General features: G+C 71.9%; 49 protein-coding genes (1 of these 49 running past the window's edge). 26 read left to right on the top strand and 23 right to left on the bottom strand.

The features are described 5' to 3' along the window. Positions 1–112, bottom strand: partial view of an ABC transporter ATP-binding protein gene (locus ASG53_RS13650; RefSeq protein ID WP_179913318.1) — the start only. It extends 953 nt beyond the left edge of the window; only the first 112 of its 1,065 coding nucleotides appear in the window; the start codon lies at positions 110–112; the stop codon falls past the left edge of the window. A gap of 113 nt (positions 113–225) precedes the next feature. Between ASG53_RS13650 and ASG53_RS13645 the strand changes: the two genes are divergently transcribed. The 3 genes from ASG53_RS13645 (at position 226) to ASG53_RS13635 (ending at position 2,716) form a co-directional block, all read left to right on the top strand. Continuing rightward, entirely contained in the window at positions 226–900 is a 675-nt protein-coding gene (locus ASG53_RS13645) for an ABC transporter permease (RefSeq protein WP_056136295.1), read from the top strand. Continuing rightward, a complete protein-coding gene (locus ASG53_RS13640; RefSeq protein WP_056134467.1) occupies positions 897–1,583 on the top strand; it encodes an ABC transporter permease in 687 nt (228 codons plus the stop codon). Before ASG53_RS13645 ends, ASG53_RS13640 begins: the two co-directional genes overlap by 4 nt. Before the next feature lie 110 nt (positions 1,584–1,693). After that, a complete protein-coding gene (locus ASG53_RS13635) occupies positions 1,694–2,716 on the top strand; it encodes a glycine betaine ABC transporter substrate-binding protein (RefSeq protein WP_056134464.1) in 1,023 nt (340 codons plus the stop codon). Between the two features lie 79 nt (positions 2,717–2,795). On the opposite strand, the gene ASG53_RS13630 is transcribed toward ASG53_RS13635, so the two are convergent. The 9 genes from ASG53_RS13630 to ASG53_RS13590 form a co-directional block, all read right to left on the bottom strand. Beyond that, positions 2,796–3,392, bottom strand: coding sequence for a hypothetical protein (locus ASG53_RS13630; protein ID WP_056134461.1), 597 nt, complete (start codon positions 3,390–3,392; stop codon positions 2,796–2,798). After that, positions 3,389–3,961, bottom strand: coding sequence for a TerD family protein (locus ASG53_RS13625; protein WP_056134457.1), 573 nt, complete (start codon positions 3,959–3,961; stop codon positions 3,389–3,391). The genes ASG53_RS13630 and ASG53_RS13625 overlap by 4 nt, the downstream gene beginning before the upstream one ends. A 9-nt stretch (positions 3,962–3,970) precedes the next feature. Further along, on the bottom strand, positions 3,971–4,429 hold the full coding sequence (locus ASG53_RS13620; RefSeq protein WP_056134454.1) for a hypothetical protein: 459 nt from the start codon (positions 4,427–4,429) through the stop codon (positions 3,971–3,973). Between the two features lie 73 nt (positions 4,430–4,502). Continuing rightward, entirely contained in the window at positions 4,503–5,702 is a 1,200-nt protein-coding gene (locus tag ASG53_RS13615) for a toxic anion resistance protein (protein ID WP_056134451.1), read from the bottom strand. A 260-nt stretch (positions 5,703–5,962) separates the two neighbouring features. Beyond that, complete coding sequence (locus ASG53_RS13610; RefSeq protein ID WP_082544076.1) at positions 5,963–6,700, bottom strand: Abi family protein; 738 nt, start codon at positions 6,698–6,700, stop codon at positions 5,963–5,965. A 127-nt stretch (positions 6,701–6,827) separates the two neighbouring features. Then, complete coding sequence (locus ASG53_RS13605; RefSeq protein ID WP_056134445.1) at positions 6,828–8,303, bottom strand: dihydrolipoyl dehydrogenase family protein; 1,476 nt, start codon at positions 8,301–8,303, stop codon at positions 6,828–6,830. 119 nt (positions 8,304–8,422) lie between these two features. Continuing rightward, on the bottom strand, positions 8,423–9,121 hold the full coding sequence (locus ASG53_RS13600) for a response regulator (protein WP_056134442.1): 699 nt from the start codon (positions 9,119–9,121) through the stop codon (positions 8,423–8,425). Continuing rightward, entirely contained in the window at positions 9,118–10,311 is a 1,194-nt protein-coding gene (locus tag ASG53_RS13595) for a sensor histidine kinase (RefSeq protein ID WP_156382812.1), read from the bottom strand. Before ASG53_RS13595 ends, ASG53_RS13600 begins: the two co-directional genes overlap by 4 nt. A gap of 5 nt (positions 10,312–10,316) precedes the next feature. Then, positions 10,317–12,539 (bottom strand): MMPL family transporter, encoded by a 2,223-nt coding sequence (locus ASG53_RS13590; RefSeq protein ID WP_082544075.1) that lies wholly within the window; start codon positions 12,537–12,539, stop codon positions 10,317–10,319. Between the two features lie 249 nt (positions 12,540–12,788). Here ASG53_RS13590 and ASG53_RS13585 point away from each other — a divergent pair, with 249 nt between their 5' ends. The 4 genes from ASG53_RS13585 to ASG53_RS13570 all read left to right on the top strand — a co-directional run bounded on the left by ASG53_RS13585 (position 12,789) and on the right by ASG53_RS13570 (position 16,201). Beyond that, entirely contained in the window at positions 12,789–13,460 is a 672-nt protein-coding gene (locus tag ASG53_RS13585) for a response regulator transcription factor (protein ID WP_056136293.1), read from the top strand. After that, complete coding sequence (locus ASG53_RS13580; RefSeq protein ID WP_235533944.1) at positions 13,453–14,808, top strand: sensor histidine kinase; 1,356 nt, start codon at positions 13,453–13,455, stop codon at positions 14,806–14,808. Before ASG53_RS13585 ends, ASG53_RS13580 begins: the two co-directional genes overlap by 8 nt. 9 nt (positions 14,809–14,817) lie before the next feature. Then, positions 14,818–15,372, top strand: a complete 555-nt coding sequence (locus tag ASG53_RS13575; protein WP_056134434.1) for a hypothetical protein — start codon at positions 14,818–14,820, stop codon at positions 15,370–15,372. A gap of 70 nt (positions 15,373–15,442) precedes the next feature. After that, entirely contained in the window at positions 15,443–16,201 is a 759-nt protein-coding gene (locus ASG53_RS13570) for a hypothetical protein (protein ID WP_056134432.1), read from the top strand. A 48-nt stretch (positions 16,202–16,249) separates the two neighbouring features. Here the strand turns inward: ASG53_RS13570 and ASG53_RS13565 are convergent, their stop codons facing one another. Then, positions 16,250–17,032, bottom strand: coding sequence for a VOC family protein (locus tag ASG53_RS13565; protein WP_056134429.1), 783 nt, complete (start codon positions 17,030–17,032; stop codon positions 16,250–16,252). Between the two features lie 223 nt (positions 17,033–17,255). Further along, entirely contained in the window at positions 17,256–18,890 is a 1,635-nt protein-coding gene (locus ASG53_RS13560; protein WP_056134426.1) for an MFS transporter, read from the bottom strand. 74 nt (positions 18,891–18,964) lie between these two features. Here ASG53_RS13560 and ASG53_RS13555 point away from each other — a divergent pair, with 74 nt between their 5' ends. Next, positions 18,965–19,519: a TetR family transcriptional regulator gene (locus ASG53_RS13555; RefSeq protein WP_056134423.1), complete on the top strand. Its 555-nt coding sequence runs from the start codon at positions 18,965–18,967 to the stop codon at positions 19,517–19,519. A gap of 73 nt (positions 19,520–19,592) precedes the next feature. Here ASG53_RS13555 and ASG53_RS13550 read toward each other — a convergent pair whose 3' ends face one another. From ASG53_RS13550 to ASG53_RS13535, 3 genes are all read right to left on the bottom strand, one after another. Further along, the gene (locus tag ASG53_RS13550) at positions 19,593–21,326 is read right to left on the bottom strand and encodes a sensor histidine kinase (protein ID WP_056134419.1); all 1,734 of its coding nucleotides are present in this window, start codon (positions 21,324–21,326) and stop codon (positions 19,593–19,595) included. Between the two features lie 101 nt (positions 21,327–21,427). Next, a complete protein-coding gene (locus ASG53_RS13545) occupies positions 21,428–22,213 on the bottom strand; it encodes a phosphotransferase family protein (protein ID WP_082544074.1) in 786 nt (261 codons plus the stop codon). Between the two features lie 244 nt (positions 22,214–22,457). Next, entirely contained in the window at positions 22,458–23,150 is a 693-nt protein-coding gene (locus ASG53_RS13535) for an Abi family protein (RefSeq protein WP_056134410.1), read from the bottom strand. Positions 23,151–23,408: 258 nt separating this feature from the next. Here ASG53_RS13535 and pcp point away from each other — a divergent pair, with 258 nt between their 5' ends. Together pcp and ASG53_RS13525 are read left to right on the top strand one after the other, a co-directional pair. Continuing rightward, positions 23,409–24,062, top strand: coding sequence for a pyroglutamyl-peptidase I (gene pcp / locus ASG53_RS13530; protein ID WP_056136289.1), 654 nt, complete (start codon positions 23,409–23,411; stop codon positions 24,060–24,062). Between the two features lie 168 nt (positions 24,063–24,230). Continuing rightward, entirely contained in the window at positions 24,231–24,404 is a 174-nt protein-coding gene (locus ASG53_RS13525; RefSeq protein WP_056134405.1) for a CsbD family protein, read from the top strand. Positions 24,405–24,467: 63 nt separating this feature from the next. Here the strand turns inward: ASG53_RS13525 and ASG53_RS13520 are convergent, their stop codons facing one another. Together ASG53_RS13520 and ASG53_RS13515 are read right to left on the bottom strand one after the other, a co-directional pair. After that, positions 24,468–25,991 (bottom strand): hypothetical protein, encoded by a 1,524-nt coding sequence (locus ASG53_RS13520; protein WP_156382811.1) that lies wholly within the window; start codon positions 25,989–25,991, stop codon positions 24,468–24,470. A gap of 170 nt (positions 25,992–26,161) precedes the next feature. Beyond that, on the bottom strand, positions 26,162–26,674 hold the full coding sequence (locus ASG53_RS13515) for a MarR family winged helix-turn-helix transcriptional regulator (protein ID WP_056134400.1): 513 nt from the start codon (positions 26,672–26,674) through the stop codon (positions 26,162–26,164). Between the two features lie 254 nt (positions 26,675–26,928). On the opposite strand from ASG53_RS13515, the gene ASG53_RS19905 reads away from it, so the two are divergent. From ASG53_RS19905 to ASG53_RS13490, 6 genes are all read left to right on the top strand, one after another. Next, positions 26,929–27,084: a hypothetical protein gene (locus ASG53_RS19905; protein WP_156382810.1), complete on the top strand. Its 156-nt coding sequence runs from the start codon at positions 26,929–26,931 to the stop codon at positions 27,082–27,084. Continuing rightward, positions 27,081–27,956 carry a siderophore-interacting protein gene (locus ASG53_RS13510; protein ID WP_082544072.1) on the top strand — a complete coding sequence of 292 codons (876 nt, stop codon included), beginning with the start codon at positions 27,081–27,083 and terminating at the stop codon, positions 27,954–27,956. The genes ASG53_RS19905 and ASG53_RS13510 overlap by 4 nt, the downstream gene beginning before the upstream one ends. A gap of 119 nt (positions 27,957–28,075) precedes the next feature. Then, the gene (gene fepD / locus ASG53_RS13505; RefSeq protein ID WP_235533943.1) at positions 28,076–29,155 is read left to right on the top strand and encodes a Fe(3+)-siderophore ABC transporter permease; all 1,080 of its coding nucleotides are present in this window, start codon (positions 28,076–28,078) and stop codon (positions 29,153–29,155) included. Between the two features lie 86 nt (positions 29,156–29,241). Further along, positions 29,242–30,315: a FecCD family ABC transporter permease gene (locus tag ASG53_RS13500; RefSeq protein ID WP_442983376.1), complete on the top strand. Its 1,074-nt coding sequence runs from the start codon at positions 29,242–29,244 to the stop codon at positions 30,313–30,315. Between the two features lie 68 nt (positions 30,316–30,383). Beyond that, positions 30,384–31,253, top strand: a complete 870-nt coding sequence (locus ASG53_RS13495) for an ABC transporter ATP-binding protein (RefSeq protein ID WP_056136283.1) — start codon at positions 30,384–30,386, stop codon at positions 31,251–31,253. 118 nt (positions 31,254–31,371) lie between these two features. Beyond that, positions 31,372–32,016 carry a DUF998 domain-containing protein gene (locus ASG53_RS13490; RefSeq protein WP_056134394.1) on the top strand — a complete coding sequence of 215 codons (645 nt, stop codon included), beginning with the start codon at positions 31,372–31,374 and terminating at the stop codon, positions 32,014–32,016. 72 nt (positions 32,017–32,088) lie between these two features. Here ASG53_RS13490 and ASG53_RS13485 read toward each other — a convergent pair whose 3' ends face one another. Continuing rightward, entirely contained in the window at positions 32,089–32,511 is a 423-nt protein-coding gene (locus ASG53_RS13485) for a GNAT family N-acetyltransferase (RefSeq protein WP_056134389.1), read from the bottom strand. Positions 32,512–32,662: 151 nt separating this feature from the next. On the opposite strand from ASG53_RS13485, the gene ASG53_RS13480 reads away from it, so the two are divergent. Together ASG53_RS13480 and ASG53_RS13475 are read left to right on the top strand one after the other, a co-directional pair. Next, the gene (locus ASG53_RS13480; protein ID WP_056134387.1) at positions 32,663–33,043 is read left to right on the top strand and encodes a DUF3817 domain-containing protein; all 381 of its coding nucleotides are present in this window, start codon (positions 32,663–32,665) and stop codon (positions 33,041–33,043) included. Positions 33,044–33,327: 284 nt separating this feature from the next. Further along, on the top strand, positions 33,328–35,184 hold the full coding sequence (locus ASG53_RS13475; RefSeq protein ID WP_235533942.1) for a glycoside hydrolase family 15 protein: 1,857 nt from the start codon (positions 33,328–33,330) through the stop codon (positions 35,182–35,184). Positions 35,185–35,306: 122 nt separating this feature from the next. Here the strand turns inward: ASG53_RS13475 and ASG53_RS13470 are convergent, their stop codons facing one another. Then, positions 35,307–36,689 (bottom strand): GntP family permease, encoded by a 1,383-nt coding sequence (locus ASG53_RS13470; RefSeq protein WP_056134384.1) that lies wholly within the window; start codon positions 36,687–36,689, stop codon positions 35,307–35,309. Positions 36,690–36,765: 76 nt separating this feature from the next. Next, positions 36,766–37,242 carry a gluconokinase gene (locus tag ASG53_RS13465; RefSeq protein WP_056136280.1) on the bottom strand — a complete coding sequence of 159 codons (477 nt, stop codon included), beginning with the start codon at positions 37,240–37,242 and terminating at the stop codon, positions 36,766–36,768. Positions 37,243–37,448: 206 nt separating this feature from the next. On the opposite strand from ASG53_RS13465, the gene ASG53_RS13460 reads away from it, so the two are divergent. Continuing rightward, complete coding sequence (locus tag ASG53_RS13460; protein WP_056134383.1) at positions 37,449–38,183, top strand: FadR/GntR family transcriptional regulator; 735 nt, start codon at positions 37,449–37,451, stop codon at positions 38,181–38,183. A gap of 62 nt (positions 38,184–38,245) precedes the next feature. On the opposite strand, the gene ASG53_RS19900 is transcribed toward ASG53_RS13460, so the two are convergent. Further along, positions 38,246–40,003: an AAA family ATPase gene (locus ASG53_RS19900; RefSeq protein ID WP_056134380.1), complete on the bottom strand. Its 1,758-nt coding sequence runs from the start codon at positions 40,001–40,003 to the stop codon at positions 38,246–38,248. A gap of 412 nt (positions 40,004–40,415) precedes the next feature. Here ASG53_RS19900 and ASG53_RS13450 point away from each other — a divergent pair, with 412 nt between their 5' ends. Next, on the top strand, positions 40,416–40,841 hold the full coding sequence (locus ASG53_RS13450) for a (R)-mandelonitrile lyase (RefSeq protein WP_056136278.1): 426 nt from the start codon (positions 40,416–40,418) through the stop codon (positions 40,839–40,841). Positions 40,842–40,975: 134 nt separating this feature from the next. Here the strand turns inward: ASG53_RS13450 and ASG53_RS13445 are convergent, their stop codons facing one another. Further along, complete coding sequence (locus tag ASG53_RS13445) at positions 40,976–42,202, bottom strand: cobalamin-independent methionine synthase II family protein (RefSeq protein WP_056134378.1); 1,227 nt, start codon at positions 42,200–42,202, stop codon at positions 40,976–40,978. A 362-nt stretch (positions 42,203–42,564) separates the two neighbouring features. Between ASG53_RS13445 and ASG53_RS13440 the strand changes: the two genes are divergently transcribed. The 4 genes from ASG53_RS13440 to ASG53_RS13425 all read left to right on the top strand — a co-directional run bounded on the left by ASG53_RS13440 (position 42,565) and on the right by ASG53_RS13425 (position 50,130). Continuing rightward, the gene (locus ASG53_RS13440) at positions 42,565–43,992 is read left to right on the top strand and encodes an MFS transporter (RefSeq protein ID WP_056134375.1); all 1,428 of its coding nucleotides are present in this window, start codon (positions 42,565–42,567) and stop codon (positions 43,990–43,992) included. A 706-nt stretch (positions 43,993–44,698) separates the two neighbouring features. Then, complete coding sequence (locus ASG53_RS13435) at positions 44,699–45,709, top strand: hypothetical protein (RefSeq protein ID WP_156382808.1); 1,011 nt, start codon at positions 44,699–44,701, stop codon at positions 45,707–45,709. Between the two features lie 1,037 nt (positions 45,710–46,746). After that, entirely contained in the window at positions 46,747–49,068 is a 2,322-nt protein-coding gene (locus ASG53_RS13430; RefSeq protein WP_156382807.1) for a hypothetical protein, read from the top strand. Between the two features lie 75 nt (positions 49,069–49,143). Then, a complete protein-coding gene (locus ASG53_RS13425; RefSeq protein WP_056134366.1) occupies positions 49,144–50,130 on the top strand; it encodes an asparaginase in 987 nt (328 codons plus the stop codon). Between the two features lie 119 nt (positions 50,131–50,249). On the opposite strand, the gene ASG53_RS13420 is transcribed toward ASG53_RS13425, so the two are convergent. Then, on the bottom strand, positions 50,250–51,167 hold the full coding sequence (locus tag ASG53_RS13420; RefSeq protein WP_056134363.1) for a helix-turn-helix domain-containing protein: 918 nt from the start codon (positions 51,165–51,167) through the stop codon (positions 50,250–50,252). Positions 51,168–51,222: 55 nt separating this feature from the next. Between ASG53_RS13420 and ASG53_RS20150 the strand changes: the two genes are divergently transcribed. Beyond that, on the top strand, positions 51,223–54,978 hold the full coding sequence (locus ASG53_RS20150) for a DUF5107 domain-containing protein (RefSeq protein WP_056134361.1): 3,756 nt from the start codon (positions 51,223–51,225) through the stop codon (positions 54,976–54,978). After that, positions 54,975–57,467: a beta-galactosidase gene (locus tag ASG53_RS13410; RefSeq protein WP_327286737.1), complete on the top strand. Its 2,493-nt coding sequence runs from the start codon at positions 54,975–54,977 to the stop codon at positions 57,465–57,467. Before ASG53_RS20150 ends, ASG53_RS13410 begins: the two co-directional genes overlap by 4 nt. Positions 57,468–57,671 lie beyond the last annotated feature (204 nt).

The following is a 57,671-nucleotide window of genomic DNA, read 5'->3' as shown; positions in this document are numbered from 1 at the left end:
GGAACTCCTTGCGGACGTCCTCGAAACGGATGAGGACGTCGCCTGGCGCGACGCTCGACGCGCCGCCGCTCTTCGGGTCGGTGCCGTGGTGGGACGTCCGTGCGCTGCTCATGGCGACGACGCTACCGGGAAGTCCCGACACCGGCGCGGGCTGGAGCCCGGGGGCGACAGAGGTCACCCTCGTTGCCCGCGCCGGTGTCGGCGGCAGCCGGTACCGTCGGGCAGATGACTCCCGAGCAGCCAGCCAACCCGTGGCTGTCCTGGCAGTACGTGCAGGACAACTCGGACGAGATCCTCCGGTATCTCGGTGAGCACGTCACCCTCACGCTCCAGGCGATCGCCATCGCTCTCGTCGTCGCGATCCCGCTCGCCGCGCTCGCCCACGCCTGGCCCCGCCTCGCCGGGCCGCTCGTCGCGACGACAGGCGTGCTCTACACGATCCCCTCCCTCGCGCTCTTCGCGGTCGTCTACCCCTTCATCCGGGACCGTCGGACGACTGTGCTGCTGGGGCTGGTCCTCTACGCGCTGCTGCTGCTCGTGCGCAACACCCTCGTCGGGCTGCGGGGCGTCGACCCTGCTGTGACCGACGCCGCCCGCGGCCTGGGCTACGGGCGGTGGCGCATGCTCTTCACCGTCGAGCTCCCCAACGCGCTCCCCGCGGTGATCACCGGTCTGCGGCTGGCGTCGGTGAGCACGGTCGCCCTCGTGACCGTCGGTGTCGTCATCGGCTACGGCGGGCTCGGACAGCTCATGTTCCGCGGGTTCACGAGCGGCTACCACGCGCAGATCATGACGGCGACGCTGCTCTGTCTCGCCCTCGGCCTGACGATCGACCTCGTGCTCTACCTGGTCGGCCGGCTCGTCACACCCTGGTCACGAGCGGCGGTGAGCGCACGATGAACGAGATCGAGGCCGCGATCGCGTGGCTCAACGACCCCCTCAACTGGTCGGGGAAGGGCGGCATCCTCGCCCTGACCGGCGAGCACCTCGTCATGACGCTGCAGGCCGTCCTGCTCGCCTCGGTCGTCGCGCTGCCGCTCGGGGTCGTGCTCGGGCACAGCCGCCGTGCGGCGAGGCTCGGCACGTCGACGGTGGTCCTCACCAACGTCACGCGCGCCCTGCCGACCTTCGCGCTGCTGACCATCTTCGCGTCGACAGGTGTCGGCTTCGGCAACACCCCGACCGTCTACGCGGCGGCGATCTTCGCGCTGCCGGTGATCCTCGCGAACACCTACGAGGGGGTGCGCAGCGTCGACGCCGACATCCGCGACGCGGCCACGGGCATCGGCATGTCCGGCCCACGAGTGCTGCTGCACGTCGAGCTCCCGCTCGCCCTGCCGCTCATCACCTCAGGGCTGCGCACAGCCGTCGTGCAGGTGATCGCGACCATCCCGCTGGCCGCCCTGGTGGGTGGCGGAGGCCTCGGCATCATCATCACGCAGGGCTTCGGCACCCAGCGCTACGGCCAGGTGCTGGCCGGCGGCGTGATCGTCGCGCTGCTCTGCCTGGTGGTCGAGGGGCTGCTCGCCCTCGGCCAGCGACTCCTCACCCCCGCACCGGTCCGAGCCCTGCAAGGGTCCTGACCGGCCCACAGACCGTTATCAGAGCGATACCGAATCCGCGCCCCGCCCGGTTGCCCTGCACCTGGCGTCGCGGTCCACTAGACCTTCGACCTCTCTACCCTGGAGACACCATGCGCGCTCGTCGCACGACCATGACCACGACCGCGGCAGCGCTGGGGCTCGTCCTCGTCCTCGCTGCCTGCGGTGACCCTGGCTCCTCGAGTGGCTCGGGCACCTCGTCGGCCTCGACGCCGACAGCCGCCTCGAACCTCGAGGTCTGCGACCCCGTCCCCGGCGACACCTTCGTCGGGCTCGAGGACGACAAGACCCTCCAGAACCCCGACAACATCATCCCGGCCGTCAACGCGGCCGCAGCCGGTGAGAATGCCGACATCGTCGCGACCCTCGACACGGTCTCGGCCGTCCTGGACACCCCGGCGCTCGTCGACCTCAACAAGGCCGTCGACGTGGACCGTCAGACCTCCCAGCAGGCCGCTGCGGACTTCATCGCGGCCAACGACCTCGGCTCGCCGGAGTCCGTCGGTGACGGCGCAGAGGTGATCGTCGGTGCCCCGAACTTCTCCGAGGGCCAGACCCTCGCGAACCTCTACGTCGAGGTGCTCAAGGCCGCAGGCTACGACGCCAAGACGCAGGACGTCGGCAACCGTGAGCTGTACCTGACGGACCTCGAGTCCGGTGCGATCACCGTGATCCCCGAGTACGTGAGCACCCTGACCGAGTTCCTCAACGCCAAGGTCAACGGCGAGAACCCCGAGCCCGTCGCCACGACGGACCTCGACGCGACCGTCGAGGGTCTGACGACCCTCGGTGAAGAGGTCGGGCTGGTCTTTGGCACGCCGGCCGACGCCCAGGACCAGAACGCCTTCGCGGTGACTGCGGCCTTCGCCGAGGAGTACGGCATCACGACGCTGACCGACCTCGCGACCACCTGCGGCGACGTCGTCCTCGGCGGACCGCCGGAGTGCCCCGAGCGTGCGTTCTGCCAGCTCGGTCTCGAGGAGACCTACGGCCTCGAGGTCGGCGAGTTCGTCTCGCTCGACGCCGGTGGCAACCTCACCAAGGACGCCCTGCGCCAGGGCAACATCACCGTCGGCCTGATCCTCTCGAGCGACCCGTCGCTCGCGACCAGCTGACCGCTCGAGTCACCACCGAGGGCCCGGCCCGCACGTCCCGAGAGGGACGGCGGACCGGGCCTTCGTGCGTCCTGGCGGGTCAGGCGAAGGCGTAGGCCGCCTTGACGGTGCCGAGGGTGGGGTAGGGCTCGCCGTCGTAGCGCAGGTGCATGCGGCCGTCGTGCTGGTACACGGCCAGGACCGTGATGCTCGGGTCGCAGGCGATGGTCGTGCCGCCGTAGAGGTTGACGGTCACCGACGACGTGCTCGGCAGGTAGAACAGCACCCGTCGCAGGCCGCGCGAGTGCCGCAGACCGAGCACGAAGCCGGGCATGCGGTCGTAGGAGACCAGCGGGCGCCGACCGGCGTCGAGCGGAGCGGTCTCGACGCTGCCCTGTCGCATGTCGTCGAGCTCCCACAGCACGTCCATCCCGGTCACATCGCCGCCGACGACCACCTGGAGGGAGCCGATCGCGCTCTGGAACCTGCTGAGCGCGAGCATCGGCTGACGAGGCTCCAGGCGCCCTGTCCCGGAGACCCGGGGGATCGAGCGGGCCGGCGGCTCGGGCTCGTGGCTCGCCGCAGCCGGGGTGCCGATGCTCAGCCGGACGGCCGACGGCGCGGCGACCGCCGCCGAGGCGTCAGGGCGCCGCGGCGGGCGCCGACGGACGAAGGAGTCGAGAGGGGTGCCGCTCACAGGTCGAAGCCGAAGTTGTGCGCGACGTCGGCCACACCGCCCGCGAAGCCCTGGCCGATCGCCCGGAACTTCCACTCGTTCTGGCGGCGGTAGAGCTCACCGGCGACCACAGCGCTCGTCGCGCCGAGGTCTGCGGCCTCGACCGGGTAGCGGATCACCTCGGACCCGGCCCTGTCGAGGATCCGCACCACGCAGCCGCGGACGCTGTCGAAGGTGCCCGGCTGACGCAGGTCAGGGTTGACGTAGAGGATCAGCGCGATGCTCATGACGTTCGAGGGCACGCGCTGCAGGTCGACCTCGATCTGCTCGACGTCGCCGCCGGGCAGCGACCCGTCAGGCTCGTACGAGACGGCCTCGTCCGGGCTGAGCATCTGGTTGAAGAACACGACGTGCTGCGACGACACGGCGAGGCCGTCCTGGCCGCAGGCGATCGCGCAGGGCACGACCTCGGTCGCCGGTCCGTTGCTCTGCACGACGTCCCACGAGAACCCGACCGTGATGGTGGTCGCGGTCGGGATGTTGTGAGTGACGGAGGCGTTGGCGCCCTTGACGAGCGTGATGGCAGGCATGTGTGTGAGTCACCCAAACTTCTCGCGGAGGAACCGGCCGTTGATCTCGAGCTGCGCGTTGTCGTGCGCGTAGACCGCGGTGACCATCGAGTGCACCCGGCCGTCGAGGAGACGCAGCTGGCTGAGCAGCAGCTCTTCCCGCGTGGCGCGCTCGGCCCGCGACGCCAAGAACGCGTTCACGGTCGAGGGGATGTAGTCCTTGATCATGAACTCGATGGCGATCTGCTCGTCGAGGGTCGGCGGTGCGACGAGCGTGTGGTCGAGCAGCTCGTTGAGGTTGTCGAGCATCGAGAACAGCACGATCGACGCGGGGACCGGGAGCGCTGCGCCGCTCTGCTTCGCGGCGGCGAACAGCCCGCGCAGGTGCCCCTCCATGGTGTCGTGGAAGGGCACCTGCGGCTCCGGCTCGGCGGCCGGCGCCGGGGTGTCCGGGACGGGCTGCGACCGTCGTCCGAACAACCAGCTCATCGGTTCGTCCTCGTCGGTGCGTGCGTGGTGCCGACCCGCTGTGCGGCAGGCGGCGGGGTCAGGAGCGGATCGGTCAGGACGTGATCTCGGGGCGGCTCTGCGCCCGCTCGAGGTACGGCTGAGCCCGCTCGATCTGGCCCTCGAGGGACGTGATCGTCACGGCCATGCTCGACGCGGCCTCGGCACGGAAGGTGTCGATCGCGTCCATGGTCGCGAAGACGTCCTGGAAGGCCTTCTCGAGCTTGCCGATCTCGATGGTCGAGGCCGCGGCCTGGCGGTGGATGTCCGCCGAGGTCGTCTTGAGCATCTCGGCGTTCGAGGCGATGAGGTCGCTCGTCGTCCGGTTGAGCGCGGTGATCTGGTCGAGCACGAGACGCTGGTTGGTGAGCGCCTGGGCGACGATCACGGCTGTGCGCAGCGCGGAGAGCGTGGTGGTGCGGGCGCGGTCGACACCCTTGATGAGCTCGACGTTGTTGGCACGCACCATGTCCATCGCGAGGTAACCCTGCGCGGACACGGCGAGCTGGGTGAGGATGTCCTCGCGGCGCTGGCGGACGGCGAACAGCACATCAGAGCGCATGGCCTTCGCGGTGTCGGGGGCGGAGACCTCGACCTCGGCGATCTTCTTCTCGACCGCTGCGTCGAGGCCGCCGAGGAGCACGGCGTACTCGGAGAGCGTGCCCATGGTCGTCCAGAGGTTGACCTTCTCCTGCTCGATCGACGCGTTGTCCTTGCGGAGCTCGTCCTGGCCGGACTCCAGCGCGCGGGTGATCGAGTCGAGCTGCACCTGGGCCGACTTGTAGCGGTCGAAGTACCGGGCGATCTTCGACCCGCCGGGGATGAAGCCGAGGATCTTGCGGGCACCGGTGAGGTCGGCGCGGTTGGGCGTGAGGTCTTCGACCTGGAAGCGCAGGTCGGTGAGCGTCTTGGCGACGCGGGCCTGGGCGTCGCCGGCGTCACCGCTGCCCTTCGCCGCGGCGAGGGCCGACGCGGGGCGCTCGAGCATGCGGTTCGACGCGTTGGCCGCGCCCTGGATCTCGTCACGGCCCAGGGTGGTGATCTCGGTGATCTTCGCCTGGAGCTCGGGGCTGTTGGGCGTGAGGGTCGCGAGCTCGGCTGCGTAGGCGTCGGCGGTCGCGGCGAGCTCTGCCTTCTTGGCGTCCGGCACGGGCACCATGCCGCCGACCTGCTCCGGCTGGACCGCGGCGACGGGGGCCGGCGGCTGGAGCACCAGCGATGCTCCGGGAGGGGTCAGGGGGGTGCTCTCGCTCATGGGGACTCCGCTTCGTGGGCTCACTGGCTGAAGGCTGATCGACTCACGACTCTACCGCTTGACGCCGCGCCCCGACGGGGATCCGCATGGGTCCGTCTGCCCACGTCGGAGTGCGGGTGACCGACGGTCGGTGGCAGCTCAGCGAGGAGCAGGTGACAGGAATCCTGAGACGAACGGAGAGCCGCTCTCGAAGAAGTCGCGGACGCGTGCGGCTCGCTGGTCAGCTGGGTCGATCGCGAGGAGAAACCTCTTGATGGCGATCACCGCGGCGCGGGACCTTGGGAGTCGAAGGCAGGCTCGTGACGTCTCGTCTTGCGCTGGACAGGAGTCTGCACGTCGAGGCGGCGGTGCCAGAGCTGCCCGTGGTGCGCGCAGGTGTTCCGCAGGACCGCGAGACTGTGGACGGTCGACGTGAAACCGCCCCAAGGAACGGAGTACGACGCTGCGACGGCTCGAGCAGCGCGGTCATCTACCAGGTACTCCAGGATCTTGGACATGGAACCGAAGGAGAAGACCTCGAGAGCGACCCAGACCGGGACGGCCGAGTAGTCGTCAGCCACGGCGTAGCGCGCGACCGTCGGACGGCGTGCCCGGCTCAGCTCCCCCTCGAGCTTGTCGAGGAAGGACGAGAGGTGAGGTGTGACCGCCAGGTAGCTCGCTGGGTCAAGGTAGAACGCCTGGTTCCCGTGCTGGTGGGCCAGGTGATAAGCGAACCGGGCACGGAGCGACCGCTCGATCACGCAGAGCGCATCCAGCAGCAGGGCGGACAGCTGCTCGTCGTGATCGTGGGCGGCCACGACCGTCTCGAAGGTGGTTCCAGGCTCGAAGGTCTGGCCTGTGGCCGATCGTGGCGAGACCTGAAACTGCCTCGCGTACCCCGAGAGCCTGTAGTAGCTGGAGTTGAAGAGCGTCCGTGTCGCCATCTCTCGGTCGACGACCTCGAGCCCACGGCCCGTCATGAGATCGACCTGCTGGTCCAGGGATAGCGCTGGTTTCATCTCAGACAGATTACACAAAAGGCCCCACCTATTTGAGGAAGCTCTCGCTCTAGCCTTGGTGGGGCGCTGTTGGTGTGAGTCTACAGCGACGGGCGCGGCCGCTCAACGCTCTCGGCCTGCGGACTGGTCACAGACCGGCGGCCTCCAGCAGGCGGAGCCAGACCTCGGAGACCGTCGGGTAGGACGGGACGGCGTGCCACAGACGGTCGAGCGGGACCTCGCCGACGACCGCGATGGTCGCGGCGTGCAGCAGCTCGGCGACCTCGGGCCCGACGAAGGTCGCCCCGACGATCACGCCACGGTCCCGGTCGACGACGATCTGCGCCTTTCCTGTGAAGCCGTCGGCCGCGACGGCCGCGCCGGCGACCGACCCGAGGTCGTAGGAGAACACGTCGACCAGGTACCCGGCGTCCTTCGCGGCCTGCTCGGTGAGCCCGACGCTCGCGACCTCGGGGCGCGAGAACACGACCTGCGGCACGGCCTGGTGGTCGGCCGTCGCGCGGAAACGGCTCCAGTCGGGGGCGTCGAGCTCGCCCTCGGCGGAGCCGCCGAAGCGCGCGGCGACGACGTCACCGGCGACCCGGGCGTCGTACTTGCCCTGGTGGGTGGTCGCGACACGGCCGGTCACGTCGCCGACGGCGAAGAGCCAGCCGCCGTCGACACCCTCGACGAGCATCGCGTCGTCGACTGTCAGCGGGTCGCCCGCCGTGAGGCCGACAGCCTCCAGCCCGATGTCGGCCGTCGCAGGCTTGCGGCCCGTGGCGACGAGCAGCTTCTCGGCCACGACGGTCTCGGTCGAGCCCCCCGACGACGTCACGAGGTGGGTGCTGTCGCCGTGGACCTCGACCGAGGTGACGTCGGTGCTCAGCCGCACGTCGACGCCGAGGTCGCGCAGGGAGTCGGCCACGGCGTCCCCGGCGAAGGGCTCGTTCGCGGCGAGCAGCCGCTCGCCGCGGACCACGAGCGTGACCTTCGTGCCGAGGTCGGCGAAGGCCGTCGCCATCTCGACGCCGACCACACCGCCGCCCATGATCGCGAGCGAGGCGGGGACGTCCTTGACCGAGGTGGCCTCGCGGCTGCCCCACGGGTTCGACTCGGCGAGGCCGTCGACGGGCGGGACCACGGGGACGCTGCCTGTCGCGAGGATCACCGCGTGCCGGGCCGTGAGTGTCGTGACGGAGCCGTCCTCGGTCGTCACGTCGAGGGTCTTGGGGCCGGTCAGACGGGCGCGGCCGCGCACGAGCGCGATCCCGGCGCCGTCGAGCCACTCCACCTGGCTCGAGTCGTCCCAGCCCGAGGTGAAGGAGTCGCGCCGGGCCAGCACCTTGGCGGGGTCGAGGGTCCCGGTGATCATCTCGGCGGCACCGGGGACAGCACGGGCGGCCTCGAGCACGGCTCCCGGGCGCAGCAGCGCCTTGGACGGCATGCAGGCCCAGTAGGAGCACTCCCCGCCGACGAGCTCGGCCTCGACCACGGCGACGCTCAGGCCCGTGCGCCCGGCGCGGTCGGCGGCGTTCTCACCCACGGCACCGGCCCCGACGACGATCACGTCGAAGGTGGTCTCGGTGGTCTGGCCGTGCTGGTGCTCGGTGCTGGCGCTCATGCGGGTGCTCCTCGTGTCGGTGGGCTCTGCCCATCGTCGCCCCTCGGGGCGAGCAGCGCAGCCCGGAGGAGGCTGCCCCCCCGCTCGCCTCAGCCATGCTCACCTCAGCCGTGCTCGCCTCAGCCGCGCTCGGCGAGCCCCGCACGGAAGGCGAGGACCACCATCTGCGTGCGGTCGCGCACGTCGAGCTTGGACATGGCGTGCCCGAGGTGCGTCTTGACGGTGTGCGGCGAGATGTGGAGCTCCCGGGCGATCTGCAGGTTGTCCAGGCCAGCGGCGGCGTGCTCGACGATCGTGCGCTCGCGGGGGGTGAGGCTCGCGACGCGTCGCTCGACGTCCGGGTCGACGGGCTGCGGGGCGGGGACCCGGGCGACGTGCTGGACGACGGCCCGGGCGGCGGTCTGCGAGAGCGACACCCCGCCCGACGCGACGCGGCGCATCGCCTCGACGAGCTCCGAGGGCTCGGCCACCTTGCTGAGGAACCCGTCGGCCCCGGCCTGGACCGCGCCGAGGACGTCGGGGTCGTCGTCGAAGGTCGTCAGGACCAGCACCCGCGTCCCGGCGAGATCGGGCCGGGCGCGGATCGCCCGGACCGCGGCGGTCCCGTCGAGGACGGGCATGCGCAGGTCCATGAGGACGACGTCCGGGCGCAGGGCCACGCACATCTGCACGCCGGCCTCGCCGTCGGCGGCCTCCCCGACCACCTCGAGGTCGTCGACGGTCTGCAGGATCCCGCGGATCCCGGCCCGGATCATCGCCTGGTCGTCGACCACCAGCACCGTGGCGCGTCGGTGGGTGCCTGCTGCTGGCCCGGTCATGCGGTCTGCCTCGTGCTCTCGGTCGGGAGGTCGACGACGACCTCGAAGCTGTGCGGGGTGTCCTCGACACGCAGGCGCCCCCCGGCTGCGGACACACGCTCCTGCATCCCCACGAGGCCGAAGCCCGTGCTGGCCGAGCCGGGGTCTGCCGCACCGGGCCAGGCGTGGTCCCGGCCGTTCGTCACGCGCACGGACAGCAGCGTCTCGTGCTGGCTGACGCTCACGTCGACCGAGCCGTCTCCGTACCGGACCGCGTTGGTGAGAGCCTCCTGCAGCACCCTGTAGACGGTCACGTCGACGGCCTGCGGGAGGTCCCCGGGACCGACCTGCTCCGCGTAGGAGACCCGGACGCCAGAGGCCCGGACCGACCTCACGAGGTCGGGGACCGCGGCCATGCCGGGCACTGTCGTGTCAGCACCTGTGCCGCCCTCCTCGCGCAGGACGGTGAGGACCTGCTGCATCTCGCCCACGACGGTCCGCGCGGCGGTCCGGATCGCACCGAGCGAGGCCGCCGCGTCGTCGGGGGAGGAGCGCAGGTTCCGCTCGGCCGCACCGGCGTGGATCGCGATCACCGCGACCGTGTGCGCGACGGCGTCGTGCAGGTCGCGGGCGATCCGCAGGCGTTCTTGGGTCAGCCGCCGGCCGACCTCGCGCTCGCGGTCCCTCGCCTCGGCGCGCCGTGCCGCCTCGAGGGCAGCGACGTGGTCGCGCTGCGCCCGGACGGCCAGCCCGGCGCCGAGCACGGCGGCGGTCCAGGTGAGGAGCGCGAAGGTCAGCAGGTCGACGACCGAGTTCGACTGGGCGAGGACGCTCTGCCCGACGAGCGTGACGGCGAGCGCACAGGCCGCCCCCGCAGCGACCCGTCGGTCGCTGCGCAGCGCGACGCTGAAGAGGCAGGTCTGGGCCATCACCCACAGAGCCAAGGTCGCCCAGGTCGCCTCGGGCCAGCCGAAGCCGCCGACGGCGCTCGCGGCCGTGACGAGCACGAGGGCGAGGGCCGGCTGGCGGCGCCGGAGCACGAGCCCGACCGCCGCGACGCCGAGGGCGGCGAGCGCCCCGGGCGGGACGGGCTCGGCGCGCCCGACGGCGGACACCACGGCGATGACGCTCACGACGTCGAGGACGCCCTCCCAGAACCGGGTCGGGCGGATCTGGGGCAGGGCTGCTCCGCGGGGCGTCGATCTCGGCACGGGCACTACCCTCCCACCTCCTGCCACGACAGGCTGTCGGGTCGGGCTCGGCGAGCCCCCGTGGTGCCAGACGCGTCACCAGGCTCCTCGAGGGAGCGCCCCTCGGTGTCGAGGTCGGGCAGCACCCGACCGAGCCAGCGGGGCAGCCACCACGCGGACTCGCCGAGCAGCGCGAGGACTGCCGGGACGACGATCATCCGGACGAGGAAGGCGTCGGCCAGCACCCCGACCGTGAGGGCGAGGGCGATCGAGCCGACGAGCGGGTCCAGCCCGAGGGCGAAGCCGCCGAAGACGGCGGTCATGATGGTCGCCGCCGCGGCCACGACCCCGGCGCTGCGCCGGAACCCGTCGACGACGGCGTCGGCTGGTGCCATGCCCTTGCGGTGCGCCTCGTGCATGCGGGACACGAGGAACACCTGGTAGTCCATCGCGAGGCCGAAGAGGATCCCCACCACGAGGATCGGCAGGAGCGACGGCACGGGGTCGCCCTGAGGTGCCTGGATCAGCGCGTCGAGCCAGCCCCACTGGAACACCGCGACCATCACGCCGAGACCTGCGCCGAAGGACAGCAAGAACCCGGCCGTGGCGACCACGGGGACCAAGACCGACCTGAAGAGCAGCACGAGCAGCACGAGGGAGAGGCCGACGATCACGAGGAGATAGGTCACCAGGGCCGTCGAGAGGAGCGCGTCGATGTCGAGGCCGAAGGCCGTCGTCCCGGTGACCGACAGCTGCACGCCGTCGACGCCTGTGGCGCGGATCGCGGCGACGAGGTCCTCGGTCGCGGGGTCGAGGGGACCCGTCGCGGGGACCACCGTGACGATCGCCGCGCTCCCGTCCGGGGCGGTCTGCGCGTCTGCGACCGAGGCTGCTCCGTCGAGCCCCGCCAGCATCGTCTCGACCTGGGGGAGCGCCGTCGCGAGGTCGGCGCCGTCGGGCTCGACGAGCACCACGAGCGGGCTCTGCGCACCCGGCCCGAAGGCCTCGGCGACGAGGTCGTAGGCGGCCCGCTCGGTCGAGGCCGGGTCGCTGCCACCGGGTGTCTTGAGGGCTGTCTGGAGGGAGAGCACAGGCACGGCGAGCACGACGAGCAGGACGACGGTCGGGACGAGCGCGAGGAGAGGACGCCTCACGACACCGTGACCCCACCGTTCGAGGAGCCCGCGCCGCGCGGGACTGCTGGTCGTGGTCGCGCCGGGCAGAGGTGCGTTCCGCTCGGACCGCGGGAGGACCCGGCGGCCCGCCCACGACATGAGGCCGGGCAGCAGCGTGAGTGCCACGAGCACGGCGACCAGGACGGCGAAGGCCGCGGCGAGGCCCATCTCGGTGACCGTCGGGATGCCGACCACGGACAGCCCGACGAGCGCGATGACCACGGTCGACCCTGCGAAGACGACCGAGGTGCCGGCGGTCCCCACGGCGTGGCTCACGGCGTCGTCGACGGCCCGCCCCTCGCGCAGCTCGGACCTGAACCTGGCCAGGACGAAGAGCCCGTAGTCGATGCCCACGGCGAGCCCGAGCATGATCGCGAGGATCGGCGTGATCGACCCGATCGGCGCCGCTGCGGAGAAGGCGAAGACGCCGAGCGTCCCGACGAGCACACCGAGCAGCGCGACGAGCATGTTGGCCCCCGCGGCGACGAGCGAGCCGTAGGTGAGCAGCAGGACGAGGAAGGCGATCGCCGCGCCGACGGCCTCGGTCGGCCCGACCAGCTCGACGGGCTCGACGTAGACCGACCCGCCGACCTCAGCGGTCAGACCAGCAGACCTGGCCGAGGCGGCCAGCGCCTCGACGGCGTGCTGGGCCTCTTCGGCCTCCGCGTCCGACAGCCCGGAGAAGCCGATCGGCACGATCGCCGTCGTGAGGTCGGGGGAGACCGCCGGGGCGGAGGGGTCGAGGGGGTCGCCGACGGTCGCGACGGACGGCAGCGCGCGGGCCTGTGCGACGAGAGACTCGACGGCAGCCGCGGCGTCGCCTGTCGTGATGTCGTCCGCGACGAGGACGAGCTGGAGCTCCGAGGTGTCGTCGGCCCCGGGGGCCGTGAACCGCTCGTCGACGATGTCGAGAGCCCGCCCTGACTCGGTCTCGGGCAGCCCCTCCTCGTCGGTCAGCTGCGCACTGGTCGCAGCGACGGCTCCGAGGCCGACGAGGACGACCAGCCAGACGACCAGGAGCAGACGACGGTGCCGGGCGCTGAACGCTCCCAGCCTGAAGAGCAGGCGAGCCATGAGGGTCCTCTCAGACGACAGACCCGAGCTCTGGTCGAGGCGGGCTCCCTCCAGCCTGTCTGCGAGGTGGCGACAGGGCGTCGCCCGTCTGGGGGTTCTCTTCTCACCTGTCTGGGGGAGACAGGACGGGCATCACGCCCAGAGAGGGCTGTGTCGACAGCGGTCGCGCTCGCGGCAGTGCCCGTCGTCATGCCTTCAGCCGACCTTCAGCCCGGACCCGGCACACTGTGGACCGGAGGTGTGGCCCAGATGCGGATCTTGGTGGTGGACGACGAGGCTCGGCTGCTCGACGGCGTGCGGCGCGGGCTCGAGGCGGAGGGCTTCGCGGTCGACGTGGCGGCGAACGGTGTCGACGGGCTGTGGATGGCCCAGGAGCACAGCTACGACGCGATCGTCCTCGACATCATGATGCCCGGCATGAACGGGTACACGGTGTGCGAGAGGCTGCGGGCCGAGGGGGACTGGACCCCGATCCTCATGCTGACCGCCAAGGACGGCGAGTGGGACGAGGTCGAGGCCCTCGACACCGGCGCCGACGACTTCCTCAGCAAGCCCTTCTCGTATGCGGTGCTCGTCGCCCGGCTGCGGTCCCTCGTCCGGCGCGGCGTCCGTGAGCGGCCCGTCGTGCTCGAGGCGGGCGACCTGCGGCTCGACCCGGCGACCAAGCGCGTCCAGCGCGGCGGCACCGAGATCGAGCTCACCTCGCGCGAGCTCGCCGTCCTGGACTACCTCATGCGGAACGTGGGCGACGTCGTCTCGAAGCGGCAGGTGCTCGAGAACGTCTGGGACGTGGACTTCGAGGGCGACCCCAACATCGTCGAGGTCTACGTGCGGCACCTGCGCAACAAGGTCGACAGGCCCTTCGGCCGTGCGTCGATCGAGACGCTGCGCGGCTCCGGGTACAGGCTCAGCCGTGGGTGAGCAGATGGTGGGGCGCAGCCGACGACGCCCGTGGCGCGCGGTGCGCGCCCGCGCAGCGCTCGGGGCGGCGCTCGTCGTCGGTCTGTTCCTCGTCGTCGGGTCCTTCGTCTTCGTCGCGCTGCTCTCGGTCTCCCTGCACGGCGGCGTCGCGCAGAGCGCGTCCTCCGAGGCCGAGGTCGCCGCGGCGCGCGTCGAGCAGTCGGGGACGGTCCGCCTGCCCGAGTCTGACGACCAGCTCCTCGTGCTCGTCGACGCGGACGGGCAGGTGCTCGAGAGCAGCGACGACGAGATCGAGCTGCCCTCGCCGGTCCCGTCGGGCGACACCGTCGACGCGACGGTCGACGACGAGCACGTGCTCTTCGCCGCCGAGGACGTCGAGGTCGACGGTCACGAGCTCAGGGTCCTCGCCGGGAGGTCCCTCGACGACGTGGACGACGCCGTGAGCACAGTCGCGGCGCTGCTCGCCGTCGCCGTCGTGGTCCTCGTCGTGCTGGTCGCGGTCACCACCCGGGTGGTCGTCGGCAGGGCCCTGGCACCCGTCGAGCAGATCCGCCGCGAGGTCGCCGGGCTCGAGGCCGACGAGCTGCACAGGCGGGTCGAGGTGTCGCCGGCGGGCGACGAGGTGAGCCGTCTCGCCGAGACGATGAACGAGATGCTCGCCCGCCTCGACCGCGCCCAGGCGGCCCAGCGCAGGTTCGTCTCCGACGCCTCCCACGAGCTGCGCTCACCGCTCACCTCGATGCGCCAGTACGCCGAGGTGGCCGTCGCGCACCCCGACCGCGTCGAGGTGACCGAGCTCGCCGGGACGGTCCTCGCCGAGGGGGCGCGCGTCCAGGACCTCGTCGACTCCCTGCTGCTGCTGGCCAGGCTCGACGAGCGCTCGCGGCACGGGGTAGGCAGGGCGGTCGACCTCGACGACCTGCTGCTCGCCGAGGCCTCCAGGGTCCGGGCGCTCGGCGTGGTCCGGGTCGACGCCTCGGGGATCAGCGCTGCCCAGGTGCAGGGGGACGAGACGATCCTCGCGCGGGTGGTGCGCAACCTCGTGGACAACGCCGTCAGGCACGCCCGGTCGACCTTGACGATCTCCTCGTCGGAGGCGCACGGCCGGGTCCGGCTGGTGGTCGAGGACGACGGCGCGGGCATCGCGCCGCAGGACCGCGGACGGGTCTTCGAGAGGTTCGTGAGGCTCGACGAGGCACGTGCCCGCGACGACGGCGGCTCAGGGCTCGGGCTCGCGATCGTCTCCGACGCCGTCAGGCTGCACGGCGGGAGCGTCGAGGTCGAGACCGGCACGGCGGGCGGGGCGCGCTTCGTGGTGACGCTGCCTGGCGTCGCGCCTCCCGCCTAGCATGTGGCCATGGGCCTCCACCTCGACGCGACTGCCACGCTCCTGACCGCGGGATGGGTCCGTGACGAACCGCTGTGGTCGGGTGCCGCCGAGGTTCCCCCTCCGCTGGTCGGCGCGGACGACCAGCTCCTCGCGTGGGTGCGCTCGTTCTCGGTGCTCGCCAGCCCAGACGACACCGTGTGGTTCCTCTCGGCGCAGGACTACGCCGGTGGGGTCGGCATCAGCGACGAGGCCTTCCCGTGGGACGCCTTCAGGCACGAGAGCCTCGCGGCAGCGTCCGGACCAGCCGAGCGCGCTGCCGTCGACGGGTTCTGGGCCGGTCATCTCCCGATCCTGCTGTCGGTGCGCGACGGGCACGAGTACCTGGCGATCGCACCTGACGGTCAGGTGGTCCGCGGGGGAGAACCCGAGCTCGAGGAGGTCACGGTCGTCGCGCCCGACCTCCAGACTCTGCTCCGGTACGTGGCGGCAGGCGCCAGCACCGCAGACCCGCTCACCGACGCGCTGCTCGGGACCGTGGGTAGCGCGCAGCCTGGTAGCGCGCAGCCCGGCAGCGAGCCGTAGGTCGCCGCTCGTCCAGCCTGCTGCAGCTCGCTTCAGGCTGGCTTCAGCACCCCCTCGGCAGACTGCGGGCATGGACACGAACCGCACCCCCGAGAACCCCGAGACCCCCCAGAACCCCGGTCAGGACGACCGGACGGCCGCTGTCGAGACGACGCCACCAGCGCCGACCACGCTGCCGTCTGCCTCGGCCGCTCCCCAGCCGCACGCCGCGCAGCCTGCCGCGACGCCAGCGCCGGCGGGCCCGGCCGCGACCGCTCCGCCCGTGGCCAAGACCGCCGCGTGGCGCCGCAAGCCCGTGTGGGTCGCCGCGGCCGTGGTCGCCCTCGTGGCCGGCGGTGCCGGTGTGGCCTACGCGGTCGACGAGCTGGGCGACGACGACGACAGCTCGTGGAGCGCCTCCGACGAGCGTCGGGTGGACGACCTCGACAGGGACGACCGCGACGACGAGCGTCGGGCGGACGACTACCGCGATGACGACTACCGCAGCGACGACGACCGCGACTCCCGCGGCTCTGACTACCGCAGCGACGACCGCGACGACGACGGGCAGCCCTCGGTCGCGACCGGCGACGGCTCTCGCGACGACGACCAGCGCGAGCGCCGCGACGTCGACGACGTCCCGCTGACCGACGCCGAGGTCGCCTCCGCGACCGACGCCGCGCTCGCGGAGGCGGGCGGCGGCACGGTGACCGACGTCGACCGCTCCGACGACGCCGACCACGCCTTCGAGGTGGACGTGCTCCTCGAGGACGGAGACGAGCTCGAGGTCGAGCTCGCCGACGACTTCACGGTGGTCTGGACCGAGCTCGACCCGGCAGACCGCGGCTGAGCACCGTGGTGCCCAGCCGCTTCGGTGCTGTCAGCCCTGTCAGCCCGGTCAGCCCTGCTCGGGCCTGACGCCGAGCAGCTTGAAGGTCGCCCCCGTCGGGTCGGCGAGCGTCGCGAGGCGCCCGTAGGGGGTGTCCTCGGGCTCGTCCACGACGCTCCCGCCGTGCTCGACCGCCAGCGCGACGGTCGCGTCGACGTCGTCGCTCCCGAAGTACACGGCCCACGAGGCGGGGACACCCTCGGGCAAGAATCTCGAGCCGTCCATCATCCCGGACTCCTCGTGGCCGTCGACGACGTTCATGCTGTAGCGGAAGTCGTCGGTGTCGCCCTGGACTGCGACCTCCCAGCCGAAGACCGTCGTGTAGAAGCCGAGCGCCGCGGCGTAGTCGCGGGTGATGAGCTCGTGCCAGGCGGGGGCTCCGTGCTCGCGTGCGAGCTGGAACCCGCTGTTGTCCCCGGGCTGCCACGTCGAGAACATGGTCCCGGTGCTGTCGAGGAACACCGCCATGGTGCCCTGCACGTCGACGGTCATCGGCTCGACGATCACGCGTCCGCCGTTGTCCTCGACCGCCGCGATGGTCGCCCCGGTGTCGGAGACCGCGAAGAACGTGCCCCACCCGTCGGGGAATCCGGACCCCGCGGGGTTCTGCATCATCCCGGCGATCCGCGCCCCGTCCTTCGAGAACGTCACGTAGCCGCCGTACTCGGGCGGTCCGACGAAGGCCTCCCAGCCGAAGAGGGCGCCGTAGAACTCGATCGCCTTCGCGGTGTCGGCGCTGGACAGGTCGATCCAGATCGGTGCGCCGAGCGGCGCGCGGTCCCGTGCAGGCATGGTGTGCTCCTCGTTGAGGCCTCCCGAGGACGGCCGCCCCCGGGACCACCCGTGGGCCGAGCGGTGCGGGTGGTGTGCTCCCAGGCTAGGAGCGCCGGGGCGGGGCGTCTTCTCCGAACTTGCTCAGCACGTCAGGAGCCTGCCCGGCGGATGGCAGAGAGGGCGACGGTCACCCGGTGCGGGTGTCCGTCGCCCTCGCGAGGGTGCCGTGCCTGGTCCTGCGTCAGGCGTCGACGAGCGTGCCCTGGTCCGCGGTCCGGCGGGTGGCCCGGTGCGCTGCTCGCAGCGCGACCCCGATGACCACAGCGGTGAGGAAGGCCAGCACGGCGCCGATCGCCGAGGTGAGGTCGACCCCGTGCGCGAAGGCCGCCTTCGCGGCCTCGAGCAGCGCGTCGGCCTGACCGGCGGGCAGACCGTCGGCCGCGCTCACGGCACCCCCGAGGGTCTCCCGTGCCTGGTCGGCGACAGCCGGGTCGAGACCCGCGGGCAGCTCGAGCCGTGTGCGGTAGACCGCCGCGAGGACGCTGCCGAGGATCGCGACGCCGAGCGAGGCACCGAGCTCGTAGGCCGTCTCGGAGATCCCCGAGGCCGCCCCGGCGCGCTCGGGCGGGACCGAGGCGAGGATCGCGTCGTTCGTGAGCGTCTCGGCGAGACCCGCACCGCCGCCGACCAGCACGAAGATCACGACGATCACCCCGACCGAGGACGACCCCGTCAGCGTGGTGCCGAGCAGGTAGCCGAGGGTCGCGAGCAGCAGCCCGACGGGGATGAGCAACCAGATCGGCGCGATGCGGGCGAGGGCCACGGCTGCCAGCCCCATGGCCACCGTCGCGGCAGCACCGGGGAGCAGGTAGAGACCAGCCTCCATCGGCGACAGCTCGAGGACGAGCTGGAGGTACTGCGACACGAAGAAGATGAGCCCGGAGATCGAGAAGACGGCCATGAAGTTGGCGAGGACCGAGGCGGAGAACACGCGGTTCTTGAACAGCCCGACCTCGAGCAGCGGGGAGCTCGAGCGCGTCTGACGACGCACGAACAGCACACCCAGGGCCACGCCGAGCAGCAGCGACGCGACGCCGAGCGGGCTGAGGCCGTCGGAGGCGAGCTTCTTGATGCCGAAGACGAAGGGCAGCATCGAGACGACGGAGAGCACGACGCTGAGCGGGTCGAGCCGCGCGGAGCCAGGGTTGCGGGACTCGGGCAGCACGAACGGCGCGACGACGAGCAGCACGACGAGCACGGGCACGTTGATGAGGAAGATGGACCCCCACCAGAAGTGCTCGAGCAGCCAGCCGCCGACGATCGGGCCGAGCGCAGAACCGGCCGAGAAGGCGGACGCCCAGATGGCGATCGCGAGGCGACGCTGGTTGTCGTCGAGGAAGAGGTTGCGCAGCAGCGCGAGGGTCGACGGCATGAGGGTCGCGCCGAAGAGCCCGAGCAGCGCGCGTGCCGCGATGAGGTGCGTGGCGTCCCCGGCGAAGGCCGCGTACACGCTGACGAGGCCGAAGCCCGTCGCGCCGACGAGCAGCAGCCGGCGCCGCCCGACACGGTCGCCGAGCGTGCCCATGGTGACGAGCAGCCCGGCGAGGATCAGCGGGTAGATGTCGACGATCCACAACAGCTGGCTCGCCGACGGTGAGAGCGCCTGGCTGAGCTGGGGGATCGCGAAGGACAGCACGGTGTTGTCGATGCTGACGAGCAGCACGGGGAGCATGAGGGCGGCGAGGCCGAACCAGGCTCGGCGCCCGGCGCGGGGTGCGCTCGGTGCGGTCTTCTGCGCGGTGCCCGCGCTCGCGGCGGTACGGGTGGTGCTGGGGTCGGTGGTGTCGTGACGGTGCAGCGACGGGGTGTCAGCCATGGTCTCGCCTCCTCGGTCGTAGGGCCGAGCGTTACTGTACCGGCTGGACGGTACACCGCGTCTAGACTGTGACCATGTCCACTCGGCCCGACCGCTCCAAGCCCACCCGTGAGGTCGTCCTCGACGCTCTCGAGACCCTCCTGCTCGAGGGAGGCTCCTCGGCAGCGACCCTCGAGGCCGTCGCCGCGGCGGCCGGTGTGTCCAAGGGCGGGCTGCTGTACCACTTCGGGTCGAAGGAGGCCCTGTACCAGGGGTTCCTCGACAGGCTGCTCGTCGAGTCCAGAGCCGAGGCCGACGGGACGCTGACAGCCCCCGAGGGGGTCGTCGCCGCGTACCTCGACGTGTCCTCCGTCGCGACCGACCCGTCGACGCGGTCGGTGCTCGCCGCGCTGCGCCTCGCCGGCGTCCAGGAGGTCGACGTCGAAGGAGCCCTCGTCGAGTCCTTCGAGTACTGGTACGAGGTCATCGCCCGGCGGATCGACGACCCGGTCCTCGCGCGCCTCGTCCAGCTGGTCGGCGACGGTCTCTACCTCCACGCGCTCATCGGCTCGGTCCAGCACGACGAGGACGAGCAGGTGATCGCCCGCGTCGTCGCGCTGGTGGCCGAGCACGAGGCCGAGCAGGGCTGACCCAGGTCAGGGAGGCTCCGCGGGGCTGACCCGGGTCACGAGAAGCCGCCGGGAGGCCGTCCTCCTGTGCGGCTCAGGCGAGATGCTCTGCGGCGGCGGCGGCGCCGTGCGTGCGCTCGTCGGCGGCCTCAGCCCTGGGCAACCAGACGGTGACGGTCGTCCCCTTGCCGAGGGTGCTCGTCATGGTGATGGTCCCGCCGTGGGCGTCGACGATCGACTTGGTGATCGCCAGGCCGAGCCCGATGCCGGGGATCTGCCGAGAGGTCGCGCTCTGGGCCCTGTGGAACTTCTCGAACACGTGGTCGAGGTCGGTCCTGCTCATGCCGATCCCCGAGTCGGAGACGACGATCGCGCACGCCCGGGCCTCGACGAGCGTGCTGACCGTGACCGTGCCCCCTCGCGGCGTGTACTTCAGGGCGTTGGACAGCAGGTTGTCGAGGACCTGCGAGATGCGGCGTGCGTCGACGTGGACCGCAGGGGAGGCCTGCGCCGTGTGCTCCAGGCCGACCCCGGCGGCGGCGAACCGCGGCGTCGTGGACTCGACGGACCGAGCGACGAGGCGCTCGAGGTCGACCTGGGTCCGGGAGATCTGCACGGTCCCGGCCGTCGTCTGGGCCGTGGTGAGCAGGTCGGAGACGAGAGCCAGCAGGTGCTCGGCGTTGCGGTCGACGACACCCAGGTAGGACAACGTCTCGTCAGGCAGGAGGCTGGTCTGGTCCTCGTGGTCGCCGCGGATCAGCTCGAGGTATCCCATGATCGAGGTCAGTGGGGTCCGGAGCTCGTGGGAGACCGTCGCGACGAACTCGTCCTTGACGCGCATCGCGCTCACCACGGCCGTCACGTCGTGGTAGACGACCATGACCCCGTGGCTGTGCTGCTCGGCGTCGAGCATCGGGCGCGAGGTGGCGAGCACGGCGCGCTGCCCTTCGCTGGGGCGGCCGAACCACATGAGGTGCTCGGAGACGACCTCCCCGCGCCGGGCGAGCTCCGAGGGGAACAGGTCGAAGGGCAGGGGGGTGACGCCGTCCTCCTCGAAGACCAGCCGCTCGCCCTCGCCGACGTCCCCGGCCCAGGTGAGTGCGTAGAGGTCGTTCTCGGGGGTGTTCGACAGCAAGATCTCGCCGTCTGTGCCGAAGGCCACGACGGCCGAGTCGAGCGAGGCCAGCATCGCCTGCAGCAGGACTGTCGTCGTGGTGCGCTCGGTCAGCGACTCGTCCAGGCGTGTCTGCTCCTGGCGCAGCCTGTGCCGCTGGACCTCCCAGTGCTCGGTGATGATCGCGCAGGCCGACACCATGGCCGCCGTGAGCAGCGGCAGGACGAGCGGGGAGGGCCAGTCGGTGAACCCCTGTGTCCTGGAGTCCATCCACGACGCCGTCCCGCTCAGCACGAAGGTCCCGACGACGGCCCACGCCGCACCCCGCCACAGGTAGGCCTGCGCCAGCCACAAGCACGGGAGCAGCGCCAGGGTCGTGAGCATGACCCCCTTGGCGTCGAGGGCGACGACCGCCGCGCCCAGACCGATCAGGTCGGCTGCGCACAGCGCGGCCGGGGCCCACGGCGGTGTGGGCCGGTCCTGGGTCGCCCATGCCGCGGCGCTCACCAGCACCACCAGCAGCACCCCGCCCCACCCGAGCACGGGCACGACCACCGGGACCGTGAGCAGCAACCATGCCGTGAGCGGCAGGTAGATGAGGGCGAAGGGGATCTGCAGGGCTGTGCTGTGGTGGTTCCCGCGGATGCCGAGCGCGCGCATCAGGTGCGACGTCCACCCCGACAGGTGCGCCCGTTCTCGTGTGTGCAGGTCCATACCCGGACGGTAGGGCCACGCGTGCGTCCACGCCCGACGTGCCAGCCCCGCGGCGTGCCCGACGGTCCGTCGACGTGCGTCGGCGGACCGCTGCGGACGGCTCACCGCGGCTCGAGCGACCAGAGCGTCGTGAGCCCGGTCGCGCACGCCTCCCTGTACGACGCGTAGAGGTCGGGGCGCCGGTCCCGGGCCCACCGGACGAGGTCGAGCAGCCGCAGCGCGGTGAGCCTGCGCAGCGTGAGCTCGGCAGCGTCGTCGAGCACCGTCCCCATCCCCTCGGCGAGGTCGACGACAGCAGACCACGGGATCTCGCCCTCGACGACGGAGGCCTGGTAGGCCCGCTGCAGGCTGTCCCACGGTTCCGGGCCCGAGGTCGCCGACCCCCAGTCGAGCAGGACCGGTGCCGCGTGCAGTCCTCGCGACACGAGGTTGCGCGGTGCGAGATCGCCGTGGACGAGTCCGTGCTCGACATCGAGGCCTTGCAGGTCACGGACCCACGCACGGAGCGTCTCGAGGTCCTGCGCGCCGTACCCGCCGTCGGCCAGCAGGTGGTCGTCGGGCGACAGGAACGCCAGGTTGTAGGCCAGGTGCTCGCGCCACGCACGGTCCAGATCACGCCCGAACCGCGAGAACAGCGCGTCCGGTGCGTCGTCGAGCCGCGCACCTGCCAGCGCGGTGGCATGCCGACCGAGCCACCACCAGGGACGCAGCGGATCCTCCGGGTCCGGCTCGACGTAGCGCGAGACCGTCACGGGCACGCCGCCCGAGGTCCCGACGTGCAGCACCTCGGGGACCGGGACCCCGCAGGCCCCGGCAGCCTGAGACGCCCAGCGCTCGAGGGGAAGACGTCGGGTCGCGTGAGGTCGAGAGGGGAGCGGACCACCCAGTCGGTGCCGTCACCGACCACCCGCAGCACGGAGTTCATCGCCCCGCCTGAGAGTCTCAGGACCGTGGTCGGGCGAGCACCCAGCCCACGGACGACGTGCAGCGCCCTCGCCTCGTCGGTCTCGTGGGCCTCGTGGGTCGTCTGGGCGCCGTCGCTCATCTGAGCAGCCTAGGCGCGCGACTGCGTCTCCTCCTGCGGGGCGACAGGTCCTTAGCCGCGCCCCCTCGCCGGGCTGTGGCGCAGCTTCATAGCGCACTGGTGAGCGGTATCCCTGGCTGCCGCTGCTTCAAGAGGTCGGGAACGGCCGACCTGTCGGTGATCCAGGTGGCGAGATGAGGCGAGATGTACCCGGCGACAGCGAGCAGGTCCACGTGCAGCTCAGAGCATGGCTGTGACCAGACTCGATGATGGTGGCTGATGCGGTTCCGCAGGTCCCGGAGCCGTGCGACCGGGTCGGCAACGGTGTCTCGGGCGCGGTCAGGTGCGTGTGGGAACGCATCGGCGAGGTCTGGCCAGATGTTCGTCCATCGCTTCGACACCAGCTGGTGCCAGAGGCCGAAGCTGGTCTCGGACAGGACCTGTGCATGACTGAAGGGCTTCTGGTTCGCCCTCACACGGGTGCGGGCTGTAGCGATGTCCCGGTAGGGCTGGCTGTGCCGGCCCGTCCCTGTCAAGTCCCGGCCGAGCTCGCCTGCGGGGTCGTCGATCCAAGTGCCGTCGAGCTGGCGGGATGCATGGCGGAGCGTCATCCGGGTGTCCAGTGCGTTCCGTAGGGCTACCTCGAGGTGGCCGAGGTCGACGAAGAAGGATGCTGCGAGACGTGCGTTCCACTCGTAGAGGGCGAGCGCCTCGTCGGGCCGGTGAGCGGTTGCGGTGAGGTACAGGTGCAAGCGGGGCTCGCTGAGGTGCGCGCGGAGATGCTCGTAGTCGTTGCCCATGGTCTCCGTAGTCCTCTACTCTGGAGTCAACACCCCGGAGCCGTCCCTGTAACTCGCGTGCGAGTCGATCACACGACCGGGGTTTTGCATGTCCGGTACTGGGAAGCCCTGCTGGCGATTGTCCCCATCCGTCACATTTTCGTCCAGTTGGCCCTGTTCCAGGATCTGTGCATGTGGGTGCGCCGTACGGTGGTCCCAGGTGCGGTGCAGCCGCCCGGCGCCCAGAGGGGGCGCCTCCCGACACCCGAGGTGATCCACGTGCCAGTCGTCCTCCTGACCGGATTCGAGCCCTTCGGCGGGCAGACGGTCAACCCGTCCTGGCAGGCCGTGCAGCGCCTCGCCGCCGCGTGGGACGGGCCTGCCGAGCTCGTGACCCTCGAGCTCCCGGTCGACTTCCGCACGGCAGGTCCGGCGCTCGCGGAGGCGGTCGAGCGGAGCCGGCCCGACCTCGTCGTCGCGGTCGGCCAGGCAGGCGGGCGCCCGGACGTGACGGTCGAGCGGGTCGCGATCAACGTCGACGACGCCCGGATCCCCGACAACGGAGGCTTCTCGCCCGTCGACGAGCCCGTGGTGCCTGGCGGGCCCGCAGCCTACTTCGCGACACTGCCCGTCAAGGCCTGCGTCGCAGCCATGACCTCGGCTGGTGTCCCGGCGTCGGTCTCGCAGACCGCGGGGACCTTCGTCTGCAACCACGTGTTCTACCAGGTGATGCACGAGCTCGCGGGCCGCTCGGCCGGCGGACCGGTCGCGCGCGGTGGCTTCGTGCACGTCCCCTTCACGCCGGAGCAGGCGGCGGGCACCCGGCACCCGAGCCTGACCCTCGACGTCATCACCGCAGGTCTCGACACGATCGTGCGCACGAGCCTGTCGACAGGGGTCGACCTGCGCGTGACGGGCGGGACGACGCACTGACCAGCCTCCCGCACGACGCCTCTCGACGTGCGAGAACGGCGGATCTGTGCGTCTTCCAGGTGTCCGTGCAGGACCTGTGGAGGCTCTGGACGTCACCCCTTCCTCGAGATGCGGGCGTGGTGAGACGCACGTACCGTCGAGATATCGGACAACCTGAGGAGGCCCATCATGGGACTTGGTGACAAGATCAAGAACGCTGCAGAAGACGCCAAGGGCAAGGTCAAGGAAGCGACCGGCTCGGCGACCGACAACGAGCGCCTCGAGGCTGAGGGCAAGGCCGACCAGTCGAAGGCCTCGGCCAAGCAGGCTGGCGAGAACGTCAAGGACGTCTTCCGCGACTGATCGCCTCAGAAGCTTCACGAGAGCCCGTCCCCTCACCGGGGGCGGGCTCTCGTGCGTCGCGGGTCAGCGGCACCCTGCGGCAGCAGCGATCTGCTCGTCGCTTGGCCGGCCGTAGAGCCACTCGCCCGAGCCGTTGCCGTCGTCGTAGCCCATGCTGATCGCCCACGAGGTCGCGAACATCTCGTCGTCGCTGTTGAAGGGCGCCGCCGAGTAGAGGTCGTAGCACTTGGACGTGATCGCGTGCCCGGTCTCGTGGACCACCAGGGCCTGCACGCCCTCCTCGGGCCACCGCTCGGCGACGTTGTCCGACAGCGTGATGGTCGAGTACCCGTACTGCGCGGTGTTCCACGTGCCGTAGCCGCCCCACGAGTTGCCGAGGCCGTGCCCGTTGACCTCGGGCGCCCAGGCGAAGTCGACAGGCACCCCGCCGGCGAGCGAGCGGGCGAAGGCCTCGACGACGGGCCGGTTCGGGTGGACGGGGTTGGCCAGCAGCCATTCCTGGTCGGTCTGGGAGGTGACCACGGCGTTCGCAGCGGCCGCGAAGGTCGCCAGCTGGGTGCTGCTGTCGGCCGACCAGCTCGGCGAGACGCCGGCGGCCGCGATCTGCATCTCCGAGCGGCTGGCGTTCGTCGCGACCGTGTAGGTGTCGACGTAGCTCTGCGACGTGGCAGGCACCGTCGCGAGCAGCGCGTCGGCGGCGTCGGCGAGCGTGTCCTGCTGGGTCGTGAGGGTGTCGAGCCCGGTCTGGGTGTCCTCGAGCGTCGTGGTGAGGGTCTCGACGTCGGCCTCCACCTGCTCGGTCGCCTCGACGAGCTCGTCGGTCGTCGTCGGACGGGCCTCGGGGGGCTCCGGTGCCTCTTGCGACGGGCCCCAGGAGTCGACTGCCGTCGAGAGGTCGGCCCGTGCGGTGTCGAGTGCCGTGCGCTCGGCCTCGGGGACGACGCCCACAGGTGCGGCGTCGAGCAGCAGGGTGGCGTCGTCGATGTCCGAGGTGGCGTCTGTGAGGGCCAGGTCGACGTCGGTCGCGAGCGTGGTGAGAGAGCCGACGACGCTGTCGAGGTCCTCGACGGCGTCGTCGTAGGCGGTCTCGGCGTCGGCGAGCTCCTGGGCCTCGCGCGCCACACTGTCCGCGAGCTCTTGGGCTGCGCGCTGGTCGTTCGCCCGGTCGACCAGGACGGCTGTCGTCCCGCCGCCGAGGGCGAGCACGAGGAGGACGCCGAGTGCGACCGCCCAGCGTCGAGAGCGGCGTGGGCGGCGCGGAGCCGGCGCAGCCCACGGAGACTGACCGGGCCGCGAGGGCGGGCCGGGCTGCTGAGCCGCGTAGCCGGAGGTCTGCGGGGCGCTCGGGTGCCCACTGCCGTCCGGATACCCGGTGGGCTGCGGCTGGTAGCCGCCCTGCGACGGGTGGCCCGTACCCGGGGAGCCCGGCCACCCTGCGGGGGCCGGCCCTGGGCCCTGCCCGTAGCCGGGCTGGGCAGGCGGTCGTGGAGCCGCCCACGGTCCGGGCTGCTGACCGGGGACGGACGGCCCAGCGCCGTGACCGGGCGGGTCGGGCGTCGACGGGGGAGGAGGGGGCGAGGTGCTCATCGTCACAGTGTGCAGCGAGACCGCGCCGGGCACGAGGGCTGCGGATGGGGTGGAGTCCCCGTCCGAGGGTGAGATCGGGCGGAGCAGATCTGGCGCACGGGTCGGGCGCAGCGCTCCCAGGTCCGTGCCGGGGTGCGGAGGTCCTCGTCAGCGCGGCCGACCCGGCGACCTCAGACCGTCGGGGAGTCCGGCGCGAGCTTCCACTCGTCGGAGGGGTCGATCTGGTGGCGGATCAGCGTGGCGGCTTCGCGCAGGCTGTCGGACTGGTCGGGGGACAGCGCGTCGAAGACGAGGTGGCGGACGGTCTCGACGTGACCCGGCGCTGACGCCACGATCTTGTCGAGGCCTGCGTCGGTGAGGATCGCGTTGGTGTGGCGGCGGTCGTGCTGGCTGGCCTCGCGACGGACGTAGCCCTGCTTCTCGAGGCGCTTGACCACGTGGGACAGGCGCGAGAGCGAACCGCTCGTCAGCCGGGCGAGCTGTCCCATGCCGAGAGTGCGGTCGTCCTGCTCGGAGAGCATCGCGAGGACCATGTACTCGTAGAAGCTGATGCCGGCGTCGCGGGTCAGCTGGGCGTCGAGGGCGGCGGGGAGCCGGATCATCACCTCGGACAGGCGCAACCACGTGAGGTTCTCGGCGGTCGAGAGCCAGCGTGCGTCGTCGGGTCCGGGGGGTGTGGTCATCTCCTGAGTCTACCGCGTTTGCTTGACTCTTCAAATAAATCGGCGGATCCGGCCGTGGCCTGCGACGACCCGCGGCGGCACGCGGTGGTCTGGCTCGTCCCCGGTGGTGCGGCCGCGAGAGCGGTGCGGAGCGCCAGACGTCTTCACCTCGCAGGGGCCTGCAGTTAGGGTAGGTATGCCTAACCAGCGCGGCCCGGTCGACGACCAGCGGTCCGCAGCTCCCCGGGCCTGCCGACTCGACCCTAGGACCCCCCATGACACGCTCCACCACGCGGTCTTCCACCGTGTCTTCAGCAGCCGCCCGCGCCGCCGCGCCGCTCGGCCTGCGCAGCGTCGAGCGCGACCTCGTCCCCGTGACCTCCCCGGGGACGGCCGGCGACCTCGGCCTCGACGTCACGGTGCCGTCGTGAACATCTTCCGCGCCGAGGTCGTCTCGACCACCCGCCTCACCGCAGGCATGATCCGGATCGTCCTCGGCGGCGAGGGCGTCGCTGACTTCGTCTCGACGGGCGTGGGGGACGAGTACCTCCGGGTGTTCCTGCCGGCCCCGGGGGAGTCCGAGCCTGTGCTGCCCTTCGCGACGGAGAAGAGCTGGGACTACCCCGAGGGCGTCACGCCGTCGCCGATGCGCACCTACACGGTGCGCGCTGTCGACCCTGCTGCGGGCACCCTGACGATCGACTTCGTGGTGCACGAGGGCGGGGTCGCGGCGACCTGGGCGCAGCACGCGACCGTCGGCGACGTCGTCGGCCTCAACTCGCCCTGCGGTCTGTACAGCCCGCCCGACGGCCTCGAGTGGCAGCTGCTGCTCGCCGACGCGACGGGGTTGCCGGCCGTCGGACGCCTGGTCGAGCAGGCTCCGGCCGGCGTGCGGACCCGCGTGATCGTCGAGGTCCCCGACGAGACCCACCACCAGGGCCTCTCGCGCCCCGGGGTCGACGTCGTCTGGGTCTACGGCGGCAACGGCTACAGCCAGTCCCGCCTCGACGAGATCCTGCGGACCGTCGACCTGCCCGACGGCGTCGGCTACGTGTGGTTCGCCGGGGAGGCCAAGGTCATGCGCACGGTCCGCAAGCACCTGCGCCACGAGCGCGGTCTGCCGGGCACCGCCTACAAGGTGATCGGCTACTGGACCGACAAGGTCGAAGAGTGGACCGAGCGCTGGGATGCCGTCGACGCCGAGACCAAGCAGTGGCTCATGAGGCTGTGGGACGACGAGGGTCGCGCGGTCGAAGAGATCGAAGACGAGTACTTCGCGACGCTCGAGACCCTCGGGCTGTAGGACTGGGACAGACGATGACGACCTCGACGAGAGACACCGGCGCTCAGCCGCCCGGCAGGCACCTGCCCCCGGGCGGTCCGGAGACGGCTGAGAGCGCCACGCCAGGTGGGACGGCCGGCGTGGCGGGCAGACCGGTGGTCGCCGTGACCGCGGAGGGCGGCACGCTGCCCGAGGCGTCCGCAGCCCCCGCCGGCCTCGCGCACACCAACGCCACCCGCGCCTTCTGGTTGCTGGTCCTCGTCGCGGTGCTCGCGGTCGCGCTGCTGCTGAGCCTCGCCGTCGGCTCGAAGAACATCCCCTTCGCCACCGTGCTCAGCGGGCTCTTCTCGCCCGACGGGTCGAACGACCACATCATCGTCCGTGAGATGCGCGCCCCCCGGACCATCCTCGGGCTGCTCGTCGGCATCGCGCTCGGGCTGTCGGGTGCGATGATCCAGGCCCTGACCCGCAACCCGCTCGCCGACCCCGGGATCCTCGGCGTCAACGCAGGAGCGGGCTTCGCGGTGGTCGTCGGCGTCGCCGTCTTCGGGGTCGTGGACATCCAGCAGTACATCTGGTTCGCCTTCCTCGGCGCCGTCGTGACGACGGTGGTCGTCTACGTCATCGGGTCGATGGGCCGCGGTGGCACCACGCCTGTCCGGCTGACTCTCGCGGGGATCGCGATCGGCGCCGTCCTCGGCGGGGTCTCGTCGGGGATCACGCTGCTCAACCCGCGGGTCTTCGACGCCATGCGGTTCTGGGGTGCGGGCACCCTGAGCAACCGCACGTGGGAGATGGTCGGGACGGTCACGCCCTTCATCGTGGTCGGGACGCTCGTCGCGCTGCTCGTCGCCCGCCCGCTCAACGCCGTGGCGCTCGGCGATGACCTCGCCAGCTCCCTCGGGGCGAACCTCACGCGGACTCGTGTGTGGGTCGTCGTGGGGGTCACGCTCCTGTGCGGCGCGGCCACCGCCGCCGCCGGGCCGATCGGCTTCGTCGGCCTCATGGTCCCGCACGTCGCCCGCTGGTTCGTCGGACCCGACCAGCGCTGGATCATGCCCTACACCCTCGTCATGGCCCCGACCCTGCTGCTCGTCTCCGACGTCCTCGGGCGCATCGTGCTGCGTCCCGGTGAGCTCCAGGTCGGCATCGTCACGGCCTTCGTCGGGGCACCCGTGCTCATCTGGCTCGTGCGACGACGGAAGGTGAGCGGGCTGTGAGCGCCGACCTCGAGACCCCGGGCGGGACCCCGCCGACACCGTCCAGCCCTTCGACTGCGCGGACCCCGCGTGGTGCGCAGGCGCCGGTGCCGCGCGGGGCTGAGAGCTCTCGACGCGTGAGCACCGGGCGGCCCACCTGGACCCTGCGGCTCGTCCGCGGGCGGTTCTCCGGCCGGGTGGACCTGCGCACCCTCGTCGTGCTCGCCGCCCTGGGCGTCCTCGCCCTCGGTGTCGGCCTCGTCGCCCTCGGAGTCGGCGACTACGAGGTGTCGGTGCCCGACGTCCTGCAGGCGCTCTTCGGCGAGACGACGACGGTGGTCCGCATGGTCGTCGTCGACTGGCGGCTGCCGCGCGTCCTGCTCGCGCTCCTGCTCGGCGCCGCCCTCGGCGCGAGCGGCGCGATCTTCCAGTCCATGACCCGCAACCCGCTCGGCAGCCCCGACATCATCGGCTTCAACACCGGCGCGTACACCGGGGCGCTCGTCGTGATCCTGCTGCTCGGCGGCTCGTACTACGACATCGCCGCCGGAGCGATGGTCGGTGGTCTGGTGACAGCGGGCCTCGTCTACGCCCTCGCCTACCGTGGCGGCGCCCAGGGGTTCAGGCTCATCATCGTCGGGATCGCGATCAGCGCCGTGCTCGCCTCGGTCAACACGTGGTTGATCATCAAGGCGGACCTCGAGAAGGCCATGAGCGCCGCGGCCTGGGGAGCAGGCTCGCTCAACGGGCTGTCGTGGACGCAGGTGGCACCGGTGACCATCATCCTCGTCGTGCTGCTGCCCGCCCTCGTGGTGCTCAGCCGCCGGATGGGGATCCTCGAGATGGGCGACGACGCCGCGCAGGCCCTCGGTGTCCGCACCGAGCCGACGCGCCTCGCGATGCTCGTGCTCGGTGTCGCGCTCACAGCGCTCGTCACGGCCGCCGCCGGGCCGATCGCCTTCATCTCCCTCGCCGCACCCCAGCTCGCCCGGCGGCTCACCCGCAGCCCCTCGGTCGCGATGCTGCCCTCGGCCGTGCTCGGCGCGCTGCTGCTCGTGGTGAGCGACCTCGCCGCGCAGCGCGTCTTCGCCCCGACCCAGCTGCCCGTGGGGGTCGTCACCGTGAGCGTCGGCGGCTGCTACCTCGTGTGGCTGCTCGCCCGAGAGGCCAGACGGCAGTGAGACGCCACCAGACCACCGAGACCGTGCCCGACCAGACCCCTCGCCCTCCTCGCAGAGAGACCACCCAGATGACGACCGATGTGCTCGGCTCCACCACCGCGACAGGCCCGGCTGCCCGCCGCACCGCAGACGAGGGTCCGCGCCTGCGCGCCGAGGGCGTGACCATCGGGTACTCCGAGCACCCGGTGTCGAAGGGCCTGACCGTCGAGATCCCCGACGACTCCTTCACCGTGATCGTCGGGCCGAACGCCTGCGGCAAGTCGACGCTCCTGCGCGCCCTGTCGCGGCTGCTCAAGCCCTCCGAGGGGCAGGTCGTGCTCGACGGCGAGGCCATCACCTCGTACAAGGCCAAGGAGGTCGCGCGCCGTCTCGGTCTGCTGCCGCAGACGTCGATCGCCCCCGACGGCATCACCGTCGCCGACCTCGTCGCGCGCGGCCGCTACCCGCACCAGAAGCTGTTGCGCCAGTGGTCCGTCGAGGACGAGGCCGCCGTGGTGCGGGCCCTCGAGGCCACGCAGGTCACGGCGCTCTCCGGTCGCCTCGTCGACGAGCTCTCCGGCGGGCAGCGTCAGCGCGTGTGGGTGTCGATGGTCCTCGCCCAGGAGACCCCGCTGCTGCTCCTCGACGAGCCGACGACCTTCCTCGACATCGCGCACCAGATCGAGCTGCTCGAGCTCTTCGGCGACCTCAACCGCCACGGGCACACCCTCGTCGCCGTGCTGCACGACCTCAACCACGCCTGCCGCTACGCGACCCACCTCATCGCCATGAAGGACGGTGCCGTCGTCGCCCAGGGCCGCCCCGAGGAGATCATCACCGCCGAGCTCGTCGAAGAGGTCTTCGGCCTGCGCTGCATGATCATCGAAGACCCCGTGAGCAAGACCCCGCTGGTGATCCCGCTGGGTCGCCCGCACACCGCGGAGGAGCCCGAGGCCTGACCCGCAGCGAGATCGCACTGCCAGCACCTCGAGCCAGGAGATGCGACCCCGGTGGGAAGGGTGGGTGAAGGGGGTGTCCTGGGTCGCGGGGGTGGTCGCGGGCGCTGATAGTGGTGCGATGACTGCCGGCAGCCCGCGCTCGACCTGGTCCCCCGTCCGTCACGCGCTGCCCGACGCCCCCCGACCGCCGTGGTGGGCCCTCGTCTCGTCGGTCGTCGCACCCGTCGCCATGATCGGCGGGTGGACCCTGTCGCAGGCGCTCCAGCCGTCCTTCGACCCGGTCCGCGACACCATCAGCGACCTCGCGACCGCCGGCATGGTCGCGCCCTGGGTCATGGGTGCTGGGCTCGCGGTGACGGGGATCGCTCACTGCGTCACGGCGTCGGGCCTGCGGGAGGTCCCGGTGGCGGGCCGGGCGTTCCTCGTGCTCGGTGGTCTGGCGACCTTCGCGGTCGCGATGTTCCCCTCCGACACCCACTCCCAGCTGCACGGCATCTCGGCGGCCGTCGGCTTCGGGGCTCTCGGGCTGTGGCCGGCGCTCGCTGCCCGCCGCGGCGGGCAGGGGGTGCTGTCGGCGAAGGTCGCCGTCCCGGTCTCGGTCGTGCTGCTCGCCCTCGTCGGGGTCTTCGTCGCCGAGCTCCAGCAGGTGACACCCGACGACGGCGCCCTCACCGGGTTCACGGAACGCCTCGTCGCGGGGGCGCAGTCGCTGTGGCCGCTGGTCGTGACTTTCGCGCTCCGGAGGCGACGCCGACCCGTGTGACGCCGGAGGGTGCGACGGCTCTCCCGGGGGACCCGCAGAACCGTCGGGCTCAGGCCGAAGATCAGCGCCGCCTCACCGCCCGACGAGGTCGCCCGCCGGGCGCACCATCGCCGTCTCGTCAGCGGGTCCGAACCCGTGCTTCGCGTAGAGCCCGTGCGCGTCGGCTGTGAACAGGGTCCAGCGGAAGAGGGCGCCCGGGCCCTCGTCGATCATCGTCCGGACCAGGCCCTTCCCGACGCCGTGACCTCGGGCCTCGGCGACGACGAACACGTCGGCGAGGTAGGCGAAGCCGACCCCGTCGGACCCCGCGCGTGCGCAGCCGACCAGCTCACCCGTGTCGGTGCGGTAGGCCCCGACGACGCGCCACGACCCGTCGAGCGACGCGTCGATGTCAGCGTCGCCGCGCCACCGGCCCCAGTAGGCCTCTGTCGACAGCCAGCGCCGCACCACGTCGCGCTGCACACGGCGAGGGTCGTCGTCGTACTCGATCTCCATGCCCCGAGTATCACCCGCGCGCCAGGTCACGCGTCAACCTGTCGCAGCTCCCCACGACCTCCCAGCCCTCGCCCGTAGGATGCGCACGCACCCCCCTGCCTGCACCTGCCCGCCAGGTCGTCACCGACCCCCCACGAACAGGACTCCCTCCATGACCTCCCCCCGCCCGTCCACCGTCGGACGAGTCTTCTCCGTCGTCGCCCTCGTCGAGGCTTTCACCTGGGCCGGTCTGCTCGTCGGGATGTTCCTCAAGTACGTCACGGAGACCACCGACCAGGGCGTGTGGCTGTTCGGCCGCCTGCACGGGGGAGTGTTCGTGCTCTACGTGGTCGTCGCCCTCGTCGCCGCCGTGAGGCTCCGGTGGTCGTGGAAGGTCGCCTTCGTCGCGCTCGCGGCGAGCGTGCCCCCGCTCATGACCCTCGTCTTCGAGATGTGGGCGCGTCGTCACCACCTGCTGGCGGCCCCCCAGGCGCGCCCCGCGCGCACGGGTGCAGCAGGGCGCGACCGGGACGGCGACTCCGTCCTCGCCTGAGGTGTCGCACTCCCCGCCCTCGCACACCCTGCCCTCGCACGCCCGGCCCTCGGACCGTCCGCCCGGTGCCGACCAGACCGGTCACGACCACCCCGGTGACGCGCGGCACGCACCCGCACCCGCACCCGCACCCCACCCCGCCGGTTGCGCCTCGACCGCCCCGACCTGACGATGAGAGAGAGCCTCGCGCAGACGCGCGCAGGCTCTTTTCTCACTCTGGGACGGAGCCCCATGCTGCACGACGTCTCGCCCGCGACAGGCACCGGAACCTGCGGAGGTGCCCGATGACCGAGCAGGGCAGCCTCGGCAACCTCGACGGCGACGCCGGCGACAACGTCGAGGGCTCCGGCCACCGGGACCGCGACGAGCCGCGCGCCCCGGCCACCCGCACCGACGGCTACGCGCCGCTGCGCACCTACGCCGCGATCGGCGACGGGCGCACGGTCGCGCTCGTCGCGGACGACGGCCGCATCGACTGGTTCCCGGTGCCGAACCTGCACTCGCGGCCCGTCTTCGCCTCGCTGCTCGACGGGCAGGACGGCGGGTGCCTCGAGCTCGCGCCGACCCAGCCCTTCCAGGTGCAGCGGCAGTACGTCGTGGGCACCAACGTGCTGCAGACGACCTTCACCACGGCCACCGGGACGGTCCGCGTGACGGACTCGCTCAACACCGGCGTCGCCGGGCGGCTGCCGTGGACCGAGCTCGCCCGGCGCGTCGACGGGCTGAGCGGCACGGTGCCGATGGCGTGGCGGGTCCTCCCTGGCACGGTGTTCAGCACGGCGTCGCCCTGGGTCCAGGAGACCGTGCACGGTCCGGTCCTGCGGGTCGACGGCGTCACCCTCGCCGTCAGGCTGCTCGGCGACACCACGTGCGTCGCGGCCGACCAGTCGATCTCCGGGGTCTTCAGCACCTCGCCCGGGTCACGGCACACCGTCGGCCTGGTGGGCACGGGCCGCGAGCCCGTGCTCCTGCCGACCCCCGAGTCCCTCGACGAGGGGGTCGACCGCACCGTCGACAACTGGCGCGCCTGGACCGAGGCCTTCCACTACGACGGACGCTGGGGCAAGGCCGTCCAGCGCAGCGCCCTCGCCCTCAAGCTGCTCATCTACTCACCGTCTGGCGCGATCGCCGCGGCGGCGACCACGTCGCTGCCCGAGAGCCTCGCGGGCGGGAAGAACTGGGACTACCGCTATTCCTGGCTCCGCGACACCGCCTACACCGTCGACGCGCTCATCGGCTTCGGTCTGTCGGAGGAGACCCACGCGGCGATCAGCTGGACGCTCACCACGCTCCGCGAGTCCGACATGCGGGTGTTCTACACGCTCGGCGGCGAGCTGCCGGGCGAGCACGCCTTCGCACAGGTCCCCGGCTGGCGGGGGATCGGTCCCGTGGTCGACGGCAACCACGCTGCCGAGCAGCTCCAGCTCGGTGTGTACGGCGACCTGCTCGGGGTGGTTCGCGGCTACGTCGACGCGGGCAACCTGCTCGACGCCGAGACCGGCCGGCTGCTCGCCTCGATCGCCGACGAGGCCTGCGACGCGTGGCACAGGCTCGACGCGGGCATGTGGGAGCTGACCGACGAGCGCCACTACACGACGTCGAAGCTCGGCTGCTGGCAGGCGCTCACCTGCGCCGTGCACCTCGCCGAGGCCGGGCAGATCCCGGGCGTCCCCGACAGGTGGCGGGCCGAGGCCGAGCGCATCCGCGAGTGGGTCGAGACCGAGTGCTGGTCCGAGGAGCTCGGTGCGTACGTCATGTACCCCGGCAGCACCGACCTGGACGCGTCGATCTTGCTGCACGCCATGAGCGGCTTCGACCGCGGCGAGCGCATGAGCTCGACCATCGACGCGCTGCGCCGCGAGCTCGGCGCGGGGCCGCTGCTCTACAGGTACACGGGCATGCGCGAGGAAGAGGCGACCTTCGTTGCCTGTGCCTTCTGGGGTGTCGCCGCCCTCGCCCACGTCGGGCGCCGGGAGGAGGCCGCCGCCTGGATGGACGAGCTGCTCGAACAGGCGAACGACGTGGGGATCTGGTCCGAGATGATCGACGAGAGCACCGGGGAGTTCCTCGGCAACCTGCCGCAGGCCCTGAGCCACCTCGCCCTCGTCCAGGCTGCGCTCGCCGTCGGGGACGACGACTGAGGGGCGGGCACCTCCGACCGGAGATGCCCGCCCCTCGAGCCTTGCTTCGGGCACGCTGTGCGTCAGGTGACGCGGTGTCCGACGAGCGCCGTGCCAGACGACGGCTCGTCAGTCCGCCTGCGTCAGACGACCGCGAAGATCGCCATCGCGATCGCGAAGCCCATGAGACCGATGAGAGTCTCCATGACGGTCCAGGTCTTGAACGTCGTCTTGACGTCCATGTCGAAGAACCGCCCGACGAGCCAGAAGCCCGAGTCGTTCACGTGGCTCAGCACGACAGACCCAGCGGCGACGGCGACCACCACGGTCGCGAGCTGGATCGAGCTGTAGCCGCCGGCGGCGACAGCCGGGGCGATGAGGCCCGCAGCCGTGGTGAGGGCGACCGTCGCCGAGCCCTGGGCCACGCGCAGGATCGCGGCGATGAGGAACCCGGCCACGATCACGGGGACCCCGAGGTCGCCGAGCACGTCGGCCAGCGCGTCGCCGATGCCCGAGGCGCGGAGCACCCCGCCGAACATGCCGCCCGCACCGGTGATGAGGATGACCGAGGCGACAGGGCCGAGGGCGGAGTCGACGATCTTCTCGAGCTCTGCGCCTGAGCGACCGCGGCGGCGTCCCAGCACGTACGTGGCGACGAGCAGGGTCACGAGCAGGGCGATCGGCGTCTGGCCGAGGGCGCGGAGCGCCTGGACCCAGAAGGCGTCCCCGTCGACCGTGCCCGAGGCGCGCAGGGCGTCGAGGCCTGTGTTGGCGAAGATCAGCACGAGGGGCAGCAGGAGGAGCGAGACGACCGTGCCGAAGGACGGCGGGTTCTTGATCGCGCCCTCGTCGGCCTCGCCGAGGATCGACGGGACGGGCAGGTTGATGCGGTTGCCCATGAGCTTGCCGTAGAGGTACGCGGCGACGTACCAGGTGGGGATCGCGACGACGAGACCGACGGCCAGGACCGTGCCGATGCTCGCGCCGAGCAGCTCGGTCGCGGCGACGGGGCCGGGGTGCGGGGGCACGTAGATGTGCATGACCGAGAACGCACCGGCGACGGGGAGCCCGTACAGCAGCACGGAGCCGCCGAGCCTGCGGGCGACGGCGAAGACGATCGGCAGCATGACCACGAGGCCCGCGTCGAAGAAGATCGGGAAGCCGAAGATCAGCGAGGCGAGCCCGAGCGCGAAGGGTGCGCGCTTCTCCCCGAACTTGTCGATGAGAAAGTCGGCGAGCACCTTGGCCCCGCCGCTCGTCTCGACGAGTCGTCCGAGCATCGCGCCGAGGGCCACGAGCAGCGCGACGCTGGCCAGCGTGGTGCCGAAGCCTCCGGTCATGACCGGCACGACGGACCCGATGGGGATCCCTGTCGCGACGGCGGTGATGAGGCTGACGAGGACGAGCGCCACGAAGGCGTGCATCTTCAGCCAGATGATGAGTACGAGCAGGACCGCGATCGATGCTGCGGCGATGCCGAGCAGCGGTCCTGCCGTGAGTGTCTGTGTCCAGTCCTCGGGCGTCATGGTGTCTCCGTCGACGTGTGGCGTGGGGGGATGGGACGACCGGGGCAGCTGTGCCGTCGGCCGGTGGTGCTGTGGGTCAGAGGTCGAGGTTCCGGATGATCGTGTCGACGATCGCGTCCGGTCGCGGGGCGATGTCGACCGTGAACCCGGCCTCGTCGTCGGCGAGGGGTTCGAGGGTGCTGAGCTGCGAGGTGAGCATCTCCGGCTTCATGAAGTGCCCTGCCCGGCCCTGGATCCTCTCGGACAGCAGCTCCCGGGACCCGGTGAGGTGCACGAACTGGACGGGCCCCGCCTCGCGGAGGAGGTCGCGGTAGCTGCGCTTGAGCGAGCTGCACGGCACGACCGCGCTGCGGCCGGCCTGTGCCTCGGCGGCCAACCAGTCGCGGATGCCGCGGAGCCAGGGCCAGCGGTCGTCGTCGGTCAGCGGGTGGCCGAGCGACATCTTGGTCACGTTCGCGGGGGAGTGGAACTCGTCTCCCTCAGCGAAGGTGGCGCCGAGGCGTCCGGCCAGCAGGGCGGCGGTGGTCGTCTTGCCGCACCCGGCCACGCCCATGACCACGAGCAGACGGGCTGAGGAGGCGGCTGGTCCGTCGGCGACGACGCCGGGGCGGGCCGAGACGGCGGGGGATGGGGTGCTGTGCTCTGGGGCTGCGCTCTGCGCGCCGGCGACGTCGATGTCCACCGACCGAGCATCGCTCATTGATAACACCTTTGCAACCCCTCGTCTGTGGAGGAGTCTCCCGGACGTAGTCTTGGGCCGTGCCCGCCGACGTCCTCCACAGCCCTGTGCTCGAGACTCTCGGCCGCCGGATCACCGGCGGCGAGGTCCCCGCCGGGACCGTGCTGACCCTCCAGGGCCTCGGGGCCGAGTTCGGGATCTCCCGGACCGTCGCGCGCGAGGTCATGCGCCTGCTCGAGGGCCTGGGTCTGGTGAGGTCGAGCCGCCGGGTGGGGCTCGTCGTCCTCGCGATCGACAGCTGGAACGTGCTCGACCCGCGCGTGATCCTCTGGCGTCTCGCAGGCCCCGGACGGGTCGCACAGCTGCGCAGCCTCACCGAGCTGCGGCACGCCGTCGAACCGCTCGCCGCAGCGGGGGCGGCACGGCACGCCTCGGCCGAGGTGCGGAGCGAGATCACCGACATCGCCGCGCGCATGCGGCTCCTCGGCGAGGCCGGCGCGGGACGTGAGGCGGAGTTCCTCGCCCTCGACATCCGCATGCACGAGCTGCTGCTGCGCTCGAGCGGCAACGAGCTCTTCGGTGCCTTCTCCGAGGTGATCGCAGCCGTCCTGTCGGGGCGCACGGCCATCGGTCTCATGCCGGCCTCGCCCGTCCCGACAGCCCTCGCCGAGCACGAGGCCGTGGCCCGGGCAGTCGCCCTCGGCGACCCTGCCGCCGCTCAGCGCGCGATGTCCGCGATCGTCGACGAGGTCCAGGGCGCGATCCCGGGCGTCCTGCCGCAGGGCGTCGAGGAGACGGCCGGCGCGCCGGGCTGACCGTCAGGCCCTGCTCGACCAGGCCAGGCTCGACCAGGCCCGGCTAGGTCACGACCCGCTCGTCAGAGCCCGCGCGCGACCGCCGCCCCGGCGGCCAGCCACGCGCGCTGCGTCGCAGGGCGCAGCGACCCGTGCCGCAGCACGCCGTCGACCATCGCCGGGTCGAAGGGCACCGTGACGGTCTCGCGCGCCAGGTCCCCGTACCCGGTCGCGACCCGCTGCACGTCAGCCGTCGTGGCCTTGGGGTCTGCCTGGCTGACGACCACCACGGCGTTGCGCGCGAGCTCGGCCGCCTTGGCGTCGACCGTCGCGAGCCCCTCGAGCAGCAGCGCACCGGCCTCGGCGTGGTCGTCGCGCGTGGTCGTGGCCACGACGATCTGGTCGGCGTGGTGGATCATCCGGCGCCACATGGGGTCGGACTCGTCGTTGCCCGAGTCGATGAAGATCAGCCTGTAGTACTTGGCCGCCACGGCGTGGATCGCGTCGACGTCCTCGGGCTCGATCCGCTGGTCCTGCGCGAGGGCCATCGGTTTGGAGCGCAGCACGTCGAAGCGGTCGCGCGTCTGGTGGTGCACGTAGTGCGCGAGGTCGGCCGACTGCGCGCCGGTGCTCAGCAGGCGGTCGACCTGGGGGAGGAGGTCGAGCAGCGTCGCCTCGTGCGGACCCTGCTCGGTGCGCCAGCCCAGCGTGCCGCGGGTCTGGTTGTTGTCCCAGGTGAGTACCCCTGCACCGCCGTAGCGCGCGAAGACCGCGGCGAGCAGCACCGTGGTCGGCGTCTTGCCCGCACCTCCCTTGCCGTTGACCACAGCGATGGTCCGCGGACCAGGCCAGTGCTGGCTGACAGCGAGCCTGTCAGCACGCTCCGCCCGCTCGGCGTCGCTCGGGCTCATCCGCACACCGGCGCGCGTCAGCAGACCCCGCACACCCTGGGTCGCGGGCTCCTCGCGCTGCTCTTCGGTGAGGAAGGAGCGGCGCTCGCGGCGCGTCTCGGGTGCTGCCTGGGTGCTCGGCTGGTGCTGCGTGCCGACCCCGCGCGGCGGCGTCGGTGCTGCGAGGGAGGAGAGCGTGCTGCTCAGCGGGAGCGGGCCAGGCGGCTGCGGGGCCGTCGGGCTCGTGAGGACCGGGGCGGCTGACTGGCCCGGGTACGCGGGAGCCGCGGAGCCGGGTGCCCAGGCGCCGGGGGCCGTCGGGGCGGGAGAAGGAGAGGGTGCGCCCGGGGCGCTCGAGCCAGAGCTGCTCGAGCCTGGTGTGTTCGCGTCCGGCGCACTGGGGTACCCCGTGCTCGGGTTCGGTGTGCCCGGTGCAGGTGCGGGCGGAGCGGCCGACCGAGCTGGTGCGGGTGCCGCCGAGGGGGCGACCTCGGGCTCGGGGGTCGGTACAGGCTCAGGCACCGGAGGAGCGGGTGCCGGCTGTGCAGGCTCGGGCGACCCCGTCGGCAGACCGGGCGTGGGGCCCGGTGTCGGCTGCGGCACAGCGTCGACCTCAGGAGCAGGGGGCGCGGGCGGAGCCGGGGGTGCTGACGGCACGGCGGCCGCTCGCCGTGGGGCACGCGGGCTCGAAGCTGTGTCGTCGTCCAGCACGCTCCCGTCGGGGTGCACCACGAGCGGCCACCGGCCGTCGGGTCCAGATGCCGTCATGCGGACCGGGCGGCCGAGCTCGACCGCGGTCTCGGTGACCGTCGCGACGATGGCAGCCCGTGCGTCCTCGAGCGAGGTGGTGTCGATGGGGTGGGAGGTCCCCGCGATGACGACCTCCGCAGAACCGTCGGGTCGGGTGGTGGCCTCGATCAGGGGCCAGTCCGGGACCGTCGAGCTGCTCATGTGTGACTCCTTCTCTCGCCGCGCGTGACGCGTGCACGGGCTGGGGAGGGCACGGTCCCGAGCCGCTCGCACGGCACGGGTGCACGCCCGGTCTGAGTCCGCCGGGTGGCGTCCGTGCCCCGGACCGCGCTCCGACGAGCGTAGGTCGGCAGCGGCGTCCCCGCACCGGGGAGTTCTCCCCGTCCGGCGTGCGGCGCACCGCTGGATGCAGCGTCTACGCGTGGGACGGGGGCCGTCGCGCGACCGGCAGGGCGCGAGAGGGGTAGTGCCAGGGCCCTGGTTGTCGGCCGGGTCCGGGTGTGGACTCGGACGAGCGGCCCAGCCCGCCTGGTGGATGGCCAGCGCCGGGCGGACCGCGCCCGCAGGCCCGACCTGCGGCACCACGACACCCCAGCAGCGAGAGGACCCCACGATGAACATCGAACCCCAGACGCCGACCACCAAGAACCCGCCGGAGCAGTTCGCCGGAGACGTGTGGCTCGACGTGATCGCCGTCCCGCACGGCCCCGAGCAGCGTGCTGTCGTCGCCAAGGTGCGCTTCGCACCCGGTGCCCGGACGGCGTGGCACTCTCACGCCCGCGGACAGTACCTGCACGTCACGCAGGGGCGTGCGCTGTTCGGCGGGCGCGACGGCACCGTGATCGAGGTGCTGCCAGGCCAGACCCTGTACACGCCGCCCGGCGAAGAGCACTGGCACGCGGCCGCCCCCGACGCGTTCATGGAGCACGTCGCGATCCTCGAGAACGCCGACGACCCCGCGACCACGACCGTGTGGCGCGAGCACGTCAGCGACGCGGAGTACTCGGGTGCGAGCGACGCAGGAGGGCCGACCGACTGACGGTCGACGGGTCCGAGCGAGATGCTCTCGTGGGCCCGCCCGGCCTCAGAGCCGGGCGGGCCGTGCTCTCAGCACGGCGAAGGACGCGCCCCCGCTGCGGGTGGCGCGTCCTTCGTCGGGGTCCGGGAGGCTCGTCAGCCCCAGAGGCGCTGGGTCGCGAGCTCTGCGCCGGCGCTGAGCGCCTCGAGCTTGGCCCAGGCGATCTGCGGGTGGATGCGCCCGCCGAGCCCGCAGTCGGTCGAGGCGATGACGTTCTCCTTGCCGACCACCGAGGCGAAGCGCTCGATGCGGTCGGCGACGAGCTCGGGGTGCTCGACGACGTTCGTCGCGTGCCCGACGATCCCGGGGAGGATGAGCTTGCCCTCGGGCAGCGTGACGTCCTGCCACACCTTCCACTCGTGCTCGTGGCGGGCGTTCGCGGCTTCGAAGGAGTACGCGCCGGCGTCGATCTCGAGCATGAGGTCGACGATGTTCTTCAGCTCGAGGTCTGTGGTGTGCGGGCCGTGCCAGCTGCCCCAGCAGAGGTGGAAGCGGATCTGCTCCTGCGGCAGGTCGCGCAGCGCGTAGTTGAGCGCCTCGACCCGGATCCGCGTGAAGGCCTGGTAGTCCTCGATGCTCGGCTCGGGGTTGATCTGGTCCCAGTTCTCGGCGATCGACGGGTCGTCGATCTGCAGGATCAGCCCGGCGTCGACGATGGCCTTGTACTCCTCGCGCAGGACGTCGGCCCAGGCCCAGATGTGCTCTTCCTCCGTGGCGTAGTACGCGTTGGGGATCCGCGACCCGCTGCCGGGCGACAGGCTCGTGACGAATCCCTCGGTGAGCCCGTTCGCCGCGAGGCCGGCCTTGAGGTTCGCGATGTCGGAGGCGATCGCGTCGTGGCCGACATAGGCGAGCTTCCCGGTCGTCGCGGGGAAGGCCGTGGCGCCCTTGCCCGTCGAGATGCCGCTCGTCGGGTCGGTGTACGCCTCGCGGAAGATCGTCCAGTCACGGCGGTCCGGGAAGGTCGTCAGCCGGACGTCGCCGGGGCCCGAGCGGACGGGCTCGGCCGAGAAGATGTCTTCGCCGGTGACCTCGAGGCCGCTCACGCGCTGGAAGGAGTAGGACCACCAGGCGCCGTAGTCGACGGCGCTCGTCATGGCCTTGCCGAACTCGCCGTCGCCCGGGACGGTGATGCCGACAGCCTTCTGGCGGGCGACGAGGTCGTCGACGGCCGAGGTGAGCAGGCCGTCGAACTCGGGGGTGCGGTCGAGGGTGAAGCCGTCCTCGGCGAGCTGGCGCGCGTCGTTCGCGGCGATGAGCTCGGGGGTGCGCGGCAGGCTGCCGGCGTGGGTGGTCTGGATGCGGTCGCGGCTGTCCAGCATGTGGGCCTCGTCTCGTGATGTCGGGCGCACCGGTGGCGTGGGCCGGACCGGTGCTCGGATGTCTCAGCGGTGCCCTGACAGGCGCGAGGCTTCGCATTCCCGCTGTTCCCACACCCTCCCATGCTCGGAGACTGCAGAGCGACTGAGTGTCGCGGTCCGAGGCAGACGTCTCGTAGGGCGAGACGAAAGGCGTCAGGGGTGTGGTGCGAGAGGTGTGTGGGGGGGGGGGGGGGGGGGGGGGGGGGGGGGGGGGGGGGGGGGGGGGGGGGGGTGAGTGCTGCGGCGGTCGACGGTTCGGCCCCCGAGAACCTCTCCGGAGGGCGCTTGACCTCAACCGGAGTTGAGGTCCTAGCGTCGCGGTCGTGAACACGACACCCCCCGCCCCGACCGTCGCCGGGACCTGGCGCGAGCTCCTCGGCCCCAGGTCCGGACCCGTCGCGCTCGTCCTCGCCGGTGGCGTCCTCCTCGAGGCCAGCACCGTGTACCTGACCACCAGCCTGCTCCCGACGATCGTCGCCGACATCGGCGGCGAGCAGTTCTACGCCTGGACCATGACGACCTTCCTGGTGGCGTCGGTCGTCACGTCGATGCTCGTCAGCCGCACGCTCGCGACCCGCGGCTCGGTCGCCGCGTACCTCACGGCCTTCGGCCTCTTCGGGCTCGGCTCGGTCGTCTGCGCCCTCGCCCCCTCGATGCCCCTGCTGCTCCTCGGCCGCACGGTCCAGGGGCTCGGCGGCGGGCTGCTCGCAGGTCTGGGGTACGCGCTCATCCAGCGCGCCCTGCCTGAGCGGCTGTGGGCCAAGGGGGTCGCGCTCGTCTCGGCCATGTGGGGCGTCGGCAACATCGTCGGACCGGCTGTCGGCGGGCTCTTCGCCCAGCTCGACGCGTGGCGCCTGGCCTTCGGTGCCCTCGCGCTCGTCGCGGCCCTCGACATGGTGCTCGTCGTCCGCGTGATCCCGCGCCTCGAGCGCTCGGCCCAGCGGCAGCCGCTGCCCGTACGGTCGCTCGTGCTGCTCGGTGCCGCCGTGGCCTCGGTGAGCGTCGCGGGGATCTTCGACGTCGGTGGGCTCGTGGTGGCGGCCCTCGTGCTCGGCGCGGTCCTCGTCATGGGCTTCGTCAGGCACGAGAGACGCTCCTCGACGTCGGTCTTGCCGGCCGCGACCTTCGCCCCCGGCAGCAGGCTGGTCTGGGTGTACCTCGCCGTCGCCGTGCTCGCCCTCGGTGTCGGCACCGAGGCGTTCATCCCGCTCGTCGGCCAGGAGACCGGCTCGATGACCCCGTTCCTGGCCGGGTTCCTGGGGGCGGCGCTGTCTCTCGGCTGGTCCGTCGTCCAGGTGGTCAGCGCCGGAGCGACCCGTCCGCCGCTCGTCCGCGCTGCGACCGTCGCCGGGCCGGCGGTCCTCGCGACGGGGCTGCTCGCCTTCGCAGCGCTCCAGGTCGAGGGCCCGTCGGGTCTCGTGGTCACCGGTTGGTTCGTCGTCCTCTTCGTCGCCGGGAGCGGCATCGGTCTGGCCTTCCCGCACCTGTCTGTCGCGGCCTTCTCGAGCACCACAGACGGCGACGAAGGATCCAAGGCCGCCGCCGGCATCAACACCGTGCTCCTCATCGCGAGCGCCTTCAGCGCCGCGCTCGCGGGTGTGCTCGTCACCCTCGGCGGGGACTCGCTCGTGACGTCTGCGCGGTTGCTGTTCGGGGTCTTCGGGGTGGTCGCGCTCGTCGGGACGCTCGCGTCGGTACGCGCGGCCAGGGTGGCTGGGGTTCGGGAGAGTGCTGTAGCGAAGCGGTCGTAGCGAGAGGGGATGCTGCGAGGCCGCGGCGAGCGGGAGTCCTGTGGGACTGGATGGGCCCGGGCTCGCCGACCTTCGTGGGTGATCCGTGCCGTGCCGTGCCGTGCCGGTCGCGGGGGTGGTCCCCAGGCGGGTGGACAGGCTGGTTGTCCACACCGGGGACGTTGGGCCTGGGGTTGCTCTCCGCAACCGTGTCAATCTGCTCACTCGTCGCACAACGGGCCGACAGGGCTGCGAGGTGGTGCGGCGGTCTCACGTCCGAGCACACGGGTCTGACGGCTCAGCGCCCACAGCGCGCGTGCTCTTGTGTCGTGGACCGCCGCTGCGCGCTCTGCTGCTGATCGCTCACCCGGTGTGGACGAGCGAGCACGGTCGACTGCGCAACCGCCGAGGAGAACCCATGACACCCCGATCACCCGTCAGCACCACGGGGCCAGACGTGAGCGGGGTGACGCCCGCGCCCGACGAGGCTGCGGGTCCGGACCTACCTGCTGCGCCCCACCTGCCCGACGAGACCGACGGCTCTGCCCTGCCGGACCAAGCCGACGGCTCTGCCCTGCCTGCCATGCGCGCCCTGCCTGACAGGGGCGGCGCTCTCGACCTGCCTGCCTCACGCAGCCTGCCCGTCGAACCTGATGACGCCGCTGTGCCTGGGGCGCCTGGAGAGACGGACGGGCCCGTTCCGGTGCCAGAGGGCGAACCTTCTCTCGTGAGCCGACGGCGACGGGTGGTCGTCGCGGCTGCCAGCGCGGCCGTCGTGATGGTCCTCGTCGGCATCTTCGTCTACAAGGCGTGGGATGCGGGCGTCGAGTCCGACCTGGCCGAGGCCACCGAGGCTCTGCACACGGTCGTCCTCGAGCTCCACGCGGCTGTCGACACCAGCGAGACCGTCCTCGCCAGCTCTGACGGACGGGTTGCTGACGACCAGGTCCGTGTCGACCTCGCGGCCGTGGCCTCCGGGGTCGACGAGCTCTCGTGGTCTCTGCCGCGCAGTTCCCGGCAGGCACGCACCGTCGCTGCGACGGGCCTCGCAGAACAGGCCCGGACGCACGTCAGTGCTGTCGAGTCGGCGACAGGGCTCGTGCTCGTCGCCGTCGACGCCTTCGAGCTCGAGCAGGCCGCCCGTCTCGAGGGCGAGGCGACCGGGCGGCTCGCCCTCTCGATCACCGACGGGCGTGCCACGCTCGACGCGAAAGCTGGCCAGGTGCTCGACGACGCGGTCCGCGTCACGCTCTCCGACGCCCTCGCCTCTGCTGAGGCCCTCAAGCCCGCCCTGGTCGACGAGACGCTCCCCGCCGTCGAGCAGACGCAGATCCGTGCTGCTGCCACAGCCGCCCTGACGCTGCACGCCGATGCTCTCGACGCCGCGCGACAAGGCGTCGTCGACGCCCAGGTCGCGTGGCAGGCGGAGCAGGACCGGGTGGCTGCTGAGCAGGCGGCCCAAGCAGCTCAGGCCGCCGAGGAGGCCAGCCGAGCTCAGGAGCAGGCGACCACGCGACCCCAGGCACCCGCACCGTCGTCGAGCACGAACGGCTCGACGACGGTGCGGCCCAGGGCCAGCGGGGGCGCCGAGGCGTCGACGACTGGTGGGGGACCCTCGGTCCCTACGCCGCTTTCTGGACCTGCTCCCGAGAGGGGATACACAACCGAGACGCAGACGGGCACCTGGTGCGATTCGGGTGACACCTCAGGCGCGGAGGGGACGGGTGGCTGGTGCTGACGACGACACCGCATCGACGCGCGGAGGCCCCATGACGTAGGCGAAACGGCCACTCGCTCAAAAGTGAGAGGCCCCGGGTTGCACCCCGGGACCTCTCTGCTTCCAACGCACTTCATTCGACTGGAGACAACGTGAAAGCACGATTGAATGTACACGCTGGCACCCGTGTGCGCGTAAGTGGAAAGGCGGCTCTGAACAGAGGAAACACTTCTGGCCAGCCGTCTCGAAGCGCTGCCAATAGACAGCGGAGAACTGCATTGTCGCTGGTCGCTGCGGCGACCATCGGAGCCTTGACCCTCTCGGGTGTCGCGACCGCTGTGGCGGCCGTCCCGGCCGAGGTCGGACCGGGCGTGGGCATCACCGGAGTGATGGACCGCGGGACTACGTGGCTGGGTGCTGTCGGCGGCACCGCCGACGGCGAGGCCACGGGATGGCTCTCGTGGTGCATCAGCGCTGGGCTCCTCTCCCCGCAGGGTGCCCCAGCAGTGTCGGTCAGCTACGTCGACGATCCCCAGCTGGCCTGGGTCGTCCAGGCGTACGAGCACGTGGGGACCGATGTGTCCCGGGCCGCCATCGCCTACCTGACCCACACCCGCCACGAGACCGGGTCGAACGGTGTTCCTGCCGAGACTCGTACAGCGCGCATCATCGCCAACACGCCTCAGTCGGTGAAGGACGTAGCCGGTCAGTATCTTGCCGAAGCCGCCTCGAAGGCTGGCCCATACTCCACCGCCCCAGGTGCCGTGGATGGGGCGGGCACCCGCACGGGAAAGATCTGGATCGATCCGCTCACAACTTCCTCAGGAGGGGTGGTGGCTGGGCTGCCGATGACGGTATCGATATCGGGGCCAGCCGTCTTCGACACCAACGGAAACGCCGTCGCGGATGCCGGTGAGGCGCAAGTCTGGAACGGCCAGACACCAACGGAACGTCTCACCTTGAGGTGGGTCGCGACTGGTAATGGTGATGTCACGTGGAGTCGCGCGATCGCAAGCCTGCCGCGGACAACGCTGACTCGTTTCGACGCAACGGGTGACGTGCAGGACACCCTGACCTACGGAGCTCGCTCCCCAAGCGACCCGGAAGAGCTGATCGTCCCCGGCCCTCCCTTCCAGGTCGTCGCGGACTTCCAACCGGAGATCCGCACCCAGGTCGCCACGACGTTCGTCGACAAGGGTGCCGCCCTGGTCGACCAGGTGACCGTCGCCCCAGCAGCCGGGGACACCTGGGCCCAGATCAACGGTGCCCACGTGCCTGTGACCGCTCAGGGCACCCTCTACGGCCCGTACGCCGCACCGCCTGCACGGTCAGCGACCGTGCCGGCCGGTGCACCCGTCGCTGGGACCGCCGAGCTCACCTTCGCCGGCCCCTCGACCCTGGACGCCGCTGCCTCGGCCGTGGCGAGAGGCTCGGGGTACTACACCTGGGTCTGGACCATCGACAAGGAGGCCCAGGGACCGAACGGCGTCTACGTGCGTGCCGACGCGACCCACGACTTCGGTCTGGTCGCCGAGACGCACGTCGTGCCGTTCCAGCCCGAGGTGACCACAGTCGTCGACGAGCGGTTCGTCGAGAAGGGCAAGGCCTTCGTCGACGAGGTGACCTTCGCCCCTGCCGCCGGTGACCTGTGGCTGGCCCGCCAGGACGGCACGCCGGTCGAGACCGTCTGGGACGGGACTCTCTACGGACCATTCCTGGTCCCCACCGAGCAGGTCGACACAACACCAGGTGCGTCGCCCGTGCAGGCCACGACGACCCTGATCGCCTCCGAGGCCGGTGTGCAGTCGACCGACGCTGCCGCAACTGCCTCAGCTCCGGGCTTCTACACCTGGGTCTGGGAGATGGACAAGGCCACCCAGCCTGTCGCCTCCCAGCCCTACATCGCCGGGTCGGCGCGCACCTCGTTCATGATCGAGGACGAGACCACCTCCGTCCGCCACACCGCCGCGATCTCCACGATGGTCCGTGACTTCAACGTCGTCCAGGGTGGGCAGATCCACGACCTGGTCACCGTCTCCGGTCTGCCCGAGGACCACAGCGACTTCGAGGGCCTGGGCGGATGGGTAGGCGACGTCGACGAGATCACCCACACCGCCTACGGGCCCCTCGCAGCCCAACCCACCGACGACCTCGACCTGAGCACCGCGCCCGTCCTGGGTGTGGCGACGTCCCCGGCAAAGAACGGCTCCCACGTCGTCGGCACGGGAGGGGAGTTCCAGGTCGCGGCCGACAACACCGCCGCCGGCTGGTACGTGGTGGTCTCCAGCTTCCCTGGAGACGACCGTCTTGACGCCTTCACCACCTCACCGGGCGACCGCATGGAGATGGCCTTCGTCCCGACCGACCGGACCACCGACGTCGAGACGTGGTTGGTCACCGACGCAGACGCCCAGGTCCCCGCCGGACAACCCTTCAAGGACACCGCTCACCTCACCGGTACGACGGTCGAGGGCGGCTACCTCGAGTTCGAGGCCTACGGCCCCTTCGTCGAGGGGCAGGAACCCGCCGAGTCACCCGAGACGCTGCTGTGGACCTCCGAGCAGATCCCGGCCTCCAGGGCCGGGACGTACAGGTCCGGCGTCGTCACTGCAGAGCTGCCCGACGGCGCTCCGTGGGGAGACGTCTTCTGGGTAGCCGCCTACTACGGGCCTGACAGCGAGCGGATCGTCCGGGGTGAGCTCGGTGACCCGTCGGAGATCACCCGAGTGGTCGAGCAACCCGAACCCCTCGTCACGACACTGGCGGTCCCGGAGAGCGTCCTCGGATCCCCGAGCCACGACGTCGCCTACGTCTCAGGGCCTGTCGTCGACGCGTCGACCCTGACCTTCGCCGCGTACAGGCAGCACGCCGGTGACGACGTCGCCCTCGACGAGCTCGTCGTCGACACCTCGAACACCCCCACGACCATCTACCACGGTGGCACCTACGAGTCGCCCGAGGTCACCTTCGACGCACCAGGCACCTACTACTGGGTCGAGACCCTCACCGGGCCAGACGGCATGGTCCTGCACGTCGGCGAACCCAGGCTCCCGGGGGAGACGACCTCAGTCGTCGACGTGCCTGTGCCGCCCGTCGCCCCACCCCACGAGGCGGCCGAGACCGCTCCAGGAGCACTGGCTTCCACAGGGGCCCAGGCATCCACCGCCGCAGGCGCGGCTCTCCTGATGCTCGTGGCGGGCCTGCTGCTCGCGAGCATCGCCCAGCACCGAGCGGCTGCTCGTCGACTCGTCGGAGCAGCCGGGGCCGGAGACGCGCCGGGGGATGCGGGAACGCTACCCCGTGGATCTCTGGGCGGCTCAGCATCTCGCTCCGCCGCCATTCCCGACGCTCCAGACCCGTCACCCGGGAGGCAGCCATGACGGTCGCGTGACACGCAGGTCCAGGGGTCGGGCTCCGCTCGGCCCCTGGGCCCGCACGGCTGGGAGACTAGGGCGGTGAACCAGCGACGCATCAGCCTCATCACCCTCGGCGGCACCATCAGCTCGGAGGCGACCCGCGCGACCTCCGGCGTCGTGCCTGTGAGCGGCGCCGACCTCTTCCGGCAGGAGGTCGAGCACTGGGTGCCGGGTATCGAGCTCCTCCCGCACGAGCTGCGCCTCGTCCCGTCGCCGTCCCTGCACCTCGACGACCTCCTGGCCCTGCACAGGTACGTCGTCGCGCTCCCGGACGACGTCGACGGCGTGGTGGTCTCCCAAGGGACCGACACCATCGAAGAGACAGCCTTCGCCCTCGACCTCCTCGGCACGGCCGCAGACCGGCCCGTCGTCGTCACCGGCGCGATGCGCAGCCGCGCCGCCGCAGGCGAAGACGGCCCAGCCAACCTCGTCTCGTCGGCTCTCGTCGCAGCCAGCGAGCAGGCCCGCGACGCCGGGGTGCTCGTGCAGTTCGCCGACCTCGTGCACTCGGCCCGGTGGGTCAGCAAGCGCAGCACCTTCCACGTCGACGCCTTCTCCTCCGATCCCCTCGGCCCGATCGGCTACGTCGCCGAGGGCCAGGCGCACCTCGAGCACCTGCCCCGTCGGCGCCCCGCGCTCGCGGCCACGGAGAGCGCGACCGCACGGGTCGCACTCGTCTCGACGGGCTCAGGCGACGACCTCGCGATGCTGCCCAGCCTCGCGGACGCCGGCTATGACGGGGTGGTGCTCTCCGGGGTGGGTGCGGGCCACGTCGCCGCGTCAGCCGTCGAGAACGTCTCCGCCGCGGCGTCGCGCATCCCGGTGCTCCTGGCCAGCCGCACCGGAGCCGGCCCCGTCGCCGAGCGCACCTACGGCTACCCGGGCGGAGAGATCGACCTCGTGGAGCGAGGCGTGCTCACGGCGGGCCGGCTCTCACCCGTGAAGGCTCGCGTGCTCCTCGCGCTCCTGCTCTCCGCAGGGCTCACGGGCGACACCCTGCGCGCCGCCGTGGCGTCCCACACCTGACCACACCGACGCCTACGGCCAGCCGCAGACCTGGCCCGGCCCGGGAGGCCCGACCAGGCCCAGCAGGCCCGGCCAGCCTGGTCACGTCAACCCAGCCCCCGCCCCCGGCCCAAGCTCTCTCAGGTCTGGCGCGCCCTGTACGCGCTCGGCGCCACCCCGTGGGTCCGGGCGAACTGCCGCGAGAAGTACAGGGGGTCGTCGTAGCCGCTCGCAGCACCGACCGACGCGACCGGGAGGTCGGTGCTGTCGAGCAGCTCGCGGGCCCGGGCCATCCGCAGCTGCGACTGGTAGGTCATCGGCGACACCCCGACGTGCTCACGGAACAGCGCCCCGAGGCGTGAGGTGCTCAGCCCGACCATCGCCGCGAGCGAGGCGACCGAGGTCCGCCGCGGGCTCGTCGTCCGCAGATGAGCGAGCGCCCGCTCGACGGGGCTGGGAGCCGGGCCGGGGGCCCGCCGCCCTGTCGCGACGACGTGGGTGAGCGCGTGGAAGGCTGCGCCGCTGGCCAGCAGGTCTCCGGCCCGGGTCCCGGTGTCGAGGCTGTCGATGACCTGGGAGACGAGGCTCGCGACAGGCGCGGCGTCGCGCAGGTGGATCACCGGCCCGCCGGCCGTCGTGAGCCCTGCCCTCACGAGCTCGGCGGCGTCGGTCCCGAGCACGTGGAACCACCACAGTGTCCAGGGGGCGTCGGCGTCGGCTCCGTACTCGTGCGGTGCGCCCGCGAGCAGCAGCACGGCGTCGCCACGCCTGACAGGCTCGGCCCCGGCCCCGGCCCCGGCCCCGGCCCCGGCGCCGGTCCGGCACCAGCCGGCTCCGTCGGTGCACACGAGGAGGATGTGCTGCTCCGCCCCGCCGGGCCGCGAGCGCCCGTGCCGGGACGCGTGCGGGAACACCCCGGCCTCGGTGACGAGGAGCCGGCATGTGACCGGCAGGCTCAGCGACGCCCGCACCGCAGACCGTGGGGTCACCAGCATCCGTTGCCCGGCAAAGCCGTCACGCCGGGGCGCCAGCAGGTCCTCGGCAGTCGATCCGTCCATATGGTGCAGTGAAACGTCTATCGTCGGGCCGGTCAACCAGCCGTACGGTCGGTGGATGCTCACCGAAGAGTCGCGGATCGTCCTCCCACCAGCTCCCGCCGCCCTCGCAGGTCTCCAGGTCCGCGCCTGGCGTGAGCCCGTGGTGATCGACACCTACGAGCCCGACGACCCGAGCCCGTATCCCGCGTACCTCGACCGGCGGGTCTACCAGGGCTCGTCCGGGGCCGTGTACCCGATGCCTTTCGTCGAGGGGGTCTCGCTCGAGAAGGTCCCGCGCTCGTGGGACGCGATCCACCTCGAGAACGACTACGTGCGTCTCATGCTGCTGCCCGAGCTCGGCGGACGGATCCACGTCGGCCACGACAAGACGCGCGGCTACGACTTCTTCTACCGCAACGACGTCATCAAGCCCGCGCTCGTGGGGCTCCTCGGCCCCTGGGTGTCCGGCGGTGTCGAGCTCAACTGGCCCCAGCACCACAGGCCCGCGACCTACCTGCCGACCGAGTCGACCATCGAGCACGAGGACGACGGCTCTGTCGTCGTCTGGTGCTCGGACCACGACCCCTTCGCGCGGATGCAGGGCATGCACGGCGTGCGGCTGGCGCCCGGCAGCGCGCTGGTCGAGCTGCGGGCGCAGCTCGTCAACCGCACGGACGACGTGCAGACCTTCCTCTGGTGGGCGAACGTCGCTGCGGCCGTGAACGAGGACTACCAGGCGTTCTTCCCGACCGACGTGCACGTCGTCGCGGACCACGCCAAGCGCGCGGTCACCTCGTTCCCCGTGGCCGAGGGCCGCTACTACGGCGTCGACTACCCGTCCCGGCGCACCCCGGAGCGCCCTGACGGCGACCGCCTCGACTGGTACCGGAACATCCCGGTGCCGACGTCGTACATGTGCCTGGGGTCCCAGGACGACTTCTTCGGCGGCTACGACCACGGCATCGGCGCGGGGTTCGTGCACTGGGCAGACCACAGGGTGTCCCCGGGCAAGAAGATGTGGACGTGGGGGGACGCCGCGTTCGGGCACGCCTGGAACGCTCACCTCACGGACTCGAACGGGCCGTACGTCGAGCTCATGGCCGGGGTGTTCACGGACAACCAGCCCGACTTCGCGTTCCTGCGCCCCGGCGAGACCAAGGTCTTCTCCCAGTACTGGTACCCCATCCAGGACACCGGCCCTGTGCACCAGGCGACGCTGGACGCCGCGGTCAGGCTCGACGTCGAGACCACCGGTCCCGCGGCCCGTGTGCGCATCGCAGCTGCGGTGACAGCGGTCCGGTCCGGTGCACGTGTTCTTCTGCGCCTGGGGACGGAGGTCGTCCACGACGTCCTGGTCGACCTCGCCCCCGGCGCGCCCTACGTCGCGACGATCGTGCTCGACCGCACCGGCACCGACCCCGGCGACCCCGGCGACCCCGGCGACCCCGGCGACCCCGGCGACCCCGGCGACCCCGGCGACCCCGGCGACCCCGGCGACCCCGGCGACCTCGACCCCAGCAACATCGAGCTCACGGTCGCGCACGAGGGTGCGCCTCTCGTGTCGTGGCGCCCACGCCCGACCCCCACGAGCCTCGAGCAGCCGACCCCCGCAGACCTGCACCCGTCGAACCCGCCCGGTGGTGCTCACCCCGCCGCCGAGCCGCCTCGACCCGCGCCCTCCGCCCCCGCGCCCTCCCCACCTGCGCCACCTGGACCACCCCGACCTGAGCCGGCGACCGAGCCTGCGCCCCCGGAGCAGATCGGCTCGGTCGACGAGCTCTACGTCACGGGTCTGCACCTCGACCAGTACAGGCACGCGACCCGTTCCCCAGAGCCGTACTGGCTCGAGGCGCTCCGCCGCGACCCTGGCGACGCACGCACCCACGTGGCGCTCGCGGCCCGCCGCATGCGCGACGGGCGCCTCGACGACGCCGAGCAGCACCTGCGCGCTGCCGTCGGTCGGCTCACGCTCCGCAACCCCAACCCCCGCGACGGCGAGGCCCACTACAGGCTGGGTCTCGTGCTCGCTCGCCTGGGCCGCCCTGACGAGGCGCGCGCTGCGCTCGGGACCGCGTCGTGGGACAGGGCCTGGCTCGACCCGGCCGTCGTGGCGACAGCCCGGCTCGACCTCGCCGACGGTCGTCCGGCGCGCCTGGCCACGGCGGTCGAGGACCTGCAGGCTCTGGTCGCCCGTTCCCCGGCGCACGTGCAAGGCCGGAACCTGCTCGCCGTCGCCCTCCGACGCCGCAGCGGCACGGCCGGTCCATCCGCCTGCTCGACTGGCCCCTCCGCCGGTACGGCCGGTCCGTCTGCCGGTTCGACCGCGCCGTCCGCCGGCTCGACTGGCCCCTCCGCCCGGGGGACCAGTCCCTCCGGCGGGCCCCGGTCCGCCCACGGCGACGACCTCGCGGCCCTCGCCCTCGTCCGCGAGACCCTGGCTCTCGACCCCCTCGACGCCTGGGCCCGGGATCTCGCCGAAAGGTGGGGAGAGCCCGCGCAGGTGACAGCTGACCCGACGGTCCTCGTCGACGTCGCCCTCGAGCACGCCTCGGCAGGCGAGGTGGACGCAGCGCTCGTGCTACTCGCCCGTGCCGCCTCTCTCCCGACGGTCGGCGGTCAGCGCAACGTCGCCCCTGTCGCGTGGCTGCACGCGGCCGACCTCGAGCTGGCGCGCGGTGACCAGGACGCCGTCGACCGAGCCCTCTCCGCAGCCCGTTCCGCACCGCGTGTCTGGTGCTTCCCGTCGGCCACCGAGGACGACGCACTGGCCCGGCTGCGCCATGCCCGCCCTGGCGACCCGCTCGTGCTGGGGCTCGCCGGTCACCGCCTCTACGCGGCAGGTCGACGCGACGAGGCCGTCGAGGCGTGGCAGGCCTCGGTCGACGCCGACGAGACCGATCCCGTGGTGCTCCGCTCCCTGGGCCTCGCCGCCTACGACCTGCTCGGCGACGGAGACCGTGCGGCACGCTGCTACGCCCAGGCCCGTGCGCTGCGACCCGACGACGCACGTCTGCTCTACGAGGCGGACCAGCTCGCAGCGCGTCGAGGGGCCGCGGCCGCCGACCGTGTCGAGACGCTGACCTCACGGGCCGACCTCGTCGCCACCCGCGACGACCTCACCGTCCAGCTGGCCGGTCTCCTGACGACCCTCGACCGAGCCGACGAGGCGCTCGACCTGCTCGCCGGACGCTCGTTCCAGCCGTGGGAAGGGGGCGAGGGGACCGTCCTGGCGGCGTGGGACGACGCGCACCGCACGCTGGCGCTCGCGGCCCTCGACGCAGGCGACCCGGACCGAGCCGTGGCGCACGCGCGGGCCGCGCTCGCGCCCGTCGCCTCGCTCGGCGAGGCCCGGCACCCGCTCGACAGCACGGCAGACCTGCACCTCCTGCTCGGAGACGCGTTGGTCGCGTCCGGTCGTGACCACGAGGCACGAGAGGCGTGGCAGATCGCCGCCGACCAGCAGGGCGGCGTCGAGGGGATGACCCCCGAGATGTGCTCGGAGCAGACCGCAGCGTCCGCGACGGCTCTGCACATGCTCGGTCGCCGCGACGAGGCGGCGCGGCTGCGCGACGTGCTCGCCAGGCATGTCTCCGAGCAGGCGTCGGTCGTCGCCGTGGTCGACTACTTCGCGACGTCCTTGCCGAGCCTGCTGCTCTTCGCCGAGGACGTGCAGGCCACGCACGACTCCAGGGTCCGGACGCTCCAGACCCTGCTCGCCGGGCTGGACGAGCAGCTGGACCAGCACGACCAGCTGGACCAGCACGACCAGCTCGACCCGCACGACCAGCTCGACCCGACGTCGAACCAGAGCTCACGGAGGAGAGACCTATGACCCCAGAGCACGGGCCGAAGGCCCCACAGTCACCGCCGTCACCGCCGTCACTGGTCATGACGCACTCACAGACCACGACGCCCTCACGGACCGTTGCACGGTCGGCTCCGCCACGGCACGGCAGATCGGTCCGCGTCCCGCCCATCGACCCCGCGACTCGCCTGGCCTTCCTCGGCGACGGCCACGACCGGTCCGACCGCATCGAGGTGACGACCCGGTTTCTCGTGCGCGGAGGTCGCCCATGGTTGCCGGTCACCGGGGAGGTGCACTACTCACGCATCCCGAGGGACCGGTGGTCGGAGGTCCTCGGGCATGCCCGCGCAGGGGGCCTCGACACCGTCGCGACCTACGTCTTCTGGCAGGCTCACGAGCCGGCTCCCGGCGACTTCCGCTGGGACGGGGACCTCGACCTGCGAGCCTTCGTCGAGCTGGCAGCGCACCACGGCCTCGACGTGGTGGTGCGCATCGGCCCGTGGGCGCACGGGGAGGCCCGCCACGGCGGTTTCCCGGACTGGCTGGTGGACCGCGGGCTGCCGACGAGGACGGACGACCCGGAGTACCTGGACCTGGTGCGAGCCTTCTACAGCCAGACGATCAGGCAGCTCGACGGGCTGACGCACGCCGACGGCGGCCCCGTGGTCGGGGCGCAGATCGAGAACGAGCTCTACGACCAGCCCGCGCACCTGGCGACCCTGCGACGCACCGCCGAAGACCTCGGGCTGCACCTCCCGCTCTGGACGGCGACAGGGTGGGGTGGTGCCCAGCTACCCGGCACCCTGCTGCCCGTCTACAGCGCCTACGCGGACGGGTTCTGGGAGGAGTCGAGCACAGGCTGGCCGGAGTTCGCGGCCATCCACTTCCGCTACAGCGAGGTCCGCGACGACCTCACGGTCGGCGCAGACCTGCGCGAGGCCTTCGACCAGATCACCGTCGGCGGGGAGGTACCCGCGTCCGACCGCGGGATGCTGCCCTTCGTCACCTGCGAGCTCGGGGGAGGCATGCACGTGGCCTACCACCGCCGCCCGCTCGTCGGTGCGCAGGACGTCGCGGCGCTCGCCCTCGTCAAGATCGGCAGCGGCTCCGTGTGGCAGGGGTACTACATGTACGCAGGCGGCACGCAACGGGTCGGCCCGCACGGGACAGAGCAGGAGTCGCAGGCGACCGGCTACCCCAACGACGTCCCCACGCGCTCCTACGACTTCTACGCACCCGTCGGCGAGCACGGGCAGGTCAGGCCGCACCACCACCTGCTGCGCCGACAGCACCTCTGGCTGGCTGACGAGGGGGCACACCTCGCCGCGATGGCGACGACAGTCGCCGGGGGGAGCGAGGACCCGGCCGAGCTGCGCTGGTCGGTCCGCTCCGACGGTCGCAGCGGCTATCTCTTCCTCACCACCTACCAGCCGCCGGCGCACCCGGTCGACGCGCAGCCCGGTGTCCAGGTGACGGTGGACCTCGACGGCACGGAGGTCACGGTGCCCGCTCGCCCGGTCGACCTGCCGGCCGGTCTCTCGCTCGTGTGGCCCCTGCGCTACGCCTTGACGCCCGACCTCGAGCTGCGCAGCGCGACGGCGCAGGTGCTCGCCCGGCTCGACGACGTGGTCATCCTCGCGGCGACCGACGGCGTCGACGTCGAGCTGGTCCTCGACGGCGCGGTCGAGGTCGGTGGTGCCGCGGTGGGTCAGCGCACCGGGGGAGGGGTGGGAGCCGACAGCACGGTCGTGACGCTGACCGAGCCCCCGGGGCCCAGGTGCGTCGTCGACCTGCCCGGCGTGTGCGTCCTGGTCCTCGACGACACGTCGGCCAGCAGGCTCTACAGGCTCGACGTCGCTGGGAGGGACAGGCTCGTCCTCGCTGACGCACCCGTGTACGCAGAGGACGGTGCCCTGGTGGTCCACACGACCGGGCCCGAGACCACGGTCTCGCTGTTCCCGGCGTCTGGTGCGCTCGCGGTTGCCGGGGGAGAGGGGGAGCTGTCCCACCTGCCCGCTGCTGACGAGCGTCTAGCAGGCGGTCTCTGGGAGACGTGGATGCTCTCCGTCCCCGGCGCCGGACCGCACAGGCTCCTGACCGACCTCCGCCCTGAGGCTGTCGCCCCGCGCCCAGAGCGCGGCGGACCGATGGGGCGGCTCAGCGCTCCGACCGACTGGTCAGGAGCGGCCAGGGTCCGGGTCGACGTCGCCGCTGAGCTGGTCGAGGGGACCGACCGCGCGCTGCTGCGCGTCGACTGGACCGGCGACGTCGGGCGCGCCTGGGTCGGTGACCACCTTGTCAGCGACCACTTCTGGCACGGACGGGTGTGGGACGTCGACCTCACACCGTGGCAGGAGGAGATCGCCGTGCACGGGGTGGTGCTCGAGCTGCTGCCGTGGGTCGGGGAGACAGGGGTCCGGGTCGACCCGTCGGTGGCGCCCGGGGGAGACGGGCTCGAGATCCGTTCGGTCGACGTCGTGCGGGTCCCGCGGACGGTCCTCCAGGCGAGATCCTGAGACGCGTTCGGTCCCGGTACGGGCAGAGGACCGGGTGCCCTGACCAGCCTGTCGCCGCTGATCCGGGCCGGTTTGGAGATGCGGCGATCTCTGACGTAGTGTTCTCGACGTCAGCCCGACTGGGAGACACAGACACCACTGCGAAGCTCTTCGGAGCCGGCGCGAAGTGGCTGGTCCCGGGGTTCGGCATCCTCTGCATGAAGG

Source organism: Sanguibacter sp. Leaf3 (genome assembly GCF_001425965.1).
GTDB classification, from domain to species: Bacteria; Actinomycetota; Actinomycetes; order Actinomycetales; family Cellulomonadaceae; genus Sanguibacter; species Sanguibacter inulinus.
The sequence above is the reverse complement of the archived record's forward strand: the minus strand, read 5'-3'. Positions and strand labels throughout refer to the sequence as shown.

Bases quoted from the DNA above. Each gene is read 5' to 3' on its own strand.
- ASG53_RS13645 (WP_056136295.1), top strand. From the start codon at position 226: ATGACTCCCGAGCAGCCAGCCAACCCGTGGCTGTCCTGGCAGTACGTG.
- ASG53_RS13640 (WP_056134467.1), top strand. From the start codon at position 897: ATGAACGAGATCGAGGCCGCGATCGCGTGGCTCAACGACCCCCTCAAC.
- ASG53_RS13635 (WP_056134464.1), top strand. From the start codon at position 1,694: ATGCGCGCTCGTCGCACGACCATGACCACGACCGCGGCAGCGCTGGGG.
- ASG53_RS13625 (WP_056134457.1), bottom strand. From the start codon at position 3,961: ATGCCTGCCATCACGCTCGTCAAGGGCGCCAACGCCTCCGTCACTCAC.
- ASG53_RS13620 (WP_056134454.1), bottom strand. From the start codon at position 4,429: ATGAGCTGGTTGTTCGGACGACGGTCGCAGCCCGTCCCGGACACCCCG.
- ASG53_RS13615 (WP_056134451.1), bottom strand. From the start codon at position 5,702: ATGAGCGAGAGCACCCCCCTGACCCCTCCCGGAGCATCGCTGGTGCTC.
- ASG53_RS13610 (WP_082544076.1), bottom strand. From the start codon at position 6,700: ATGAAACCAGCGCTATCCCTGGACCAGCAGGTCGATCTCATGACGGGC.
- ASG53_RS13605 (WP_056134445.1), bottom strand. From the start codon at position 8,303: ATGAGCGCCAGCACCGAGCACCAGCACGGCCAGACCACCGAGACCACC.
- ASG53_RS13600 (WP_056134442.1), bottom strand. From the start codon at position 9,121: ATGACCGGGCCAGCAGCAGGCACCCACCGACGCGCCACGGTGCTGGTG.
- ASG53_RS13590 (WP_082544075.1), bottom strand. From the start codon at position 12,539: ATGGCTCGCCTGCTCTTCAGGCTGGGAGCGTTCAGCGCCCGGCACCGT.
- ASG53_RS13585 (WP_056136293.1), top strand. From the start codon at position 12,789: ATGCGGATCTTGGTGGTGGACGACGAGGCTCGGCTGCTCGACGGCGTG.
- ASG53_RS13575 (WP_056134434.1), top strand. From the start codon at position 14,818: ATGGGCCTCCACCTCGACGCGACTGCCACGCTCCTGACCGCGGGATGG.
- ASG53_RS13570 (WP_056134432.1), top strand. From the start codon at position 15,443: ATGGACACGAACCGCACCCCCGAGAACCCCGAGACCCCCCAGAACCCC.
- ASG53_RS13565 (WP_056134429.1), bottom strand. From the start codon at position 17,032: ATGCCTGCACGGGACCGCGCGCCGCTCGGCGCACCGATCTGGATCGAC.
- ASG53_RS13560 (WP_056134426.1), bottom strand. From the start codon at position 18,890: ATGGCTGACACCCCGTCGCTGCACCGTCACGACACCACCGACCCCAGC.
- ASG53_RS13555 (WP_056134423.1), top strand. From the start codon at position 18,965: ATGTCCACTCGGCCCGACCGCTCCAAGCCCACCCGTGAGGTCGTCCTC.
- ASG53_RS13550 (WP_056134419.1), bottom strand. From the start codon at position 21,326: ATGGACCTGCACACACGAGAACGGGCGCACCTGTCGGGGTGGACGTCG.
- ASG53_RS13535 (WP_056134410.1), bottom strand. From the start codon at position 23,150: ATGGGCAACGACTACGAGCATCTCCGCGCGCACCTCAGCGAGCCCCGC.
- ASG53_RS13525 (WP_056134405.1), top strand. From the start codon at position 24,231: ATGGGACTTGGTGACAAGATCAAGAACGCTGCAGAAGACGCCAAGGGC.
- ASG53_RS13520 (WP_156382811.1), bottom strand. From the start codon at position 25,991: ATGAGCACCTCGCCCCCTCCTCCCCCGTCGACGCCCGACCCGCCCGGT.
- ASG53_RS13515 (WP_056134400.1), bottom strand. From the start codon at position 26,674: ATGACCACACCCCCCGGACCCGACGACGCACGCTGGCTCTCGACCGCC.
- ASG53_RS19905 (WP_156382810.1), top strand. From the start codon at position 26,929: ATGACACGCTCCACCACGCGGTCTTCCACCGTGTCTTCAGCAGCCGCC.
- ASG53_RS13495 (WP_056136283.1), top strand. From the start codon at position 30,384: ATGACGACCGATGTGCTCGGCTCCACCACCGCGACAGGCCCGGCTGCC.
- ASG53_RS13490 (WP_056134394.1), top strand. From the start codon at position 31,372: ATGACTGCCGGCAGCCCGCGCTCGACCTGGTCCCCCGTCCGTCACGCG.
- ASG53_RS13485 (WP_056134389.1), bottom strand. From the start codon at position 32,511: ATGGAGATCGAGTACGACGACGACCCTCGCCGTGTGCAGCGCGACGTG.
- ASG53_RS13480 (WP_056134387.1), top strand. From the start codon at position 32,663: ATGACCTCCCCCCGCCCGTCCACCGTCGGACGAGTCTTCTCCGTCGTC.
- ASG53_RS13475 (WP_235533942.1), top strand. From the start codon at position 33,328: ATGACCGAGCAGGGCAGCCTCGGCAACCTCGACGGCGACGCCGGCGAC.
- ASG53_RS13470 (WP_056134384.1), bottom strand. From the start codon at position 36,689: ATGACGCCCGAGGACTGGACACAGACACTCACGGCAGGACCGCTGCTC.
- ASG53_RS13465 (WP_056136280.1), bottom strand. From the start codon at position 37,242: ATGGGCGTGGCCGGGTGCGGCAAGACGACCACCGCCGCCCTGCTGGCC.
- ASG53_RS19900 (WP_056134380.1), bottom strand. From the start codon at position 40,003: ATGAGCAGCTCGACGGTCCCGGACTGGCCCCTGATCGAGGCCACCACC.
- ASG53_RS13450 (WP_056136278.1), top strand. From the start codon at position 40,416: ATGAACATCGAACCCCAGACGCCGACCACCAAGAACCCGCCGGAGCAG.
- ASG53_RS13445 (WP_056134378.1), bottom strand. From the start codon at position 42,202: ATGCTGGACAGCCGCGACCGCATCCAGACCACCCACGCCGGCAGCCTG.
- ASG53_RS13420 (WP_056134363.1), bottom strand. From the start codon at position 51,167: ATGGACGGATCGACTGCCGAGGACCTGCTGGCGCCCCGGCGTGACGGC.
- ASG53_RS20150 (WP_056134361.1), top strand. From the start codon at position 51,223: ATGCTCACCGAAGAGTCGCGGATCGTCCTCCCACCAGCTCCCGCCGCC.
- ASG53_RS13410 (WP_327286737.1), top strand. From the start codon at position 54,975: ATGACCCCAGAGCACGGGCCGAAGGCCCCACAGTCACCGCCGTCACCG.